The sequence below is a fragment of the Pseudomonas sp. CP4 genome (assembly GCF_047758505.1).
Lineage (GTDB): Bacteria > Pseudomonadota > Gammaproteobacteria > Pseudomonadales > Pseudomonadaceae > Aquipseudomonas > Aquipseudomonas fluorescens_AO.
Map to the genome: position 1 here is coordinate 5729941 of NZ_CP180489.1, position 54606 is coordinate 5784546.

General features: G+C 59.2%; 59 protein-coding genes and 1 pseudogene. 32 read left to right on the forward strand and 28 right to left on the reverse strand.

From position 1 onward, the window contains the following. Positions 1-130 precede the first annotated feature (130 nt). Positions 131-1411 (forward strand): HAAAP family serine/threonine permease, encoded by a 1281-nt coding sequence (locus tag ACMYUN_RS25855; RefSeq protein WP_130000007.1) that lies wholly within the window; start codon positions 131-133, stop codon positions 1409-1411. A gap of 166 nt (positions 1412-1577) precedes the next feature. Here the strand turns inward: ACMYUN_RS25855 and acnB are convergent, their stop codons facing one another. After that, positions 1578-4187: a bifunctional aconitate hydratase 2/2-methylisocitrate dehydratase gene (gene acnB / locus ACMYUN_RS25860; protein ID WP_039763151.1), complete on the reverse strand. Its 2610-nt coding sequence runs from the start codon at positions 4185-4187 to the stop codon at positions 1578-1580. Positions 4188-4654: 467 nt separating this feature from the next. On the opposite strand from acnB, the gene ACMYUN_RS25865 reads away from it, so the two are divergent. Continuing rightward, complete coding sequence (locus ACMYUN_RS25865; protein WP_024013275.1) at positions 4655-5125, forward strand: DUF1289 domain-containing protein; 471 nt, start codon at positions 4655-4657, stop codon at positions 5123-5125. A gap of 93 nt (positions 5126-5218) precedes the next feature. Here the strand turns inward: ACMYUN_RS25865 and ACMYUN_RS25870 are convergent, their stop codons facing one another. Further along, complete coding sequence (locus ACMYUN_RS25870) at positions 5219-6082, reverse strand: universal stress protein (protein WP_415762169.1); 864 nt, start codon at positions 6080-6082, stop codon at positions 5219-5221. Between the two features lie 159 nt (positions 6083-6241). Between ACMYUN_RS25870 and ACMYUN_RS25875 the strand changes: the two genes are divergently transcribed. The 4 genes from ACMYUN_RS25875 to ACMYUN_RS25890 all read left to right on the forward strand — a co-directional run bounded on the left by ACMYUN_RS25875 (position 6242) and on the right by ACMYUN_RS25890 (position 10394). Then, on the forward strand, positions 6242-6844 hold the full coding sequence (locus ACMYUN_RS25875) for a tRNA-(ms[2]io[6]A)-hydroxylase (protein WP_415762170.1): 603 nt from the start codon (positions 6242-6244) through the stop codon (positions 6842-6844). A gap of 141 nt (positions 6845-6985) precedes the next feature. Next, positions 6986-7693 carry a response regulator gene (locus ACMYUN_RS25880; RefSeq protein WP_415762172.1) on the forward strand — a complete coding sequence of 236 codons (708 nt, stop codon included), beginning with the start codon at positions 6986-6988 and terminating at the stop codon, positions 7691-7693. Then, complete coding sequence (locus ACMYUN_RS25885; RefSeq protein WP_415762173.1) at positions 7694-8980, forward strand: ATP-binding protein; 1287 nt, start codon at positions 7694-7696, stop codon at positions 8978-8980. Between the two features lie 418 nt (positions 8981-9398). Beyond that, positions 9399-10394 carry an IS110 family transposase gene (locus tag ACMYUN_RS25890; protein WP_310408833.1) on the forward strand — a complete coding sequence of 332 codons (996 nt, stop codon included), beginning with the start codon at positions 9399-9401 and terminating at the stop codon, positions 10392-10394. Positions 10395-10425: 31 nt separating this feature from the next. Here ACMYUN_RS25890 and ACMYUN_RS25895 read toward each other — a convergent pair whose 3' ends face one another. Next, positions 10426-10914, reverse strand: coding sequence for a GFA family protein (locus tag ACMYUN_RS25895; protein WP_415762174.1), 489 nt, complete (start codon positions 10912-10914; stop codon positions 10426-10428). A gap of 140 nt (positions 10915-11054) precedes the next feature. On the opposite strand from ACMYUN_RS25895, the gene glsB reads away from it, so the two are divergent. Continuing rightward, complete coding sequence (glsB, locus tag ACMYUN_RS25900) at positions 11055-11963, forward strand: glutaminase B (protein ID WP_024013269.1); 909 nt, start codon at positions 11055-11057, stop codon at positions 11961-11963. A 201-nt stretch (positions 11964-12164) separates the two neighbouring features. Then, positions 12165-13667, forward strand: a complete 1503-nt coding sequence (locus ACMYUN_RS25905) for an aldehyde dehydrogenase family protein (protein ID WP_415762176.1) — start codon at positions 12165-12167, stop codon at positions 13665-13667. 50 nt (positions 13668-13717) lie between these two features. Here the strand turns inward: ACMYUN_RS25905 and ACMYUN_RS25910 are convergent, their stop codons facing one another. Both ACMYUN_RS25910 and cynS read right to left on the reverse strand, forming a co-directional pair. Continuing rightward, complete coding sequence (locus tag ACMYUN_RS25910) at positions 13718-14377, reverse strand: carbonic anhydrase (protein WP_415762177.1); 660 nt, start codon at positions 14375-14377, stop codon at positions 13718-13720. A gap of 58 nt (positions 14378-14435) precedes the next feature. Continuing rightward, the gene (gene cynS / locus ACMYUN_RS25915) at positions 14436-14903 is read right to left on the reverse strand and encodes a cyanase (protein ID WP_041480833.1); all 468 of its coding nucleotides are present in this window, start codon (positions 14901-14903) and stop codon (positions 14436-14438) included. A gap of 121 nt (positions 14904-15024) precedes the next feature. Here cynS and cynR point away from each other — a divergent pair, with 121 nt between their 5' ends. Then, a complete protein-coding gene (gene cynR / locus ACMYUN_RS25920; protein WP_415762178.1) occupies positions 15025-15897 on the forward strand; it encodes a transcriptional regulator CynR in 873 nt (290 codons plus the stop codon). A gap of 190 nt (positions 15898-16087) precedes the next feature. Here the strand turns inward: cynR and ACMYUN_RS25925 are convergent, their stop codons facing one another. Together ACMYUN_RS25925 and ACMYUN_RS25930 are read right to left on the reverse strand one after the other, a co-directional pair. Further along, positions 16088-16417, reverse strand: coding sequence for a hypothetical protein (locus ACMYUN_RS25925; protein ID WP_039763142.1), 330 nt, complete (start codon positions 16415-16417; stop codon positions 16088-16090). A gap of 543 nt (positions 16418-16960) precedes the next feature. Continuing rightward, positions 16961-18904, reverse strand: coding sequence for a DNA topoisomerase III (locus ACMYUN_RS25930; protein ID WP_415762180.1), 1944 nt, complete (start codon positions 18902-18904; stop codon positions 16961-16963). Between the two features lie 191 nt (positions 18905-19095). On the opposite strand from ACMYUN_RS25930, the gene ACMYUN_RS25935 reads away from it, so the two are divergent. Further along, positions 19096-19458 (forward strand): DUF427 domain-containing protein, encoded by a 363-nt coding sequence (locus tag ACMYUN_RS25935; protein WP_129999996.1) that lies wholly within the window; start codon positions 19096-19098, stop codon positions 19456-19458. A 53-nt stretch (positions 19459-19511) separates the two neighbouring features. Here ACMYUN_RS25935 and ACMYUN_RS25940 read toward each other — a convergent pair whose 3' ends face one another. Together ACMYUN_RS25940 and ACMYUN_RS25945 are read right to left on the reverse strand one after the other, a co-directional pair. Next, positions 19512-21134 carry an MFS transporter gene (locus ACMYUN_RS25940; RefSeq protein ID WP_129999995.1) on the reverse strand — a complete coding sequence of 541 codons (1623 nt, stop codon included), beginning with the start codon at positions 21132-21134 and terminating at the stop codon, positions 19512-19514. A 133-nt stretch (positions 21135-21267) separates the two neighbouring features. Continuing rightward, on the reverse strand, positions 21268-22929 hold the full coding sequence (locus tag ACMYUN_RS25945) for a GMC family oxidoreductase (RefSeq protein ID WP_415762182.1): 1662 nt from the start codon (positions 22927-22929) through the stop codon (positions 21268-21270). A 133-nt stretch (positions 22930-23062) separates the two neighbouring features. On the opposite strand from ACMYUN_RS25945, the gene ACMYUN_RS25950 reads away from it, so the two are divergent. From ACMYUN_RS25950 to ACMYUN_RS25975, 6 genes are all read left to right on the forward strand, one after another. After that, a complete protein-coding gene (locus ACMYUN_RS25950; RefSeq protein ID WP_039763138.1) occupies positions 23063-23947 on the forward strand; it encodes a LysR family transcriptional regulator in 885 nt (294 codons plus the stop codon). A 198-nt stretch (positions 23948-24145) separates the two neighbouring features. Continuing rightward, positions 24146-24493 (forward strand): metalloregulator ArsR/SmtB family transcription factor, encoded by a 348-nt coding sequence (locus tag ACMYUN_RS25955; RefSeq protein ID WP_415762184.1) that lies wholly within the window; start codon positions 24146-24148, stop codon positions 24491-24493. A gap of 27 nt (positions 24494-24520) precedes the next feature. Further along, positions 24521-24991, forward strand: coding sequence for an arsenate reductase ArsC (locus tag ACMYUN_RS25960; protein ID WP_415762185.1), 471 nt, complete (start codon positions 24521-24523; stop codon positions 24989-24991). Between the two features lie 9 nt (positions 24992-25000). Then, a complete protein-coding gene (gene arsH / locus ACMYUN_RS25965) occupies positions 25001-25699 on the forward strand; it encodes an arsenical resistance protein ArsH (RefSeq protein ID WP_415762186.1) in 699 nt (232 codons plus the stop codon). 148 nt (positions 25700-25847) lie between these two features. Next, the gene (locus ACMYUN_RS25970; RefSeq protein ID WP_415762187.1) at positions 25848-27389 is read left to right on the forward strand and encodes a DUF2235 domain-containing protein; all 1542 of its coding nucleotides are present in this window, start codon (positions 25848-25850) and stop codon (positions 27387-27389) included. Beyond that, on the forward strand, positions 27389-28042 hold the full coding sequence (locus ACMYUN_RS25975) for a DUF2931 family protein (protein WP_039763134.1): 654 nt from the start codon (positions 27389-27391) through the stop codon (positions 28040-28042). Before ACMYUN_RS25970 ends, ACMYUN_RS25975 begins: the two co-directional genes overlap by 1 nt. Before the next feature lie 108 nt (positions 28043-28150). On the opposite strand, the gene ACMYUN_RS25980 is transcribed toward ACMYUN_RS25975, so the two are convergent. The 3 genes and pseudogenes from ACMYUN_RS25980 to ACMYUN_RS25990 form a co-directional block, all read right to left on the reverse strand. Further along, positions 28151-29254, reverse strand: coding sequence for a DNA alkylation repair protein (locus ACMYUN_RS25980; RefSeq protein ID WP_415762188.1), 1104 nt, complete (start codon positions 29252-29254; stop codon positions 28151-28153). 2 nt (positions 29255-29256) lie between these two features. Continuing rightward, positions 29257-29862 carry a glutathione S-transferase gene (locus ACMYUN_RS25985; protein ID WP_415762190.1) on the reverse strand — a complete coding sequence of 202 codons (606 nt, stop codon included), beginning with the start codon at positions 29860-29862 and terminating at the stop codon, positions 29257-29259. Between the two features lie 62 nt (positions 29863-29924). Continuing rightward, positions 29925-30433 (reverse strand): annotated as a pseudogene (locus ACMYUN_RS25990) (MurR/RpiR family transcriptional regulator). A gap of 404 nt (positions 30434-30837) precedes the next feature. Between ACMYUN_RS25990 and ACMYUN_RS25995 the strand changes: the two are divergent. The 3 genes from ACMYUN_RS25995 (at position 30838) to ACMYUN_RS26005 (ending at position 33388) form a co-directional block, all read left to right on the forward strand. Continuing rightward, positions 30838-31242: a TraR/DksA family transcriptional regulator gene (locus ACMYUN_RS25995; RefSeq protein ID WP_016775095.1), complete on the forward strand. Its 405-nt coding sequence runs from the start codon at positions 30838-30840 to the stop codon at positions 31240-31242. A gap of 609 nt (positions 31243-31851) precedes the next feature. Next, the gene (locus tag ACMYUN_RS26000; protein ID WP_415764003.1) at positions 31852-33075 is read left to right on the forward strand and encodes a methyl-accepting chemotaxis protein; all 1224 of its coding nucleotides are present in this window, start codon (positions 31852-31854) and stop codon (positions 33073-33075) included. A gap of 109 nt (positions 33076-33184) precedes the next feature. Continuing rightward, positions 33185-33388 (forward strand): hypothetical protein, encoded by a 204-nt coding sequence (locus ACMYUN_RS26005; protein WP_039763131.1) that lies wholly within the window; start codon positions 33185-33187, stop codon positions 33386-33388. Between the two features lie 6 nt (positions 33389-33394). On the opposite strand, the gene ACMYUN_RS26010 is transcribed toward ACMYUN_RS26005, so the two are convergent. The 3 genes from ACMYUN_RS26010 to ACMYUN_RS26020 form a co-directional block, all read right to left on the reverse strand. Further along, positions 33395-33634: a DUF2789 family protein gene (locus ACMYUN_RS26010; RefSeq protein ID WP_039763130.1), complete on the reverse strand. Its 240-nt coding sequence runs from the start codon at positions 33632-33634 to the stop codon at positions 33395-33397. Between the two features lie 49 nt (positions 33635-33683). Beyond that, positions 33684-33956: a hypothetical protein gene (locus ACMYUN_RS26015; protein ID WP_039763129.1), complete on the reverse strand. Its 273-nt coding sequence runs from the start codon at positions 33954-33956 to the stop codon at positions 33684-33686. Positions 33957-34171: 215 nt separating this feature from the next. Continuing rightward, entirely contained in the window at positions 34172-34381 is a 210-nt protein-coding gene (locus ACMYUN_RS26020; RefSeq protein WP_052269149.1) for a hypothetical protein, read from the reverse strand. On the opposite strand from ACMYUN_RS26020, the gene ACMYUN_RS26025 reads away from it, so the two are divergent. The 4 genes from ACMYUN_RS26025 to ACMYUN_RS26040 all read left to right on the forward strand — a co-directional run bounded on the left by ACMYUN_RS26025 (position 34376) and on the right by ACMYUN_RS26040 (position 36696). Next, complete coding sequence (locus ACMYUN_RS26025) at positions 34376-34825, forward strand: hypothetical protein (protein WP_052269148.1); 450 nt, start codon at positions 34376-34378, stop codon at positions 34823-34825. The two genes, ACMYUN_RS26020 and ACMYUN_RS26025, sit on opposite strands and share 6 nt — an antisense overlap. Next, entirely contained in the window at positions 34822-35019 is a 198-nt protein-coding gene (locus tag ACMYUN_RS26030; RefSeq protein ID WP_039763127.1) for a hypothetical protein, read from the forward strand. The genes ACMYUN_RS26025 and ACMYUN_RS26030 overlap by 4 nt, the downstream gene beginning before the upstream one ends. A 127-nt stretch (positions 35020-35146) precedes the next feature. After that, positions 35147-36163 (forward strand): ABC transporter substrate-binding protein, encoded by a 1017-nt coding sequence (locus ACMYUN_RS26035; protein WP_129999982.1) that lies wholly within the window; start codon positions 35147-35149, stop codon positions 36161-36163. A gap of 92 nt (positions 36164-36255) precedes the next feature. Then, a complete protein-coding gene (locus tag ACMYUN_RS26040) occupies positions 36256-36696 on the forward strand; it encodes a DUF3995 domain-containing protein (RefSeq protein ID WP_129999981.1) in 441 nt (146 codons plus the stop codon). 114 nt (positions 36697-36810) lie between these two features. Here ACMYUN_RS26040 and ACMYUN_RS26045 read toward each other — a convergent pair whose 3' ends face one another. The 7 genes from ACMYUN_RS26045 to ACMYUN_RS26075 form a co-directional block, all read right to left on the reverse strand. Then, positions 36811-37173 carry a Na+/H+ antiporter subunit G gene (locus ACMYUN_RS26045; protein WP_039763124.1) on the reverse strand — a complete coding sequence of 121 codons (363 nt, stop codon included), beginning with the start codon at positions 37171-37173 and terminating at the stop codon, positions 36811-36813. Continuing rightward, the gene (locus tag ACMYUN_RS26050) at positions 37170-37448 is read right to left on the reverse strand and encodes a K+/H+ antiporter subunit F (RefSeq protein WP_016775085.1); all 279 of its coding nucleotides are present in this window, start codon (positions 37446-37448) and stop codon (positions 37170-37172) included. The genes ACMYUN_RS26045 and ACMYUN_RS26050 overlap by 4 nt, the downstream gene beginning before the upstream one ends. Beyond that, complete coding sequence (locus ACMYUN_RS26055; protein WP_310408374.1) at positions 37445-37933, reverse strand: Na+/H+ antiporter subunit E; 489 nt, start codon at positions 37931-37933, stop codon at positions 37445-37447. The genes ACMYUN_RS26050 and ACMYUN_RS26055 overlap by 4 nt, the downstream gene beginning before the upstream one ends. Further along, on the reverse strand, positions 37930-39609 hold the full coding sequence (locus ACMYUN_RS26060) for a monovalent cation/H+ antiporter subunit D (protein WP_415762191.1): 1680 nt from the start codon (positions 39607-39609) through the stop codon (positions 37930-37932). The genes ACMYUN_RS26055 and ACMYUN_RS26060 overlap by 4 nt, the downstream gene beginning before the upstream one ends. Beyond that, complete coding sequence (locus ACMYUN_RS26065; protein ID WP_016775082.1) at positions 39606-39950, reverse strand: Na+/H+ antiporter subunit C; 345 nt, start codon at positions 39948-39950, stop codon at positions 39606-39608. The genes ACMYUN_RS26060 and ACMYUN_RS26065 overlap by 4 nt, the downstream gene beginning before the upstream one ends. Further along, entirely contained in the window at positions 39950-42868 is a 2919-nt protein-coding gene (locus ACMYUN_RS26070) for a monovalent cation/H+ antiporter subunit A (protein ID WP_415762192.1), read from the reverse strand. The genes ACMYUN_RS26065 and ACMYUN_RS26070 overlap by 1 nt, the downstream gene beginning before the upstream one ends. Positions 42869-43107: 239 nt before the next feature. After that, positions 43108-44043, reverse strand: a complete 936-nt coding sequence (locus tag ACMYUN_RS26075; RefSeq protein ID WP_129999977.1) for a DMT family transporter — start codon at positions 44041-44043, stop codon at positions 43108-43110. Between the two features lie 85 nt (positions 44044-44128). Between ACMYUN_RS26075 and ACMYUN_RS26080 the strand changes: the two genes are divergently transcribed. Further along, entirely contained in the window at positions 44129-44692 is a 564-nt protein-coding gene (locus tag ACMYUN_RS26080) for a helix-turn-helix domain-containing protein (protein ID WP_129999976.1), read from the forward strand. Beyond that, complete coding sequence (locus ACMYUN_RS26085) at positions 44693-46096, forward strand: FAD/NAD(P)-binding protein (RefSeq protein ID WP_415762194.1); 1404 nt, start codon at positions 44693-44695, stop codon at positions 46094-46096. Positions 46097-46297: 201 nt separating this feature from the next. On the opposite strand, the gene ppnN is transcribed toward ACMYUN_RS26085, so the two are convergent. Further along, complete coding sequence (ppnN, locus tag ACMYUN_RS26090) at positions 46298-47671, reverse strand: nucleotide 5'-monophosphate nucleosidase PpnN (RefSeq protein ID WP_039763117.1); 1374 nt, start codon at positions 47669-47671, stop codon at positions 46298-46300. Positions 47672-47893: 222 nt separating this feature from the next. On the opposite strand from ppnN, the gene ACMYUN_RS26095 reads away from it, so the two are divergent. Continuing rightward, positions 47894-48421 carry a DUF3087 domain-containing protein gene (locus ACMYUN_RS26095; RefSeq protein WP_039763116.1) on the forward strand — a complete coding sequence of 176 codons (528 nt, stop codon included), beginning with the start codon at positions 47894-47896 and terminating at the stop codon, positions 48419-48421. Here ACMYUN_RS26095 and ACMYUN_RS26100 read toward each other — a convergent pair. Then, on the reverse strand, positions 48418-48804 hold the full coding sequence (locus ACMYUN_RS26100) for a DUF2784 domain-containing protein (protein ID WP_039763115.1): 387 nt from the start codon (positions 48802-48804) through the stop codon (positions 48418-48420). The genes ACMYUN_RS26095 and ACMYUN_RS26100 overlap by 4 nt on opposite strands. 128 nt (positions 48805-48932) lie before the next feature. Between ACMYUN_RS26100 and ACMYUN_RS26105 the strand changes: the two genes are divergently transcribed. Next, positions 48933-49076 (forward strand): hypothetical protein, encoded by a 144-nt coding sequence (locus ACMYUN_RS26105; protein ID WP_024013238.1) that lies wholly within the window; start codon positions 48933-48935, stop codon positions 49074-49076. Positions 49077-49120: 44 nt separating this feature from the next. Here ACMYUN_RS26105 and ACMYUN_RS26110 read toward each other — a convergent pair whose 3' ends face one another. Both ACMYUN_RS26110 and ACMYUN_RS26115 read right to left on the reverse strand, forming a co-directional pair. Further along, entirely contained in the window at positions 49121-49393 is a 273-nt protein-coding gene (locus ACMYUN_RS26110; RefSeq protein ID WP_042606722.1) for a hypothetical protein, read from the reverse strand. 263 nt (positions 49394-49656) lie between these two features. Then, positions 49657-50337 carry an SOS response-associated peptidase gene (locus tag ACMYUN_RS26115; protein ID WP_415762196.1) on the reverse strand — a complete coding sequence of 227 codons (681 nt, stop codon included), beginning with the start codon at positions 50335-50337 and terminating at the stop codon, positions 49657-49659. A gap of 155 nt (positions 50338-50492) precedes the next feature. Here ACMYUN_RS26115 and ACMYUN_RS26120 point away from each other — a divergent pair, with 155 nt between their 5' ends. From ACMYUN_RS26120 to ACMYUN_RS26130, 3 genes are all read left to right on the forward strand, one after another. Next, positions 50493-51440: an ABC transporter substrate-binding protein gene (locus ACMYUN_RS26120; RefSeq protein ID WP_129999972.1), complete on the forward strand. Its 948-nt coding sequence runs from the start codon at positions 50493-50495 to the stop codon at positions 51438-51440. A gap of 132 nt (positions 51441-51572) precedes the next feature. Then, the gene (locus ACMYUN_RS26125) at positions 51573-52472 is read left to right on the forward strand and encodes a polysaccharide deacetylase family protein (protein WP_415762199.1); all 900 of its coding nucleotides are present in this window, start codon (positions 51573-51575) and stop codon (positions 52470-52472) included. A gap of 106 nt (positions 52473-52578) precedes the next feature. Beyond that, positions 52579-52821, forward strand: coding sequence for a DUF1652 domain-containing protein (locus ACMYUN_RS26130; RefSeq protein WP_039763110.1), 243 nt, complete (start codon positions 52579-52581; stop codon positions 52819-52821). Between the two features lie 3 nt (positions 52822-52824). Here ACMYUN_RS26130 and ACMYUN_RS26135 read toward each other — a convergent pair whose 3' ends face one another. Further along, positions 52825-53187 carry an NUDIX hydrolase gene (locus ACMYUN_RS26135; RefSeq protein WP_051600742.1) on the reverse strand — a complete coding sequence of 121 codons (363 nt, stop codon included), beginning with the start codon at positions 53185-53187 and terminating at the stop codon, positions 52825-52827. A gap of 218 nt (positions 53188-53405) precedes the next feature. Here ACMYUN_RS26135 and ACMYUN_RS26140 point away from each other — a divergent pair, with 218 nt between their 5' ends. Then, the gene (locus ACMYUN_RS26140) at positions 53406-53603 is read left to right on the forward strand and encodes a DUF2188 domain-containing protein (RefSeq protein WP_415762200.1); all 198 of its coding nucleotides are present in this window, start codon (positions 53406-53408) and stop codon (positions 53601-53603) included. 62 nt (positions 53604-53665) lie between these two features. On the opposite strand, the gene ACMYUN_RS26145 is transcribed toward ACMYUN_RS26140, so the two are convergent. Beyond that, positions 53666-53905: a hypothetical protein gene (locus tag ACMYUN_RS26145; RefSeq protein WP_039763471.1), complete on the reverse strand. Its 240-nt coding sequence runs from the start codon at positions 53903-53905 to the stop codon at positions 53666-53668. 184 nt (positions 53906-54089) lie between these two features. Here ACMYUN_RS26145 and ACMYUN_RS26150 point away from each other — a divergent pair, with 184 nt between their 5' ends. Then, a complete protein-coding gene (locus ACMYUN_RS26150; RefSeq protein WP_129999970.1) occupies positions 54090-54425 on the forward strand; it encodes a hypothetical protein in 336 nt (111 codons plus the stop codon). The last annotated feature ends 181 nt before the right edge of the window (positions 54426-54606 follow it).

The window sequence follows — 54606 nt, forward strand, 5'->3', positions numbered from 1 at the left end:
AGCTAAGTCTTTGCTTGCATTGATTTATCACGGAGAATCGCGCCCCTGTTTCGGCCGGAGCATGTCTGTCGGTTTTTTCCGACGCATCCTGACCGAGTGGCAAGTGACCGGAAAGCGGAGATCCGACCGGATGAATGATCAGGCCAATAGCCTCGAAAAGCGTTTCGACGCAGCAGCACCCGCTGAACTTTCGAGCTGGAATCGCCAGGACACCACCTGGATGCTGGGACTGTTTGGGACGGCCATTGGCGCCGGCACCCTGTTTTTGCCGATCAACGCAGGATTGGGTGGCTTCTGGCCGCTCGTAATCCTCGCGCTGCTGGCATTCCCGATGACGTTTTACGCTCACCGTGGCCTGACCCGTTTTGTGCTGTCCGGTCGCGAAGGCGCCGATATCACCGAAGTGGTCGAGCAGCATTTCGGCATCAAGGCTGGTGCCCTGATTACGCTGTTGTACTTCTTCGCCATCTTCCCGATCCTGTTGATCTACAGCGTCGGCCTGACCAACACGGTCGCCAGTTTCCTCGAACATCAACTGCACATCACGCCGCCACCGCGCGCGTTGCTGTCGTTCGTGCTGATTCTTGGCCTGCTGGCCGTCGTGCGTTGCGGTGAGCAGGCAATCGTCAAGGCCATGAGCCTGATGGTCTATCCGTTCATCGTCGCGCTGCTGTTCCTCGCCGTGTACCTGATTCCGCACTGGAACGGCGGCATCCTCGCCACTGCCTCGCAAGTGCCGGCGCCGTCAGCGCTGTTGCACACGCTGTGGCTGGCGATTCCGGTGATGGTGTTTTCGTTCAACCATTCGCCGATCATCTCGGCGTTTGCGGTCGATCAGAAGCGCCGCTACGGCGTGCATGCCGAAGAGCGCAGTGCGCAGATTCTCTCCCGCGCTCACGCACTGATGGTGCTGATGGTGCTGTTCTTCGTATTCAGCTGCGTGCTAACCCTGTCGCCGGAGCAACTGGCTGAGGCCAAAGATCAGAACCTGTCGATCCTGTCGTACTTGGCCAACCACTTCAGCAACCCGACCATCGCCTTCGCGGCGCCGTTGATTGCGTTCGTGGCGATCTCCAAGTCGTTCCTCGGCCATTACATCGGGGCCAGCGAAGGCCTCAAGGGCTTGATCGTCAAGAGCGGCAAACGCCCGGGCGCCAAGGCGCTGGATCGCATCGTGGCGGCGTTGATGCTGGTGATCTGCTGGATCGTAGCGACGCTGAACCCGAGCATCCTCGGCATGATCGAAACCATCGGTGGTCCGGTGATTGCGGCGATTCTGTTCCTGATGCCGATGTATGCGATTCGCAAGGTGCCAGCGATGGCGCGTTATCGCGGTCAGGCGTCGAACGTGTTTGTTACTGCAGTTGGGCTGGTAGCGATTTCGGCATTGGTTTACAAGCTGTCTGTGTAACGACTGATCGTTCCCACGCTCTGCGTGGGAACGCCTCTTGTGATGCTCTGCGTCACGCTTGGGGACGCAGAGCGTCCGGGGCTGCATTCCCACGCGGAGCGTGGGAACGATCAAAAAAAACGCCGCTCATCTCACGATGGGCGGCGTTTTTTATTACCTTGCAGCGTTAGGCTTGAACGACCGGGATCTTGGCGTTCGCAGCCGCTTCACGGAACTCGGCGATCTGGTCGAAGGACAGGTAGCGGTAGACATCGGCCGCCATGCTGTCGATCTTGCCAGCGTATTCCATGTACTCCTCGACGGTCGGCAGGCGACCCAGGATCGACGCAACGGACGCCAGCTCGGCCGAGGCCAGGTAGACGTTCGCGCCGTCGCCCAGACGGTTCGGGAAGTTACGGGTCGACGTCGAGACCACGGTGCTGTTCGGCTCAACGCGTGCCTGGTTACCCATGCACAGCGAGCAGCCTGGCATTTCCATGCGTGCGCCAGCCTTGCCGTAGATGCCGTAGTAGCCTTCTTCGGTCAGTTGGTGAGCGTCCATCTTGGTCGGCGGCGACAGCCACAGACGGGTTGGCAGCTGACCCTTGACCTGATCCAGCAGTTTACCGGCAGCGCGGAAGTGACCGATGTTGGTCATGCACGAACCGATGAACACTTCGTCGATCTTCTCGCCAGCAACGCTGGACAGCAGACGGGCGTCGTCCGGATCGTTTGGCGCGCAGAGCACAGGCTCGTTGATCTCGGCCAGATCGATTTCGATGACTTCGGCGTATTCGGCGTCGGCATCGGCTTCCATCAGTTCCGGGTTGGCGATCCAGGCTTCCATCGCTTGAGCGCGGCGTTCCAGAGTGCGGGCATCGCCGTAGCCTTCGCCGATCATCCAGCGCAGCAGGGTGATGTTGGACTGCAGGTACTCGGTGATCGACTCTTTCGACAGCTTGATGGTGCAACCGGCAGCCGAACGTTCGGCCGAGGCGTCGGACAGTTCGAACGCCTGCTCCAGGGTCAGACCTTCCAGGCCTTCGATTTCCAGGATGCGGCCGGAGAAGGCGTTTTTCTTGCCTTTCTTCTCAACGGTCAGCAGACCGTTCTGGATGGCGAAGTACGGAATGGCATGAACCAGGTCACGCAGGGTGATGCCAGGTTTCATCTTGCCCTTGAAGCGCACCAGGATCGATTCCGGCATGTCCAGCGGCATCACGCCGGTAGCAGCGGCGAACGCAACCAGACCCGAACCGGCCGGAAACGAGATGCCCATCGGGAAACGGGTGTGCGAGTCACCACCGGTACCAACGGTGTCCGGCAGCAGCATGCGGTTCAGCCACGAGTGGATGATGCCGTCACCCGGACGCAGGGAAACGCCGCCGCGGGTCATGATGAAGTCAGGCAGGGTGTGGTGGGTGGTCACGTCGATAGGCTTTGGATAAGCCGCGGTGTGGCAGAACGACTGCATCACCAGATCAGCGGAGAAGCCCAGGCACGCCAGGTCTTTCAGTTCGTCACGGGTCATCGGACCGGTGGTGTCCTGAGAACCCACGGTGGTCATCTTCGGTTCGCAGTAGGTGCCAGGACGCACGCCTTGGCCTTCTGCCAGACCGCAAGCCTTGCCGACCATTTTCTGCGCCAGGGTGAAGCCCTTGGTGCTTTCAGCCGGAGCTTCTGGCTTCTTGAACAGGTCGAACGGTGGCAGACCCAGCTCGGCGCGAGCTTTCTCGGTCAGGCCACGGCCGATGATCAGCGGGATACGACCGCCGGCACGGACTTCGTCCAGCAGCACCGGGGTTTTCATTTCGAAAGTGGTGATGACTTCGTCGGTACCGTGCTTGCAGACTTTGCCAGCGTGCGGGTACAGGTCGATCACATCGCCCATGTTCATGTTCGATACGTCGAACTCGATCGGCAGGGCGCCGGCATCTTCCATGGTGTTGTAGAAGATCGGAGCGATCTTGCTGCCGAAGCAGAAACCGCCAGCGCGCTTGTTCGGCACGTATGGGATGTCGTCGCCGAAGAACCACAGCACCGAGTTGGTAGCCGATTTACGCGAGGAACCGGTACCGACCACGTCACCGACGTAGGCGATCGGGAAACCCTGGCCGCGCATTTCTTCGATCTGCTTCATCGGACCGGTCTTGCCTTGCTCGTCCGGAACGATGCCGTCACGGGCCATTTTCAGCATGGCCAGGGCGTGCAGCGGGATGTCAGGACGCGACCAGGCGTCTGGCGCAGGGGAGAGGTCGTCGGTGTTGGTTTCGCCGGTGACCTTGAATACACGCAGGCTGATCTTGTCGGCCAGGACCGGGCGCTTCTTGAACCACTCGCCGTCAGCCCAGGATTGCAGCACGGCCTTGGCGTGAACGTTGCCGTTCTTGGCTTTTTCAGCCACATCGTGGAAGGCGTCGAACATCAGCAGGGTGTGCTTGAGTTCTTCGGCGGCGACTGGCGCCAGCTCGGCGTCGTCCAGCAGTTCAACGAGGGTGACGATGTTGTAGCCGCCCTGCATGGTGCCGAGCAGTTCGACAGCGCGTTTCTTGTCCAGCAGAGGGGAGGTGGCTTCGCCCTTGGCCAGGGCAGACAGGAAGCCGGCCTTGACGTAGGCGGCTTCGTCCACTCCAGGCGGTACGCGATTGGTGATCAGGTCAACGAGGAAAGCTTCTTCGCCAGCCGGAGGGTTCTTCAGCAGCTCGATCAGGCCTGCTGTTTGTTCGGCGTTAAGCGGCTGGGGAACGATACCCAGGGCTGCACGCTCTTCGATATGTTTGCGGTAGGCTTCAAGCACAGTTATTACCCTCATCAGTGGTCCCAAATGGGTGTCCGGGACGCTCATCCCGAAATTGCCGTACTCATGCGCCTCACGACGTTGTGGGTCGTTCGGCCAGAATTACCGGCAATTCCTTACAGAAGCTGCTTTCAAAGTTTTACGCCTGCAGAACGGGGAGCTGATGAGGGTTGGCGTTAGGCTTTTCCCCGCTGGAAAAACCCTTCGCCAACACCGCTCTGAAGGAACGACTGTGCTCGTGACGCTTTGAAAACAGCTTCTAACGGACATTGGCGCCTTAAAAGGCTGGCTGATTCTACGGCAAAAAAATTTTAAAGGTAAGTCGCGCTCTATTGGACTTTCGTGGCAATCAGCGCGGCCGGAGCAAACCTGCGGCGCTGGCGAGACCTTGCTGTTTGAGGGGTGATCAATGCCCGACAAAGGGCTAACATGCCGGCCTGTTCCGCGTTTCAGTGTTCTGCCCATTTATGCCCAATCAGACCATCAAGACCCCCTGCGTCGGCCTCTGCTCCACCGTTTACGGTGACCTGGTGTGCCGTGGCTGCAAGCGTTTTCACCACGAAGTGATCCATTGGAATGGGTACAACGAGGAGGAAAAGCGTGCGGTGTGGCTGCGTCTGGAGCAATTGCTGTCACAAGTGATGGCGAGCAAAGTCGAGATCTTCGATCCGGCGCGCCTGCGCGAGCAACTGGAACAGCGCAAGATCCGCTTCGTACCGCATCAGTCGGAATATTGCTGGGCCTATCAGCTGATTGCCCGGGGCGCGCGGGTGATCATTAATCTTGAGGCGTACGGTATGGTATTGCTGCCGGAGTTCCGCGACTGGAACCTGCCGGAACTGCGCGATGCCATTGATCGGGAATTCTTCCTGCTGTCGGAAGCGCATTATCAACGCTACATCGCCCCGGGCTTCCTGAAAGACGCCTTCGGCGCCTAGAAGCTTCGCGAGCAGGCTCGCTCCCACAGGGAAATGCATTCCAGATGTGGGAGCGAGCCTGCTCGCGAAAGCGCCAGTCAGGCATGGCAATCCTCAGTGTTTTGCCGTCAATTCCACCAGATGATCCTCAACCTCCTGCGGCTTGAGCACCAACACATCGCTTTCCAGCGTATCCAGCACCGCTTCAGCGGTATTGCCGATCAACGCGCCTGACACCCCGGTGCGCGCCACCGTGCCAATCACCGTCACCGCCGCCTGCAGCTTGTGCGCCATGAACGGGATCAATACATCTGCCGGGCCTTCTTCGATGTGCAGATGTTCATCATCGACATCGAATTCGGCCTGAAACGCCCGACATTGCTCGCGATAACGCGCCGCGATGGTTTCGCTCAGTTGCAGCGTCGGGTCCGCCGCCGACAGCATCGGCGACGGATGCGCGGCAATCACATGCAAATGCGCCTTGGCCAGGCTGGCGATGTCATAGCCATGATCGATGATGGTGCTGTGCAAATGCCGGTGCTCACCGTCGGCATTGCCAACGTCGACTGCAGCCAGGATCACTTTGTCCTTCCATGAGCCAGCGGTCTTCACCAGCAGCACTGGAGTAGGGCATTGGCGCAGCAGTTTCCAGTCTGCCGGGGTCAGCAAGGCTTTTTTCAATGAGCTGTCGGGAAAGTGCTGTTTGATCACCAGCCCGCAACCCTCGGCCTGCTGCACATCAATGATGGTTTCGTGCAGGCTCTCGTTCCACGCCTGTTCGGTGGTCACGCTGTAGCCTTCGGCGAGCAATGCCGCCTTGAGCACACTGAGCAGGCCGGCGTGGTCATGCTTCTTGTCGCACACCAGCAGATGCAGATGGGCCTGGGTGACACCGGCGATCAGCTTGGCGCGCTTGAGCGCCAGGCTTTCCGCATGTTCAGGTTCGATGACCACCAGAATGCTGCGAATGGCTTGCATGAGCGGAGTCTCCAGCAAAGAAAAGGCACGGCGTTGCACAACTATAGTTGCTACCCGAACGTCTGCGACTTGATGCATATCAACAGCCGCCGCTGGTGGTCTGCGGGCAGGCCGGTATAATCGGCGCCCTTCGCTCGAACACCTTTTACCGTGAGCCCCATGATCCTTCCAGAAATCCACGAATTCCTTGGCTGCCGCACGCCCGACGCCTGGGTCCAGGCGGCACTGGCCGATCAGGAAACCCTGCTGATCGATCACAAGAACTGTGAGTTCAAGGCCGCCAGCACGGCGCTGAGCCTGATTGCCAAGTACCACGCTCACGTCGACCTGATCAACATGATGTCGCGCCTGGCCCGGGAAGAACTGGTGCACCACGAGCAGGTCATGCGCATCATGAAGCGGCGCAAGATCGAACTGCGTCAGCTGCACGCCGGCCGTTACGCCTCGGGCCTGCGCAAAGTGGTGCGCAGTCACGAACCGGTGAAACTGGTGGATACGCTGGTGGTCGGCGCGTTCATCGAAGCACGCAGTTGCGAACGCTTCGAAGCACTGGTGCCGCATCTGGATGAAGAACTGGGCAAATTCTATTTCGGTCTGCTGAAAAGCGAGGCGCGGCATTTTCAGGGCTATCTGAAACTGGCCTATCAATATGGTGATGCCAAGGATGTCGCCGAAGTGATCGAGCGCGTCCGTGCGGCCGAGCAGGAACTGATCGAATCGCCGGACGAGGAATTCCGCTTTCACAGCGGTGTGCCCGCCTGAATTTGTTAAAAACTTTTAAGAGTATGAAACATCACCGAAAACCGGCCCAAGTGGCCGGTTTTTGCTGTCCGCCGTCATCGCCTGTTCGATGAATGCCAGCATAATATCGGCCCCTCCACGTTTGGCTTGGCAACGGTTGTTATGGATAACCTGGGTTTCGGCAAAGTTCTGCTGGTCGAAGACGATGAGCGTCTCGCTGCACTGATCGCACACTTTCTAGAGCAACACGGCTACGAGGTACGCACGGCGCATCGCGGCGATCTGGCCGTGGCGGTGTTTCTCGAATTCAAGCCGAAAATGGTCGTGCTCGATCTGATGTTGCCGGGGCAGAGCGGTTTGCAGGTCTGCCGGGAAATCCGCAGCGTGTCGGACACGCCGATCGTGATCCTCACGGCCAAGGAAGACGATCTCGATCACATCCTCGGCCTGGAATCCGGCGCTGACGACTACGTGATCAAACCGATCAAGCCGCCGGTCCTACTCGCGCGGCTGCGAGCGTTGCAACGGCGGCAGACGCCGGACACCAGCGTGGTGAGTTTTCTCGAGTTCGGGCAATTGAGCATCGACCGCAGTTGCCGGGAAGTGCGCCTGGCCGGTGAGCTGGTCGAACTGACCACCATGGAGTTCGAATTGCTCTGGTTGCTGGCCAGCGCGGCGGGCAAAATTCTTTCCCGCGACGACATTCTCAACCGCATGCGCGGCATCGCTTTCGACGGGCTCAACCGCAGCGTCGACGTCTACATCAGCAAGTTGCGCAACAAACTCAAGGACAACCCTCGCGAGCCGGTCTGCATCAAGACCGTGTGGGGCAAGGGCTATCTGTTCAATCCGTTCGCGTGGGAGCTGTAGATGCTGCGCTTGTTCCTCGGGCTGTTTCTGGTGATGACGGTGGGTCTGGTGCTGGCCTTGCAGGCGGTCGAGCACACCTTCAACGCGTTGCTCGACAGCCAGACGCAGGATTACAACCGTGAAGCCGTGCGCGGCCAAGCGTGGTCACTGGTCGATCATTTGCAAGGCCGCCAGGGTGCCGAGCGTGAGCAGAAACTCGATTCATTGCGCGCGCATTACGGTTTGTCGCTCAGTCTGGTCGACGCCGATCAACTGGCCCTGACGCCGCAGGAAAAGGCCGAACTGGCGCAGAACCTGTTGGTGATCCGCGACGATTACACACAGTTCATCAGCAATATCGATGGCGGCTCGCAATTGCTCAGCATCAAGCTGCCGCCTGAGCCAAGCCTGATGCCGTTCTACATCACCGCGGCGTACATGATGTTGGCGGTATTGATCGGCATCGTGCTGTTTTTCTGGGTGCGCCCGCACTGGCGCGATCTGGAAAAACTGCGCCTGGCCGCCGAGCGTTTCGGCGACAACGATCTGTCGGTGCGCATCCAATTGTCGCGGCGCTCGAACATCCGCGATCTGGCCGAGCACTTCAATCTGATGGCGGCGCGCATCGAGGGCTTGATCGCCAATCAGCGGGAGCTGACCAACGCGGTGTCCCACGAATTGCGCACACCGATCGCGCGGCTGTCGTTCGAACTCGATCAGCTTAAACAGCAGCCCGGCGCCGGCCAGAATCGCGAGTTGATCGCCGACATGTACGCCGACCTCGGTGAGCTGGAGGAAATGGTCTCTGAGCTGCTGACCTACGCCAGCCTCGAGCATGGCGCGACGGTGATCAAACGGGAGAATATTCACGCAGCCGATTGGCTCGACAGCGTCGTCGGAAGTGTGGCGCTTGAGGCCGAAGCTGTGGGCGTGCAGTTGTCGATCGCCGGTTGCCAGGTCGACACGGTAAGCATCGAACCGCGCTTCATGGCGCGGGCGGTGATCAATCTCCTGCGCAACGCCATTCGCTATGCCGAGCAGCGCGTCGAGGTGTCGCTGCTGCGCAACGGCGATGACTATGAAGTGCGGGTCAGCGATGACGGCCCGGGCGTGCCGCTGGACGGACGGGAGAAAATCTTCGAACCGTTTTCGCGACTCGATGCCAGCCGTGATCGGCGCACTGGTGGTTTCGGGTTGGGCCTGGCGCTGGTGCGACGGGTGTCGCAGTCTCATGGCGGGCAGGTTGAAGTTGGCGATTCGGTGTGGGGCGGGGCGTTGTTCAGGATGACCTGGGCGCATCCGGATTAAGGTACTGATCATACCGGCCCCTTCGCGAGCAAGCTCGCTCCCACATTTGAAATGTGATCCCCTGTGGGAGCGAGCTTGCTCGCGAAGGGGCCGGGAGAGTCAATATCTATGCGGGCTGACCGACCGCTATTGCGAGCAGGCTCACTCCTTGTATGTTCCCCAGACACCAGCATGAATGAGATCTAAGCTCGCTGGTGCGACATACGAAGATGTGTTTCTGGGGGAGACCGATCGCTCCTTAAGGCAGGACTTGCTCCTGACCTTGTCTGTAGAGAGGTCCCCCCGCCTCATTGCCCACCACGAAGAGTATCGAGAAGCCGACGAGTCGGACTTCGCATTACAAGGTTGCAGTGGCATGAAGTTCGAGGTCAGGGGAACCAGGAAGCATTTTTAACTCAGTTCTCTTGGAGTTGAAAGCATGAACATGCACGTCGGTTTGGATGTGGGATCTCGCACTACAGCGATGGGCTGGCGCAATGGCGGCCGCTTTGCAGGTCAGTGCAATATCGACCAGACGCCGGCGGGGCGCAAGGCTGCTGTCGGCAAATTGCTTGAGCTCAAGCCGATATCTGTGGTGATGGAAGCCACCGGTATCTACTACCTGGACTTGGCCATGGAGCTCGCTGCGGCGGGTTTGCCAGTCTCGGTTATCAATCCGAAGAGTTTTCACAACTTTGCAAAGCTGATGCTGAAAAACAGCAAAACGGACGCAATCGATGCCCAATTATTAGCTGAATACGGCGAACGGATGAGCCCAAGGTTGTGGACGCCGCCCACTTCAATACAGCTTGAGCTGCGTGCTATCGGCCGCCACATCAATCGTTTGACAGGTCACCGCACCCGCGCCAAAAACGAGCTGCATGCGCTAAAAGCTACTCAAACAACACTCCCGATGCTGATTGAGGATGAAGAAGAGGCCATCAACGCCTTTGACAAACGAATCGAGCGTTTCCGTGTCGCTGGTCGGGCATTGATCGACAACTGCCCAATGTTGAGCGCCCAGTTTGGACACATGATTGCCGCTCCAGGCATGGGTGAGATCTCAGTATTTGCAGCGCTGGCTGAACTGACGACCTTACCGGTGACGCTTAAATCCGCGCAGGTTAGCCGCCATGCCGGACTCGATGTCCGACTCACGCAATCAGGAAGCAGCATTGATAAACCCGGCCGGATAAGTAAGGGCGGCAATGCCTATTTGCGCTCAGCGATGTACATGCCTGCGCTGACCGCCATACGTTGCGACCCGAACGTGAAAGCGTTTTACGAAGCGTTGGTGGCCCGAGGAAAGAGGAAGATGCAAGCTATCGTCGCAGTCATGCGCAAATACCTGACCGGACTATGGGCCTGCATGCAGGCCGGAGAAGACTTCGACACGGCCAAGCTTTTTAGCGGTAAACACGTCCAAAAAGCTTGACCGTGAACAGAGTATCTACAGGAGCCGGTGTTCAGCGGGTCAGACCGAGTCGCTCATGCCACTGGGCGATCGATTCTTCGGGATATTCATCAAACTGCTGATCCTTCGGCTTCGTCTCGACCTCAACCCACGGCGCTTTTGACCCGAGCATCAGGTGCGTGTGTTCCGACGGCACCGGCAGCGGCGTGTCGATCGCCGAGGCGAATGGATGAATCAGCTCTGGCCACTCCGGGCTGAACAGCCACAAACCGCTGCCGCACAGCGAACAAAAGTGGCGCTCGGCGCTGCTGCGATGGGCGCGCTTCTCGCCGTCGGCTTTCATTTTTGCGTGATATATGCTGATGTTTTTGCGTCCGCGAACCTTGAGAGTGGTCGCGTTGCCGCCAAGATTGATCGCATAACCGCCGCCGCCCTGGGTCTTGCGGCAGATCGAACAATAGCAGCGTTGATAGGGATAAGGATGGGCGCTGTCGAGGCTGAACGTGACTTCGCCGCAATGGCAGGAGCCTTCGAGGTGCATGGTGCTCTCCCGTGTCTGAATGGTCCGCTTCAGCCTAGAACATTTTGCTTGGCGCTTGCCGGTGTGATGCGACCGGCGGGCGCAGCGTCTAGCCCCAGTGTCCCCGCGATCCCCATGGGGCGAGACTTTCGGAACCCGGCATGCAAGCGCTGTTGAATGAGATCCTTGACGCGGTCCGGCCCCTGATCGGGCAGGGCAAGGTCGCTGACTATATTCCCGCCCTCGGCACGGTCCCGGCCAACCAGTTGGGCATCGCCGTGTACAGTAACGATGGTGAAATGTATTGCGCCGGCGACGCTGAAACGCCGTTCTCGGTGCAAAGTATTTCCAAGGTATTCAGCCTGGTGCAGGCCATCGATCACTCCGGCGAAGCGATCTGGGAGCGACTCGGCCATGAGCCGTCCGGCCAGCCGTTCAATTCGCTGGTGCAATTGGAATTCGAGCGCGGCCGCCCGCGTAACCCGTTCATCAACGCCGGGGCGCTGGTGATCTGCGACATCAACCAGTCGCGCTTCGCCGCGCCGACACTGTCGATGCGCGACTTCGTTCGGCGCCTGTCCGGCAACCCGCAGATCATGATTGACGGCAAGGTCGCCGACTCCGAATACCAGCACCGCGCGCGCAATGCGGCGATGGCGTATCTGATGCAGTCGTTCGGCAACTTTCACAACGATGTCGAAGCCGTGTTGCGCAGCTATTTCAGCCACTGCGCGCTGCGGATGAATTGCATCGATCTGGCCCGGGCGTTCTGTTTTCTGGCCAATGACGGGTTCTGCAAGCACAGCGGCGAGCAGATTCTGACGCGCCGCCAGACCCAGCAGGTCAACTCGATCATGGCTACCAGCGGTTTGTATGACGAGGCGGGCAACTTCGCTTATCGCGTCGGCCTGCCGGGCAAGAGCGGGGTCGGCGGCGGCATCGTTGCGGTAGTGCCGGGGCAGTTCAGCGTATGTGTGTGGTCGCCGGAGTTGAATGCGGCGGGTAATTCGCTGGCGGGAATGGCGGCGCTGGAGTTGCTGAGCTCGCGGATTGGCTGGTCGGTGTTCTGACTCGATCAGCCAAACACCACAAAACCCTGTGGGAGCTGGCTTGCCAGCGATGAGGCCCCGTCAGTCACTATAAATTTGCCTGAACCACCGCTATCGCTGGCAAGCCAGCTCCCACAGGGTTGGTCGGTGGATTGAAGAGGTGTATTTCAGGCAGTAATCCGCTACATTTTCCGGCCGCCCTCTGCATGGTGAATCCGCTTCATGTCTCTTGCGCTCGAACGTCTAGTCGCTGGCACGCCGATCCCTTTCGCTGGTAACCGCGTCACCGTGGTCAGCCCCGAACTGGCCGCGCGGTTTCAGCCCGGTGACCATCTGCTGGTCGAGCAGGTCAGTGGCGAGTTGTTGCTGATCCCCGTGGCTGATCAACAGGCCGCCTCGGTGGCAATCGAGCGTGCTGCTGCGGCATTCACCGCGTTGTCGGCGGTGTCCGATGAAGCCATCAGCCGGTTCTTCGATCTGTTTGCTCAGCGCCTGGAAAGTCCTGAATGCTGGACGCAGATCGAAGCTGCCAACCGCGCCGACATCGAACGGGCCAAGGCGCGCGGTCGCTCGACCACACGCTTGCTCGCCGATGAACGCATGCGCTGCGACATGATCGCCGGGCTGCGCGCCTGGCGTGATGCGCCACCGACCCGGGGCAAGGTGATCAGCAGTGTCGAGCACGACGGCTGGAAGGTCGAGCAAGTGGTTTCGCCGCTGGGCATCGTCGCCTTTGTCTTTGAAGGTCGACCCAACGTATTTGCCGATGCCGCCGGGGTGTTGCGCACCGGCAACACCGCCGTGCTGCGCATCGGCAGCGATGCGTTGGGCACTGCGCAAGCCATCGTCGCTCACGCCTTGAACCCGGCACTGGCCGAAGCCGGCTTGCCGGTTGGTGCGGTGTCGTTGGTGGAAAGCGTCAATCACGCCGCCGGTTGGGCGATGTTCGCCGACCGGCGTTTGTCATTGGCCGTGGCGCGCGGTTCGGGCCGTGCGGTCAGTCAGCTGGGCAGCATCGCCCAGCAGGCCGGCACGGCCGTCAGCCTGCATGGCACCGGCGGCGCGTGGCTGATCGCCGACCGTGACGCCGACACTACGCGCTTCGCGGCGGTGGTGCGCAACTCGCTGGACCGCAAAGTCTGCAACACCCTGAACGTCTGCCTGATTCAGCGCGAACGCGCCGCCGAACTGGTGCCGCTGTTTCTCGATGCGTTAAAGGCCGCCGGTACGGCACGCGGCCAAGGCTGCAAGTTGCACATCGTCGAAGGCAGTGAAAGTTGCCTGCCAAGCGAATGGCAGAACGCAACGGTCGAGGTTTATCGCGCGGAGGGTTACCGGACCGAAGCGCTGGCTGAATCCTTGCCGGAGTCGGACTTGGGTCGCGAGTGGGAATGGGAAGAGACTCCGGAAGTCAGCCTGATGATCGTCGACGATCTTGACCAGGCGATTGCGCTGTTCAACCGTTACAGCCCGCAATTCACCGTGTCGTTGATCAGCGAGGCGGCGGCGGTTCAGGAACGCTTCTACAACGCTGTGAATGCGCCGTTTGTAGGCAACGGCATCACTCGTTGGGTCGATGGCCAGTACGCGTTGAACAAGCCGGAACTGGGCCTTTCCAATTGGGAGAGCGGGCGCCTGTTTGCGCGCAGCGCGATTCTTTCCGGCGATGGCGTGTTTACCGTGCGTAGCCGGATGACCCAGATTGATCTCACGGTGAAACGCTGATCTGTTGATCGTTCCCACGCAGAGCGTGGGAACGATCACCGGCCGGGGCGTCAGGCTGCGCTGGATGTCCTAGCGCTGATCGCGCAAGTGGTTGGTTGCTCGACCAGCGGCACAAAGGTGCGACGATCGGAAGCGAGCGCGTCGATCGAGCCGGTCTCGATGTCGTAAACCCAGCCATGCAGATTCAGCCGCCCTTGCTCCTGGGCCAGGCGCACACTCGGGTGGGTCTGGATATTCGCCAATTGCGCGATCACGTTCTCGCGCACCATCGAACTCAATTTCGCCGCGTCGCTGCCATGCACGCGCGCTTCGTTCATCACCTTCGCCGACTCGGCATGCTGCAGCCAGCCGCTGACGGCGGGCAGGTGATCCATGCATTTGCACTGGGCAATCGCCGTCATTGCGCCGCAATCGGAGTGGCCGCAAATCACGATATCGCTCACTCCCAGTACCGCCACCGCATACTCCACTGTCGCCGAGACCCCGCCCGGATGCGGGCTGTAGGAGGGCACGATATTGCCGGCGTTACGGATCACGAACAGTTCGCCGGGCTCTTGCTGGGTCAGTAGCTCAGGCACCACGCGGCTGTCGGAGCAGGTGATGAACAGCGTGCCGGGTTGCTGAGTCGTGGCCAGATGTTTGAACAGTTCGCTGCGTTGCGGGAAGGCTTCGTTCTGGAATTTCAGGAAGCCGTCGATCAGGGCTTTCATGGGCGTGTCCTCGTGACAGAAATGAGATGGCCCGCACGCAGGATGCGGGCCGGGCGCATCAGAACGGGCGCAGCGGCAGGAACTTGCCGTCGAGGGTCACCACGGCGCGGGAGCCGCCTTCCGGGTCTTCGACTTTCTTGATGTCCAGTTTGAAGTTGATCGCACTGATGATGCCGTCACCGAACTGCTCGTGAACCAACGCTTTCAGCGTGGTGCCGTAGATCTGGATCATTTCGTAAAAACGGTAGATGGTCGGATCGGTCGGCACGCCGCTGAGGCTGCCGCGCAAAGGAATGATCTGCAGAGCGGCGACGTCATCGGCGCTCAGATCAAGCTTGTCGCCGACCACTTGAGCAGCATTTTCCGGCAGAGGATGCTGGCCGAGCAGGGCGGCGGTGACATAAGCCAGGCTGAGGCCGGTGCCGTCAGCAAGATCCTGCCACGACAGATCTTTTTTCGCCTTGGCGTCGAGAACGCGGGTGGTCAGGGCCAGGCTGTTGTCGTTGTAGGCGTGGGACTGTTGCATGGTGTCACTCCTTTCAGGGGTTGGCTTGCTTGTGTGGAAACAATGTTGCGCCGTTCGATTCATAGCGTCCAAGACCGATATACAATGCTTCGCATAAGCCCTGCCTATAGATGGTGCCCTCATGCTGTTGCGACATTTGCGTTATTTGCTCGCCGTTGCCGATCACGGTGGCTTCACCCGCGCCGCCGAAGCGCTGCATGTGTCGCAGCCGACGTTGTCGCAGCAGATTAGGCAACTGGAAGAAACCCTCGGCGTGAGCCTGTTCGATCGCACCTCACGCACGGTGAAGCCGACGGATGCCGGTGCGGCTTACATCGAATGCGCGCGGCGCGTGCTGGTGGAGCTGGAGGCGGGGCAGCGCGCGTTGCACGACGTGAAGGATTTGTCGCGCGGCACCCTGCGCCTGGCGATGACGCCGACGTTCATGGCGTATCTGGTCGGGCCGTTGGTGCGTGATTACAGGGCGCGGTTTCCCGGGATTCATCTGGAGATCTTCGAGTTGTCGATGGACGACATCGAGGCAGGGCTGGCGGATGACTCGCTGGATGTCGCGATCGCGTTCACGCCGGTGCGCAATGCCGATATCGAATGCATACCGGCGTTTACCGAGACGCTGGGGATCATGGTCGGGCCTGGGCATCCGTTGTATGGAAGCCGATCGGTGCTGACGCCGACGGAAATTGCGTCGCTGGATTTCGCCTTGCTGGCGCCGGGGTTCATTACGCGGTTATCGGTGGATGAGTATTTTCGTCAGCACGGGATTACACCGCAGGTGCGGATCGAGGTGAATTCGGTGAGTACGTTGCTGGAAGTGGTGCGGCATGCGCCGCTGGCGACTATGTTGCCCGAGGCGATTGCCAGTGAAGACCGCGCGTTGCGCCGCTTGCGGGTCGAAGGGGAGGCGCCTCAGCGTGGCGCGGCGTTGTTGCGGCGCAGGAATAATTATCACAGCGCGGCGGCGTTGGCGTTTGTGGAACTGGTGCTGGAACTATAGAGGTGCCAGGCAACGCTATTTCTGTAGGAGTGAGCCTGTTCGCGATAGCGGTGTGTCAGTTAGATAGACGTGTCTGAATAACCGCTATCGCGAGCAAGCTCACTCCTACAGGGGTATGCGCTGAATTCGGGATGTAAAAAAGGGCCTGCTCCAAATTGGCAGCACACCCTTCAGTTAAATAATCTACAACTCAATAAAACCGATCAATCACCCGAACTTCATTCTGGTTCTGCAGCGAATCCCACGCCTGCTTCAGCGTCTGCAGCACACTGCCAATGAAGTCCTTGTCGGCCGCAGCCTTCTTGCCAACATAACCGTGGCCGCGGCGGTACATCTTCAGGCGGGCCAGCAGGTTCTGGTGGTTGCGGTCGAATTCTTCTTCGCCAGCATGGGGCGACAGGCAGTCGATGTGCACCTGGCCCGATTTGCTGATCCAGAGAATATGGCTGTCGTGACTGTCTTTCTGCGCCGCGAACATACGCGCCAGTTCTTCGATGGTGGGTTGATTGTTCAGATTCATTGTTATGCCCCTTGACCAGTCTGGTGATCTTTCAAAGTTGATTCGCTAATACAGGTAGCCCATCGGTTAGTTGATCCCTGGCACCGAAACCAGGACGTCAGCGCTCGCCCGTATGAAGTACGGGGTCATGCATCTGTTGCATGTAGTCGTGTTGAATAACTGCTACGCAATAGCGTCACAACGAGGAGAAGCAGCGAAAACCGGGAGGCTCCTTGACGACATATCCAATGTCGGCCACAAGCGTCTTGAGAATTTTCGCCAGCGCTTCTCGTCCGTGTACTGGACGTTCAGGCCAGGTCAGCTTCTTCAATCTGCCTTGTGGGCAGCGTGTATCCGGAAAAAACAACTCGGCGGTCAGACGAGTTTGCTCAAGCGTGTTACCAGTGCTCCCGATCGGGGAACGTCTTCATCATGCAAAAGCAAAACGATGCCGTCAACGGTTTTGTAGTGAATATTTTCAAGCACTACATATTGTCGGACAAAGCTGTTTTGGAATGAGAAAAGATCCTCTTCGACAACGTGTACAAGGGAACCGCGAAGGATTCAGCGAGTCGCCGGACGCGCCGTGCGCTTGCGCGTACCGGTGGTTTTGCTGGCCGTCGACTTGCGCTTTTTCTTCCACGGCGCTGCGGTTTTGCCGGCAGGCAGCGGGCCGCTGATGGTCAGGCTAAGGGCGGAGCAGCGGCTGACCTGCTTGCTCATCCACGCGGCCTGTTTGGTGACGAATTCTTCCAGACTCATCTCGCCGCTCTGCACCATGTCCAGCGCCTGTTCCCAGATCGCCGTGGTGCCGGGATCGGCGATCGCGCGCGGCACCGCATCGATCAGGCTGAACGCCGCAGGTGTCGCCGCCAGTGCCTTGCCGTTCTTGACCAGATAACCGCGATCAAGCAAGCCCTGGATGATTGACGCGCGAGTGGCTTCGGTGCCGATGCCGGTGGTGTCTTTGAGTTTCTGTTTGAGCAGCGGATCCTCGACCAGTTTGGCAACGTTCTTCATTGCCTTGATCAGATCGCCTTCGGTGTAGGGTTTGGGCGGTTGCGTCCAAAGATCCTTGAGATTCACCTTCGCCACAGCGCATTCGACGCCTTGGCTGAGGGTCGGCAAGGTTTGCGGCGCCGGTGCTTCGCGGCCTTTCGCCGGAGCCAGGGCCTCGGGCAATGCGCGCTTCCAGCCCGGTTCGATAATCTGCTTTCCGACCGCGCGCAACGCCTGTCCGTTGCAATCGAAATCGGCCTGGGTGCGATCATATTCGTGATTGGGCAGGAACTGCGCCAGGTAGCGCGCGCGAATCAGCGTGTACACCGCGCGATGCTTGCCGGTCAGACGTTCGAGGTTTTTCGCGGCGATGGTGGGAATGATGCCGTGGTGAGCGCTGACCTTGGCGTCATTCCAGGCCCTTGAGCGCCGCTGCGGTTCGAGAAAACCCTGCAAGGCTTCAAGGCTTGGATCGGCCTGACGCAACGCCGCGAGAATTGCCGGCGCCTCGCTGTGCTGGCTGAGCGGCAAGAAGCCGCAATCACTGCGCGGATAGGTGATGACTTTGTAGGTTTCGTAAAGGGCCTGGGCGATGTCGAGGGTTTCCTGGGCGCCGAGGCCAAGCTTTTTCGAGCAGACTTCCTGCAAGGTGCCGAGATCGAAGGGCAGGGGCGCGACTTCGCGAATGCGCTCGGTTTTCAGCTTGATCACTCGAGCGCTGTCAGCGTTCTTGATCGCCGCTGCCGCTTGCTGCGCCAACGCCTGATTCAGGCAGCGATCCTGATCATCACAAACGTCTGACGGTGCGCGCCACTGTGCGGTAAATGCCGTGCCGTTGTGCAGCAGATCCACGTCGATAGCCCAGAAGGGCACGGGGACGAAATCGGCGATGCTGCGGTCGCGGTCGACCACCAGTCGCAGGGTCGGCGTCTGCACCCGGCCCACGGGCAACACGCCCTGGTAACCCGACTGCCGGCCCAGCAAGGTGAACAACCGACTCATGTTCATGCCGATCAGCCAATCGGCCCGTGAACGACCCAACGCCGAGTGATACAGACTGAAAGTTTCGGCTCCTGGCTTCAGCGCAGCCAGTGCTTTGCGAATCGATGCCTCGTCCAGCGCCGACAGCCACAAGCGGCGGATCGGCCCGCGATAGCGGCAGTGCTCGACCAGTTCCCGGGCGATCATCTCGCCCTCACGGTCGGCGTCGGTGGCGATGATCAGTTCGCTGGCCTCGCCGAGCAGGCGCTTGACCGCTTTGTACTGACTGGCAGTGCGCGGCTTGACGGTCATTTTCCACTTGTCCGGAATGATCGGAAGATCGGCCAGCACCCAGCGTTTGTAGCGCGCGTCGTAGGCGTCCGGCGGCGCGGTTTCGAGCAAGTGGCCGATGCACCAAGTCACTGTGACGTCCGTCCCCAGCCAGCAGCCATCGCCGCGACGCCTGGCGCCGAGCACGGCCGCAATGTCTTTGGCCTGGGAAGGTTTTTCACAGAGGTACAGCCGCATAGCTACCATCGCTGGTTGGTGTGTGGAGAGGCCACAGGATGGCGGGAGTTCGCGATAGGAGCAACTTTTATCTGTATGGATATACAGATAAAACGTTGCAGGAGGTTTAGCCGTTCGGCCGTAATCCACTCGATCTGCGAATCCATCAGCTATACCTGAACCGGTCTCTTCGCCGTCTTCAGGAGAACTCCATGAAAAGCCCCAGCCCCGTGATCAGCGTTGAACAACTCAGCGGCTGCCTGCTGGTGAAATTCCACGGCATCCAGGTCGCCGCGTCTTCCCACGCGCTGATCCTCAATGAGGCCAACTACCCGCCGGTCTACTACATCCCGCGCGAAGACATCGACGAAAAATACTTCGCCCGCACCGACCACACCAGCTATTGCCCGTACAAGGGCGACGCCAACTATTTCAGCCTGCAAGTGCCCGGACATGAGGGTGCCAACGCTGTGTGGACGTACGAAAAACCGAAGGTCTCCGTCGCACCGATCCGCGACTACGTGGCGTTTTATCCGGACCAGGTTAAATTCGAAGTGATCAAGGCGGACGCCTGAGCCAAAAAAAATGGCGAGAGAATCGCTTCCCTCGCCATTGTGTCAGCGGGTTTTCAGTTCTTGTCCAGATCAATATTCTTCGTCTCACGCAGACAGATCATCCCCACCACCAGGCTCACCCCGGTGATCAGCACCGGATACCACAGCCCGTAGAAAATGTCCCCGGTGTACACCACCAGCGCGAACGACACCGTCGGCAGGAACCCGCCAAACCAGCCGTTGCCGATGTGATAGGGCAGCGACATCGAGGTGTAGCGGATGCGCGTCGGGAACAATTCGACCATCAGCGCTGCCAGCGGGCCGTAGCACATGGCCGAAATGATGATCAGTGCGACGATCAGAGCAACGATCATCGGTTTGTTGATCTGCTGCATATCAGCTTGTTGCGGATAACCGGCGAGAGTGATCGCGCCGCGCAATGCCGCCTCATCAAACCCGTCGAGTTTTACATCGCCGACACTCACTTGCACGGCGCTGCCCGCAGGCGCGGCGACGCTGGAATAAGGCAGGCCTTGCTTGACCAGGAAGGTCTTGACCTTGTCGCACGGGCTGTCGAATTTGGCCTTGCCCACCGGATCGAACTGGAAGGTGCAAGTGGCCGGGTCGGCAAGCACGGTGATCGGCGCCTGACGGCTGGCCTGATCGATCGCCGGGTTGGCGTAGTGCGCCAAGGATTTGAAGATTGGAAAGTACAGCGCGGTCGCCAGCAGCAGGCCGAGCATCAGCACCGGTTTGCGCCCAACCTTGTCCGACAGCCAGCCGAAAAAGATGAAGAACGGCGCGCCGATCACCACACTGATGATCAGCAGACTGTTGGCCACCGCCGGGTCCATTTTCAGGAACTGGGTGAGGAAGAACAGCACATAGAATTGCGCGGCGTAGAAGGTCACCGCTTGCCCGGCGTTGATGCTGAACAGGGCGATCAGCACGACTTTGAGGTTCTCCCATTTGCCGAAGGATTCGCGAATCGGCGCCTTAGAGGTTTTGCCTTCTTCCTTCATTTTCAGATAGGCCGGCGACTCGTGCAGGCTCAGGCGAATCCAGGTGGAAATGCCCAGCAGCACAATCGACAGCAGGAACGGAATGCGCCAGCCCCACACCTCAAACTGGTCGCCGGTGAAGTAGCGGCAACCGAGCACCACCAGCAGCGACAGCAACAGGCCGAGGGTCGCGGTGGATTGAATCCAGCTGGTGTGGAAACCGCGTTTGCCGATCGGCGCGTGTTCGGCCACGTAAGTCGCCGCACCACCGTATTCGCCACCGAGCGCCAAGCCCTGAAGCATGCGCAGCACCACCAGAATGATCGGCGCGGCGATGCCGATGCTGGCGTAGGTCGGCAGCAGGCCAACGCAGAACGTCGCCACGCCCATCAGAATGATCGTCGCCAGAAAGGTGTATTTGCGCCCGATCATGTCACCCAGACGACCGAATACCAATGCGCCGAATGGTCGTACGATGAAGCCGGCGGCGAACGCCATCAGCGCGAATATGAAAGCCGTGGTGTCGTTGACCCCGGCGAAGAACTGCTTGCTGATCACCGCCGCGAGGGCGCCGTAGAGGAAGAAGTCATACCACTCGAACACCGTCCCGAGTGATGAGGCGAAGATGACTTTCTGCGTGGCGTTGCTGGTCTCGGCGCTGCCCGCAGCGTCCAGGGGCTGAGCGTGGTCTGACATATCGGTATCCCTCACAGTGATTGTTTTTGTTGTTCCACTGGTGTTGCGTGTCCGGGTGAAGCGCGATGCCTGAGTCTGGTGATGATTCCTGTGGGAGCGACCCTGCTCGCGAAAGCTTTTTGTCAGTCAACTCCTAGGCTGAGTGAGCTACCGCATTCGCGAGCAGGCTCGCTCCCACAGGGGAAATATCTGCCGATCTGGACAAAATCAGTTGTGCCGCCTTCTCGGCAATCATCAGCGTAGGCGAACACGTATTGCCTGAGGTAATTCTTGGCATGACCGACGCATCGGCAACGCGCAACCCCGGCACGCCGTGCACGCGCAGCTGCGCATCGACCACCGCGTCTCCGTCGTTGCCCATGCGGCAAGTGCCGACCGGATGGAAAATCGTTGTGCCGATCTTTGCCGCCGCTTCATGCAATTGTTCTTCGCTTTGCAAGCTGTCGCCTGGCAGGTATTCGACGGGTTTGAACGCTTGCAGGGCAGGGGCGCTGACAATGCGCCGGGTCAGGCGAATCGCATCGGCGGCGACGCGCAGATCTTCTGGATGGCTGAGGTAATTGGGCTGAATCAGCGGTGCCGCTTGCGGATCGGCGGAGCGTATTTCAATGCGTCCACGGCTCTGCGGGCGCAGGTCGCACACCGAGGCGGTGAACGCCGGGAAGCTGTGCAGTGGCTCGCCAAAGCGCTCCAGCGACAGCGGCTGCACGTGGTATTGCAGGTTCGCCGAAGTTTGCTCCGGGCCGGATCGGGCGAACGCGCCCAACTGACTCGGCGCCATCGACAGCGGCCCGCTGCGGTCGTACAGATAACGCAGGCCCATGCCCATCTTGCCCCATACGCTACCGGCGATCTGGTTCAGGGTGCGGGCGTTTTCCAGCTTGTAGATAAGGCGCAGTTGCAGGTGATCCTGCAGGTTGCTGCCGACGCCCGGCAACTCATGAATCACGCCGATGCCCAAGCGTTCGAGCAGCGGGCGCGGACCGATTCCCGAGCGCTGCAGAATGCTCGGTGAACCGACCGAGCCGGCGCACAAAACAATCTCCTTGCGCGCCTTGAACTGTCTGGTCTGGCCTTCATGCTGCGCGCGGACTTTCGTCGCGCGGCCGTCCTCCAGCAACACACGATCAACCTCTACGCCGGTCAGCACAGTCAGGTTCGCCCGGCCTCGCAGCGGTTTCAAAAATGCCTTGGCCGCGTTCCAGCGCACCCCGGCTTTCTGGTTGACCTGAAAGTAACCACAGCCCTCGTTGTCGCCCTGGTTGAAGTCATTGATGCTGGCAATGCCGCTTTGCTCGGCAGCGCTGCGAAAGGCATCCAGAATCGGCCACGACAAGCGCTGTTGCTCGACTCGCCATTCGCCCTGATCACCATGAAACTCTGCGCCGCCGGCAAAGTGGTTTTCGCTCTGTTTGAACAGCGGCAGCACATCCTTCCAGGCCCAGCCCGGATTGCCTGCGGCCGCCCAGCCGTCATAGTCGCCGGCCTGGCCGCGCATGTAGATCATGCCGTTGATCGACGAACAGCCGCCCAGCACCTTGCCGCGCGGATAACTCAGCGCGCGGCCATTGAGGCCCGGTTGTTGTTCGGTTTTGAAGCACCAGTCGGTGCGCGGATTACCGATGCAGAACAGGTAACCCACAGGAATATGAATCCAGGCGTAGTTGTCGCGTCCGCCGGCTTCGAGCAGCAACACCCGTTGCTGTGGATCCGCTGAGAGCCGGTTGGCCAGCAAGCAACCGGCAGGGCCGGCGCCGACCACGATGTAGTCGAATTCATCCAGGGACGTCTGCATGCCCTGACCTCGCTTTTTGTTTTTATTGTCGGACACTCTAGTTGTTAGCTTTCGTTAAAAGAATGTTAGTTTTTGCGCAGCCGCTGTGCGTTTTCAAACAACCCGAAGTGACGATAGCTGACAAGGATCCGCCATGTTCGACTGGAACGACCTGCGCTTTTTTCTCGAACTGCAACGCAGCGGCCGCCTGCTCACCGCCGCGCGCCGGCTCAATACCACCCACGCGACCGTGGCGCGGCATATCGAATCGATCGAGAAAAGCCTCGGCACCGCACTGTTCGTCCAGCACGCCCAAGGCTATGAAATGACCCCGGCGGGGGAGGCGCTGCTCAAGCACGCCGAAGCGATGGAAAACGTCGCGCTCCTGGCGCAGGAAGAAATCACTCAGTCCACGGCGCCGCTGGGCAAGATCCGTGTGGGGGTCACCGAAGGGCTGGGCATCAAGTTTCTCGCCAGTCGCATGATCGGCTTGTTTGAGCGTTACCCCGGCCTCGAGGTGGAACTGGTCGCCGTGCCGCGCTTCGTCAGTATTCTCAACCGCGAAGCGGAAATCAGCATCCACCTCGAGCGTCCATCCGCCGACATGCTGGTCACGCGCAAGCTCACTGACTATCGGCTTGCGTTGTACGCCAGCCAGAGTTACCTCGACAAATCGCCGCCGCTGCATAGCCGCGAAGACCTCGGCCGACATGCGTGGATCGGTTACGTGGATGATCTGCTGTTCAGCCAGGAACTGATGTTCCTCAATAGCTTCTGCCGCAGCCCGCGCGTGGTGTTTCACAGCACCAGCGTCATTGCCCAACAGGAAGCGGCGCGCTCGGGGTTGGGCATCGCCGTGCTGCCGTGTTACATGGCCGCGTCCGACCCGGATCTGGTGGCGCTGTTGCCGGATGAAAGCATCGAGCGCAGTTACTGGATCAGCACGCGGCGAGAGCTGCACAAATCGGTGCGGCTGCGGGTGGTCTGGGATTATGTAGTGGGGTTGTGTGAGGCGGAGCAGGGGCTTTTACGCGGTTAAACCTGCCGCATCCAAATCCCCCTGTGGGAGCGAGCCTGCTCGCGAAAGCGGTGTATCTGATACTCAAATCTCGCCTGACCCACCGCCTTCGCGAGCAGGCTCGCTCCCACAGGGTTATTCACCGTGGCTGCTTTCGCGGGTTGATAAATATATGGATACCCGTATATTCGATTTCCCGCATATGGCGAGCCGATCACCATGATCACCCCCACCGAAGTCTTCAAAAGCCTCGCTGACGAGACCCGCGTCCGCGCCATTTTGCTCATCGCCGAGCAAGGCGAGCTCTGTGTCTGCGAGCTGATGTGCGCGCTGGGCGACAGCCAGCCGAAAATCAGCCGCCACCTCGCGCAACTGCGCAGCAATGGTTTGCTGCTCGACCGCCGTCAGGGCCAGTGGGTGTATTACCGCCTGAACCCGGAGCTGCCGGTATGGATCAGCGAAATACTCCAGGTGACGGTCAAGGCCAATGCCGATTGGCTCAAGGACAACGCCGCGCGCCTGCAAAACATGGATGGCCGTCCCGTGCGCGAACGCGCCTGCTGCTGAATCTTCCTCTTTTTACGGAGCGCAACGATGCGAGTCCTGTTCATGTGTACGGCCAACAGCTGCCGCAGCATTCTTTCCGAAGCCATGTTCAATCACCTGGCCCCCGCTGGTTTCCAAGCGTTGAGTGCCGGCAGTTTTTCCAAAGGCCAGGTTCTGCCGCGTAGCCTGTCGACTTTGCAAAAGCACGGTATCGCCATCGACGGGTTGCACAGCAAAGGCAACGACGCCTTCGCAACCAACCCGCCGGATATCGTCATCACTGTCTGCGACAAAGCCGCCGGCGAAACCTGTCCGGTGTATTTCGGTCTGGCACTGAAAACGCATTGGGGACTGGAGGATCCGTCCGAAGTGCAGGGCGACGAAGCGTCAATCGACGCGGCTTTCCAGGCCACTTTGATGCGCATCGGCCAGCGCTGCCAGGCCTTTCTCGATCTGCCGTTTCACTCGCTCAGTCGCGAGCAACTGAAAGCCGAACTCGACCGCATCGGCACGCTGTAAGGAGGCTTCATGTCAGACCAGCTGCCCAACTTCGACGCAAGTCTGTTCGACGCGGCCAAGCCATCGAATGTCGGCGAACACAAACCGCGCATCCTTCTGCTCTACGGCTCGACCCGCGAGCGCTCGTTCAGCCGTTTGCTGGTCGAGGAGGCCGCACGCCTGCTTGAGCACTTCGGCGCCGAAACGCGGATCTTCAACCCATCCGGTCTGCCCTTACCTGACGACGTCCCGGTCGACCATCCCAAGGTCCAGGAACTGCGCGATCTGGTGATGTGGTCGGAAGGCCAGGTCTGGTGCTCGCCGGAACGCCACGGCGCGATGTCCGCCGTGTTCAAAGCACAGATCGACTGGATCCCGCTGGAACTCGGCGCTATACGCCCGACCCAAGGCAAAACCCTGGCGGTGATGCAGGTCTGCGGCGGCTCGCAGTCGTTCAACGTGGTCAACCAACTACGTGTCCTCGGCCGCTGGATGCGCATGTTCACCATCCCCAACCAATCCTCGGTGCCGAAGGCCTATATGGAGTTCGACGACACCGGGCGGATGAAACCTTCGCCGTTCTACGACCGTGTGGTGGATGTGATGGAAGAACTGGTGAAATTCACCGTGCTGCTGCGTGGGCAGCAGGCGCATCTGGTGGACCGCTATTCCGAGCGCAAGGAAAGCGCTGAACAGTTGATGGCGCGGGTGAATCAGCGGTCGATCTGACCCGCCATCCCCAGCCAGGCTCATTCCCCTTTGGGAGTGAGCCTTCGCGCACTAACGCCCCATGGCTGGCACACCGCCACGGCTTGCACCGTCCCCTCCCGGCTGTCACCCTTCCGGCCGTTCTTCAAGGATCAGAAGGAATCAAGGATTGAGTGGCTACGTTCCAAACCCGCCGAAAAACTATCGTTACGAAGAAGCCAAACCCGTCGACATCCACGCCCAGCATTGGGCCGAGTATGAGAAACACGGTAAAGAGCCCGCGCGCGAACCTGAGAAAATCGGGATTGCGTTGAGGATTGGGGTGTTCTTTGATGGCACGGGCAACAACGCGAACAACTCAGCTGCGGGGCTGTTGTGTGGTGCTCAGTATCCGATTGCGCCTGAGGATATTCCTGCCAGTTGCCAGCCTTACATGAGTGACCCGGACAGTAGTTATGGTAACGATGTCAGCAATGTAAAAAAGCTGAGCGAACTGTATGGGGCAACACGACTCGCTGAGGGAGAAGGGCCACGAAAGAGAGCTTTCGGTATGGTCTACGTTGAAGGTATAGGTACCCGCTCAGGTGAAGAAGACAGTAAATTCGGCGCTGGTACAGGACGTGGTGAAACCGGCGTTGCAGGGCGAGTCCAATCCTGTTTTGCGGTGATCGAACAGCGTATCACTGAAGTATTGGACAAAAATCCCGGTAGTGAAATTGCTTCGTTGACTTTCGACACGTTTGGCTTCAGTCGCGGTGCCGCAGCTGCCAGACATTTCGCCAACGAGATCGTGCGTGGCAAACAAGGGCCTTTAGGCGACATTCTCCGCAGTATGTCCAATGCTCTCAGTTCGACTTTTGTTGATCAGTATCACAGCGACATCAATGTGGGCTTCATTGGGTTGTTCGACACGGTACCGTCGATTGCTGGATGGTCCAATCTTGGCAACATAAAAAGTGCAGTCGCAACGGGGGTCAAACTCTATCTCGACCGACGTTATTTCACCGACGTTGTGCAGTTGGCTGCGCGGGATGAATGCAGGGCCAACTTTGCTCTCAATCGAGTAGCGATGGATCATCCGGAAATCGTCTTGCCGGGTGCGCATTCGGATGTGGGCGATGGTTACCTTGAGGACGCTGAAGAGTGTGTTCTCGTTAGCCCAATGCAGACGCTAGAGGTCGGTACGTATACTGACGTCGCTACCACATCGATCTACCAGGATGCGATCAATGTGAGAAATCAGTGGCTAGCCAAAGGTTGGCCGCTCGAAAATCTCGAGATCGTTACGCCACCGCCATTACTGCTACCGGTCAGCCCTCAGGATCGACTGAGTCCTCGAGTCAAGCGAGTCTATGCGGCCGTCCAACTCAAGCGTCCGGTGAGTGGATTACTGTCGAGAGTGAGCCTGCGCGTGATGCATCAACTCGCCCGAGCCAAAGGCGTTCGGCTCGAAGACATTCCCGAGACGCCTGACTTCGCCGTTCCTGAAGAACTCCAGCCCATGTGTGATCGTTTTGTCTCCGGCGACTACAGCACCACGCCAGAGGAGGAGCAAATACTCAAACTCAAGTACATTCACACGTCCGCCAACTGGAACCATCCGCTTGGCAGGAGAGATGGGAGTGGCATCAGAGCTGTTTACATCAACGCCCCCACGGAAGATGCAATCCGAGTAAAGCACCCACACGTACCTGACTGGACGCTTTGGTAATGAAGTTATTTACAGCACTGCTGTGTACGCTTTTTGTGGCTGGTTGTAATGCCGACCCGCTGTCAGCAAAAAACGACCCTAAATCCCCATGGTGGGAACTCGGTTTCACCGAACCCAACTACATGAAGGTCTGGGTTGAAGACACTGCTGTGGAAGATATAAAGGGAAAAACATTTCTGCGTACCGGTGGTGGGTCGGCATCGGGCGGGCAACCTGAAGACGGCACGGAATCGGCCCGTGGTTGGGACGGAGTGGGCGCGTCCGCAAAAGCCGTGGTCGGCGCTGATCTCCCAAAAAGAATTTTTGTTCGCTGGCAGTCCATCGTAGAGCCTCAAACTTATCGGGCTTGGGTGGATATACCCGAAGAAGCCAGGCAAATGATGCGGACTTCGGTCGCGCAGCGCTGCGCGAAAACACCAGAGCAGCGGAGTACCTATATTTCATCGGTCTATCTGGGCCTAGCCCCCGGTGGTGTCGTACAAGTCTGGGTCAGAGACTCATGCCACCATCCTGTAAAAGTCGCCAGAGCCCAGGCGGAGATCGAGCCTTTAGGACCGAGTCAGGGTAAGAATCAAGGACGCTACGCATATCCCATAAGTGAAAAGTCCAAGCGCTATATCGAAAAATTCGGTATCCCATACGGAAGTTGGTAAGCGCTGAAGCCGTGATTCGTCCATTGTGCCGCCGCGCGCAATGGCGAAGCACGGCTGCCAGTGCACTGATCCGCTACCGGTCCGTTCGGTGATTAAACAACTCACGCCTCAAATCAAAACCTCAAACGCCGCACCACCCAACACCTCCCCATTAACCATAACCTGCACCCCATGCCGCCCGGCGAAATGCTTGCGCGTCGTGAAATCCTTGATCACCTGATTCCGCCGCACCACCTCAGTCCTGAATCCCACTAAGCCCAACGTCTTCAACTTGAAAACCTTCTTCGAAACCCCGCCATTCGCCTTCACATACTCAATCGCATAATCAATCACCAGCCTTTGCTCGTGCGCTACCATCGACTTCACCGTAAGCGACAACGTAATAGGCTCACCCAGCCTCACCACGGCCGGCTCAACCTTCACATCCAGCAACTCAACCTCAGCCTTCGCCCCCGCGCCAATCACTGTCAACGCGCGCACATCGCCCTGCTTGATCAAACTGCGCAACGCATGCTTCGCAATCCAGGCGGTGTGCTTGTTCTCCAGCGACCAACCTTCAATCGTGTCCAGCACCCACTCTGGATGCACCTTCGTCACGTCATTCAAATGGTTGGCCACGGACTTGCGCACGTACAAACTCTCGTCCGCCTTCAACCGGTCCAATATCCCGGCGGCCAATTTCGGATTGGCTTGCACCGCTTCCAGGCGAAACGACCATGGCAGGCGAGGGCGGCTGCCTTCGCTGGCGAGGCGCCGAACGTGGTGGTTTTCGTCCTGGGTCCAGGCGTGCATTCGTTCCAGCGAGCGTTCGAGGTCGCTGCGCAAAAAGTAACGGATGGCGAATTCGGAGGAGCCGAAGGTGGTGAAGTATTTCAGCGCATCCATTGAAGTGTCGAATGTATGCCCGCCGTAGATCGCCACGTAGTGCGGCAGGCACATGCTGACGAAGCCGCTGTTCAGGCGCGGCGCGAGTTCTCGCAAGACGTCGAGCGTATCTTCGTACTTCAGCGGCAGCACGGCGTGAAGGCTCTCGGCGACGCGGGCCATGCGTTGCATCACCGACAACTCGGCCAGTCCATGGTTGGCGTGCGCGAGAAAAGCCTTGGCCTTGAACGCCGGGTACACCGCGCTCATTTCGTCAGCGATGTGCTGCAAACGCTCGGCGTTGAAGATTTCCTTTAACGCCGGGGCGGCGGTGTCGGTGGTGCTCATGGTCAGGTCATCGGGGTGCTGATGAACGCATCGGTGCCTTCTGCGTAGGCAGTGTACTCGGCGATACGCGCAAATCGTGCTGCGTCGATCTGATCGGGCACGACGAATTCGGTGAAGCTCCAGGCAACCGCCAGGCTGATGCCGGTCTGGGCGAGGGAGCCGTCGACAGGCAAGTCACTGTGTTCAAGTTCTTTTTCCAGCGCGGTAAACGCGGCGGCGAGTTGGCCTTCGACGCGTTCGACCCACGGCTGATATTGAATCTCGGCCGGGCGCAGGTTGCGTTCGTAGTAGAGCTGCACGGCTTTTTCGCAGGCGGCGAGGCTGAGGCCGATCAGACGCAGGGCGTGGGCGCGCTGTGACAATTCTTTCGGCAGCAGGCTTTTGCCGGACGCGCTTTCGAGATAATCGAGAATCAGCGTCGAGTCCATCAGCACCAGACCGTCATCGAGGATCAGCGTCGGCGCCTTGACCACCGGGTTGATCTGTTGGAATCGCTCGAAATGGCGGAACACCGAGACCGACTCGTGTTCAAGGTCAATGCCCAGGCATTTGGCGGAAATCGCTACGCGGCGCACGTAAGGGGAGTCGAGCATGCCGATCAGTTTCATGACGCGTTCCTTCAAGTCGAACCGGTGGGAAACGCATAACCTAGCGGAGCGAGAGGCAATTGTCAGTCGTCGAATCCGGGCTGCTCGTGAATCTCATCGATGTCCAGGCCCAGCCGACAGGCCACCGCCACAAACAGCGCCTGACATAAACACAGCGTTGCACTCAGCGAACGAAATGCCAGAGCACTGCCTTCATTGACCAGCAATACACTGTTAGCGAGTTTCGCCAGTGGCGAGAGGGGGCTGTGCGCTGCTGATAATTTTGCGCCGGCGTGGTTTTGTGCGCCCAGGCCTGGCGGGACAGCGCCTGCATCTCGCTGGAGCCGCTGAACCCGAAGCGCTGCGAGAAACGCACAATGGCTGACGGATGCACTTCGCACTCGCGGGCGATGTCGCTGATGCGGTCGACCATGATCCGCTCGCTCTGCTGGCTGATGTAACTGGCGACGCGTTTGAGCTGGCGCGGCAGGGCGTCGTATTCTTCGCTGATCGTCTGCAACAGGCGCTCGGCAGTGATCGGGGGGCTGACGAGGGAAAGCTCGTCGGCGGCCGACAGATCGAGGCGGGGCATAGAGACGTCCTTCAGGCAGGTTGATCGCGCGGTGGGCCTGATAATAGAAGGGCTGTGCGGGAGCTGCCGGGGTGAAACGATGCACCTTGCGATAAAAAGTTTTCGCGGTGCGTCGGGGTGTGGTTAGCCGTTTGTCTTCTATATACAGCCGCTGGACTGAATTTCTTGCTATAAACGCACTCCGATGGCCGTGTGAAGCCTGTGTCAGAGCAGTTTCCAGGTCCTGTCGGACAAATTCCCTGCATTTACAGTTGCTGAGGTCTTGATCGGGCCTTAGACTGCCGCCCCTCGTAAATTGAGTGCCGGGTGGCGTTTGCAATAAAACGATGCCTTTTCGACGGCCGACACGGTTCGCCGAAACGCTCCCTTATTCGCCTTAATGCACGTTTTTTATAGAGATATCAATGACAAAGGACAAGTTGCTGGCCATGCCGGCAGATGACTACATGAATGCAGAGCAACATGCTTTCTTCACTGAGCTGTTGCAGAACATGAAAGTCGAAACCCACGAGCGCATTGAGCAAAATCGTATCGCCATCGAAAGCCTGGACACTCCGGCTGACCCGGCGGACGCGGCTTCGGTTGAAGAAGAGCGCACCTGGCTGGTCAACGCGATCGATCGCGACCAGCGCATGCTGCCGCAACTGGAACAAGCCCTTGAGCGCATCAAGGATGACAGCTTTGGCTGGTGCGACGACAGCGGTGAGGCCATCGGCCTGAAGCGCCTGCTGATCAGCCCGACCACCAAGTACTGCATCGAAGCTCAAGAGCGTCACGAGCAGATCGACAAGCACCAGCGTCAGGCCTGATTCTGTGGGGTGACCCCGTCAACAGGGCACCTTGAAGAGATCGCAGCCTTCGGCAGCTCCAATTCGGGCGTCGCTGAAGGCTGCGATCTTTGTTTTTGCTCGTCTGCGATATTTCCCCGTCGTTCCATTGACCTGCCACAGACCCCACGACTAACGGACCATGGATAATGGCGTTGTAGTGGCGTTTAATGCAGTCACAACAATGAGAACAAACGTGGGGTGATCAAGATGACGAGAGATGGATCTCTGGTTGCGGCGCTGCCTGCACCAGTGCTTTTGCCGAAAAACCGCTGGATCGCGCCGACCCTGCAGAGCATCGCCCTGATGCTGTTGCTCGCCGGCATGGCTATGGCCGAGTGGTCGCTATACATCGGCATGCCGCTGGCGGTGTTGATTGTCTGGCTGCCGCGCCTGCGCTCGCGCAGTGCTCCTGCTGCTGCCCCGGTCGATAGTGCGAGCGCATTGTCCGCACTGACCCGCGATCTTTCCTACACCACCAGTCACAACGCACTGTCGGCGGCCGGAGTGGCGTTCTCGGTCAAAGCGCTCGCAGGCAAACTTGAATCGCAACTCGACGCGGCGGCGCAGATCGTCCGCAACGCCGAGGTGATGATTGCCACCGAACAGGCGACTTCACAGCTCAGTCGCGACGCACTGGATGCCGCCAGCCAAGCGCATCACAGCAGCGCGGCGGGGCGCAGCGAACTGCTCGACTCGATTGCGCGCATGCAGCAACTCAGTCAACGCGCCAACGCCAGTCGCGAATTGATCGAGGCCTTGAGTGTGCGCAGTGACGACATTCAGCGGGTGACACTGGTGATTCAGTCGATTGCCAGCCAGACCAATCTGTTGGCGTTGAACGCTGCGATTGAAGCAGCCCGGGCTGGTGAGCATGGTCGCGGTTTCGCTTTGGTCGCCGACGAGGTGCGCGGACTGGCCGCGCGTACGGCGGCGGCCACGGGTGAGGTCGGTGGGATGGTCGCTGACATTCAGCAACGCACCGCGCAAGTGGTGGCGCAGATTCGTGAGTTGTCGAGCGATCTGCACACCGGCGTCGAACAGGTCGAACACACCGGCCAGCATCTGGAGAACATCGCGCGACTCGCGGCCGGGGTGGAAACTCAGGTCAGTGAAATCGCCTGTGGCGCGCAAACCAATCGAGAGCAGCTCGACGCATTGTTCAATGCCATCGAGCAAATGCGTAGCGACCTGGCGATCAGCGATCAGCAAACCCGTCGCCTCGCCGACGCAGCGGTGCAGATGGAAGGGCAGGCGGAAACCATCAGCGAGCGCCTGGCCGAAGTGGGTCTGGATGACTACCACCAGCGAATCTATGACCTGGCCCGCGAAGGTGCGAGTCAGATCGCGGCGCGCTTCGAGGCGGATGTCGAGCAGGGGCGGATCAGCCTGGATGATTTGTTTGATCGCAGCTACGAACCGATTCCGGGCACCGAACCCGCCAAATTTCAGACCCGGTTTGATCGATACACCGATCAGGTCTTGCCGGCGATTCAAGAGCCTCTGCTAGCGCGTCATGAAGGTTTGGTGTTTGCGATCGCCTGCACGCAGCAGGGCTATGTACCGACGCATAACCAGGCATTCAGCCAGCCATTGACCGGCGATGTGCAGGTCGACACGGTGAACAACCGCACCAAACGCAAATTCACTGATCGCACCGGTATCCGCTGCGGCAGCCATCAGCAACCGGTGCTGTTGCAGACTTACACGCGCGACACCGGTGAGCTGATGCATGACTTATCGGTGCCAATCTTGATCAACGGCCGACACTGGGGCGGTTTGCGTCTGGGTTACAAACCAGAGAATCCGCGCTGAGATTGTTACCGTTGACGCAATGAATCTGTGCACGGCAATTGCTGTTTCCTCTGGAGAGAAAGCTTTAACCTGGCGACTTAGTTAGGCAGCTAATTATTTCGGAGGGCACATGCAGTGCAGGGTAGACGTGGCAGTAATGATCGGCAGCGGCGTTCCGGAAGGATTACGCGCGATGGGGCGCAGTGTGTGCTGGGTGGTTTTGCTCAATGGTGAGCGACGCGGCACGGCTTTCGCCAGTCGCGATGAGGCGGAGGAGTGCAAGGCTGCCTGGCTCGAACAAATGAACATCGAGCCCGGCCATAGCCTGCACTGAACGCTTCTACTTGCCGCGATGCAAACGTACGTTCAGCTCATCGACAATCGGCGCTTCTTCCCCGTCAGCACGCAGCCACTCTTTGAGTAATTGCGCCTGTTGGGGCGTCCAGAAATCGGCATCGATCAGTTTGGTCTCAGAGTCCAGCGGATGGGCTTCGACAAAGTCATTGATCGACGCTTCATCGGACGGCAGGCCCAACTGGTCGAAAAGGGTGGTCAGGTTGAGCTCGGTTGGCAGTTCCATATCTACTCCTGGGTCGGTGCCGTTGCGGCTTGTTCGTTCACTTCCCTTATCAGAGGCAGCCGGAGGCGCGGAGTTCGATTTTTGATTCAAGCGAGCGGGCGAGAGCGCATGCTTCGTTATGATTGCCGCGGAAACCTCTGACACGCCCGGTGGATATCTCCTTGATGTGAAAGAAGGCGATGCCCGCTGGCACTACCTGAAAGTGCGGGATCTGGTGATTGTTAGAAGATGTCGGAAGATTGCTGACGTTGGCAACCTGCACCGTCGCAGGTGTGCTGATGTGTGCCTCGGCCGACGTGGCGAAATGAGTCAAATTGCACATATGAAGTCCTTTTCATCAGTCGGCCGGGATTTAACGGCCGTTGCGGGTAGTCGTAATGAGCATCGCTGCTCTAGAATCGCCAGTACCTGCTGACGACCGGGCTTATCTAAAGCAATTTTTCGCCAGCGATATGTCGGAAAAGTGCTTTTTTTCGTGAGAAATTTCCCTAAAGTTCGTAGTCAGATTTGCTCCAGTCGCACTTGAAGCTTTTTCCTTCAAGGTTTGGCGATTTCGGAGCGGGTTTCATTAATGACAATCCAGTAGGCTACGAACCTCGCGATTAAAGAGCGCTTCGCTCGCTTCGGGTTTTTGAGTGTTTTTGCAGTTTTCATCGGCCTGGCCGTGTCTTTGCCGTGGGCGTTTTGCGCTGCGCGGTTTTCAAATGTGGGGATGTATCTTTGGCAGTCAGTAACCTCGATATGCATGCTTTGTTCGTGCTCGGTGATTTGCGTGCAAAGCTGGTCAAGCAATTCCAATCACGTTTTGTTTACATCACCGAGCAAAACGCCGAAGGCATTTACATCGCCGAAATCGACACCGAAAGTGCGTTAGTGGTCGATGACAAACCTGGGCTCAAACTCAAGGTTGGCGATCATTTCATTGCATCGGTTCTGCCCAGCCGTGAAGGCGGCAAGATGGACATCCGTTTTCGCGACATCAAACTTACGGTCTACGGCCTGGGCGACTACGCGTTCGTCAGCACCGCCGACGGTCACGCGATCCTGTTCAAGGAAGGCCATAGCGTCGTCACTGTATTTGCCGCTAATGAGCAGTTGCAGGAAGGCCTGACCAAAACTCTGAAAGCCGTCACCGCCAAAGCCGCGAAATGGCGCAAGGGCGAATTGGTTACCTTCAAGGCCAGCGAGTGAGCCGCGCAGATTTCCATTCGCAAAACCTTGAGAGCGTACGCGAAGAAGCGCAGCGATTGTTCGCCCGCAAGCACGAACTGCAAGGTGTCTGGCTGAGTTGGGTGGCGTCGCAGATCTATGCATTGCAACCGGCGGCCTACGCCAGCATGGTCAGACGTGAGCTGCAAAGCCTGCAGGAAAAGTCTGAAACGTAACCTCGTGCGCAGCAGACGCCGGAAAAAGCAGGAACCTCGGCTAAAGTCAGTTGACTGAGTTATTCAGAGGCTTGCGCTCCCGTCAGGCCAGACTTGCCATAGCTGTGAACAGCACGAGGTGCAATGCATGAACGGATTTCGACGGTTACTGGCCGCCAGCGTGGCCACCTTTGGTTTGCTGACGTCAGCGCAATCGCTGCAAGCGGCACAGGCGCCGATCCATTTTGCCGACCTGAACTGGGAAAGCGGCAGTCTGATCACCGAGGTGCTGCGGGTGATCGTCGAGAAAGGCTATGGCCTGCCGACCGACACGCTGCCGGGCACTACCATCACCCTGGAAACCGCACTGGCCAATAACGACATTCAGGTGATTGGCGAGGAGTGGGCCGGTCGCAGCCCGGTCTGGGTCAAGGCCGAGGCAGAAGGCAAGGTTGTCGGTCTGGGCGATACGGTGAAGGGCGCCACTGAAGGCTGGTGGGTGCCGGAATACGTGATCAAGGGCGACCCGGCCAAAGGCATCAAGCCGCTGGCGCCGGATCTGCGCAGTGTCACTGACCTGAAGAAATACAAGGACGTGTTCAAGGACCCGGAGAGCCCGGGCAAAGGGCGTTTCCTGAACAGCCCGATCGGCTGGACGTCGGAAGTGGTCAACAAGCAAAAGCTCACGGCGTATGGCTTGCAGGACGACTACACCAACTTCCGCAGCGGTTCCGGCGCTGCGCTGGATGCCGAGATCAGCTCTTCGATTCGTCGCGGCAAACCAGTGCTGTTCTACTACTGGTCGCCGACGCCGCTGCTTGGCAAATTCAAACTGGTGCAGCTGGAAGAGCCGCCGTTCGATGCCGAGGCGTGGAAGACGCTGACAGACGCCGATAATCCCAATCCAAAACCGACCCGCTCGCTGGCATCGAAGCTGTCAATCGGCGTATCCACACCGTTTCAAAAGCAGAATCCGCAAATTGCCGAGTTTTTCAGCAAAGTCGACTTTCCGATCGAGCCCCTGAACAAGGCACTGGCGGATATGAGTGACAAGCACACTGCGCCTCGTGAAGCGGCGGTGGCGTTCATGAAGGCGCATCCGGATGTCTGGCAAGCGTGGTTGCCCAAGGATGTGGCTGACAAGGTGGCGGCTGATCTGAAATAACGCGCTCAAGGCACCGTACCGCCGACCGGTCGTGCATAGGCAGAAAATCCGACTACGATGGTTTGTTCAAATCCCTTTGAAGGATTTCAACCATGACCTTTGTGTTGGCCCAATGGCTGGTGACGGTGTTCGCGGCAATCGGCCTGATGCACGTGTATTGGGCGTTGGGTGGGCAATGGGCGGCTGCGGCGGTGGTGCCGCAAGTGCCGGTGTCTGGCTTCGTCGCCACAGTGCGCCCGGCGTTCAAGCCTTCAGGCTGGCTGACTTTGTTGGTCGCGGTTGCGCTGCTGGTGATCGCAGTGCTGGTTTGTATGCGGGTCGGCTGGGGCATGCCGGCGGTTCAGCACAAGACGCTGCAATGGGTGATCAGCGCGATCGCGTTGCTGATGTTTGCTCGGGCGATCGGTGATTCGAATCTGGTCGGGTTCTTTAAGGAAGTGAAGGATTCGCGATTTGCGCGGCTGGATACCTGGGTGTATTCGCCGTTGTGTGCGCTGCTGGGGGCGGGGTTGTTGGCAGTAGCGTGGGTTTGAGCCGATCCGGAATTGGCGATGCCCCGACTGGCCTTTTCGCGAGCAGGCTCGCTCCCACAATGGAGGGCGCGTTCCTACTGTAGCGATGGCGCCATCACAGGCGCCGAAAAATCATCAGTTACCACTTTCAGTCTGACGACTGCTCACCTCAGCCGGCACATCATCCCCAGCCATGCGCTTGCGGAACAACGCCGCCCGCGCCAGCAGCAGCGTGGTTACCGGTACGGTGATCGCCAACAAAACCGGAATCAGCCAGGCATGCACCACCGGCCCGGACTTCAGTGCTGAAAAGCAGATGATCGATGCCAGCGCCACGCACCAGGCCCCGATCGTCGAGGCCAGCGCCGGCGGATGCATGCGCTGGAAGTAGTCCTTCATGCGCAGCAATCCGGTTGCGCCCAGCAGCGTAAATACACCGCTGAGCACCAGCAGGGCCGCCACGGGAATCTCGACCCATAAAGACAATTCGGCATTCATTCGATCACCTCGCCACGCAGCAGGAATTTCGCCAGCGCAAACGAGCCGACGAAACCGAACAGCGCGATCAGCAGCGCCGCTTCGAAGTAGGTATCACTGGCATAACGAATACCCAGGGTCAGCATCATCAACATGGCGACTATGTACAGGTAATCCAGCGCCAGTACCCGATCCTGAGCAGAAGGGCCTTTGAACAGGCGCACCAGGGTCAGTGCCATTGCTACGCAGTACAGAAACAGCGTCAACAGAATCGCATTCGACAGCAATGGGCTCATTCGAAAATCTCCATCAACGGTCGCTCGTAAGTGCTTTTGAAGTGCTCGATGAACTGCGCTTCGTCGTGCAGATCCCAGACATGCAGTAGCAAAACACTGCGGTCCAGCGCCAGCTCCGACCATACGGTGCCGGGCACCACAGTGCAGATCATCGCCAATGCAGCCAAACCATGAGCATCGCGCAAATCGAGCGGCACCTTGATAAAGCATGAGTTGGGTGGACGACGCCCGGCGTTGAGTACGCCCCAGGCGACGATGAGGTTGGACATGATCACGTCACGGCCCACCAGGAAGAACAGACGCACAATGGCCATAGGGTTGCGGATGCGCGCTCGTTTTGGTCGCAGCTTGCGCATCATCAGCGGCGCGGCGAAACCCAGCGCGGCGCCGAGCAACAGATTGCCCGGGCTGACCGACAGGTTGAGTGTTAGCCACAGAATCCACAGGGCTAGCGATAACCACGGAGCCGGAAACAGTCGCTTCATGGCTGCACCTCAAGCATGTCGGCTCTCGCCTGAGGGCTCGGCACGGCGCGAGTGCCAAGCACGGCCAGCACATATTGCTGCGGATTGTTCAGCGCGTCGGCCGTAGCCTGGGTGTAGCGCAGCAGCGGTTCAGCCTTGAATGTCAGGGCGATGCTCAGGCCGAGCAGCAGGAAAATTGGCGCGCATTCGAGTTTGCGCAGCAATGGCGAGGGGCGCTCCTCCGGCGTCCAGAAGCGCTGAATGCCCAGGCGCGAGAAGGCCATCAGCGAGGCCAGACCGGTCAGGATCAACAGCGCCAGCAATCCCCAGGCGCCGGGAGACAGTGGCGCCTCGGTGCCAAGTCCCAGGGGGTTGAGCAAAGCGCCGATCAGGCTGAGCTTGCCGATGAACCCGGACAGCGGTGGCATGCCGATGATCAACAGCGCGCAGGCAATGAAGCTCAAACCGAGAAACGCCATGGTCCACGGAATGACCTGGCCGACCACGGCTTTTTGTTCGTCGTCGAGGTTGATGCCCTTGGGTGGCTGCAGCGATTCCTGCGGACGCGGCAAGAGTTCGCTTTCGTCTTCCAGCGGGATTTCGTTGGCCGAACGCGAGCGCTCGATCAGTTCGGCGAGCATGAACAATGCGCTCAGCGCCAGGGTCGAGCTGACCAGATAGAACAATGCAGCGCCGATCAGGTTCGGCTGGGCGAAGCCGATCGCCGAGAGCAGGATGCCGGCCGACACCAGAATGCTCAGGCTGGCCATGCGCTCCAGGCGCTGCGCGGCGAGAATCGCCAGCCCTGCGCAAGCCATGGTCGCCATGCCGCCGTAGATCAGCCAGTCGCCGCCAAAAAATGCCGAAGCGCCGGCCTGGCCGGAAAACAGCAGGGTCCACAGGCGCAGCAGGGTGTAGACGCCGACCTTGGTCATGATCGCGAACATCGCCGCCACCGGCGCGCTGGCCGAGGAATAGGCCGGCACCAGCCAGAAATTCAGCGGCCACATGCCAGCCTTCGCCAGAAACGCTACCGCGAGAATCCCCGCGCCAGCATGCAGCAGGCCACGATCAGCTTCCGGCACCAGCGGAATCTTCATCGCCAGGTCGGCCATGTTCAGCGTACCGGTTACCCCGTAGATCAGCGCCGCGCCTATGAGAAACAACGACGAGGCCAGCAGGTTTATCGAGATGTAATGCAATCCCGACGACACCCGCGCGCGGCCGGATCCATGCAGCAACAGGCCGTAGGAGGCGGCCAGCAATACTTCGAAAAACACGAACAGGTTGAACAGGTCCGCCGTCAGGAACGCGCCATACAGGCCCATCAGCTGGATCTGGAACAGAGCGTGAAAGCTTGAACCGGCGCCGTCCCAGCGGGCCATGGCAAACAGCAACGCGCTGACGCCGATAATGCCGGTCAGCACCAGCATCAGTGCCGACAGGCGATCAACCACCAGAACGATGCCGAACGGTGCCTGCCAGTTGCCCGGCAGGTATACACCGATGGAGCCGGGTACGCCGGTGGTCTGCGTCCATTGCAGCAGCATCACTGAAATGAACAGGCCGAGCAGACTGGAGAACAAGTTGATTTTCGCCTTCAGCGGCCGATGCTTTTCGCCGAGCATCAGCATGATCGCAGCCGTCAGCAGCGGCAGCAGGATCGGTGCGGCGATCAGGTGAGTCATTGCCGTCATTCTTTAGGCTCCCGGCCGTCGACGTGGTCGGTGCCGGTCAAGCCGCGCGAGGCGAGCAATACGACGAGAAACAGCGCGGTCATGGCGAAGCTGATGACGATCGCCGTCAGTACCAGCGCCTGGGGCAGCGGGTCGGTGTAGTGCAGCAGATCCTGGGTCACGCCGTCCTTGATCACTGGCTCTTTGCCGATGAACAGGCTGCCCATGCTGAAAATGAACAAATTGACCGCGTACGACAACAGGCACAGGCCCATGACCACCTGAAAAGTACGCGGGCGCAAGATCAGCCAGACCCCTGACGCGGCGAGAATGCCGATGGCGATTGCGATGACTTCTTCCATCAGACGGCTCCTTTGCTGGCGACGGACTTGGGCAGCGATGCTGTCTTGTGGCCGCGCACCGATTGGTGGGCGAGGGCGGTAAGGATCAGCAGCGTCGACCCGACCACCACGGCGTACACGCCGATGTCGAAGAACAGCGCACTGGCGATATGGATATCGCCAAGCAATGGCACGCTGATGTGCCAGGTGTGGGTGGTCAGGAACGGATAGCCAGCCAGCATCGCACCGAGACCGGTGGCGGTGGCGAACAGCAGGCCGGTACCCATCCAGCGTAATGGCCGCAGGCTCATTTGCGCCTCGACCCACTGCGTGCCGGCAACCATATATTGCAGAATGAACGCGACCGACATCACCAGCCCGGCGACAAAACCGCCGCCCGGCTGATTGTGCCCGCGCATGAACAGGTAACACGACACCACCAGCGCGACAGGCAGCAGCAGGCGCACCAGCACCGCCGGCACCATCATGAAACCGAGCGCGGTGTCGCTGGCTGAACGTGGGTTGACCAGATCGGTGACCACGTCGGGCGCGAGCAGGCGTTGCTGGGCTGGCAATTGCAGGCTTTCCTTCGGCGGACGGAAGCGGCGCAGCAGGGCGAACACGGTGAGCGCCACGGCGACCAATACGGTAATTTCGCCGAGGGTGTCGAAGCCACGGAAGTCCACCAGCATCACGTTGACCACGTTGCTACCGCCGCCCTCGGGCAGGGCGCGGCTGAGGTAGAACGAGGAAATGTGGTTAGGCGTCTGCCGGGTGAGCATGGCGTAGGACAGCAACGCCATGCCCGCACCGACCGCAATCGATAGGAGCAAGTCGCGCAGACGACGAATACGCGCCTTGCGCAGGCTGCTCGGCAGCGGCGAGACTTCCTCGATGCGGCGCGGCAACCAGCGCAGGCCGAGCAGGATCAACACCGTGGTTACCACTTCTACCGCCAATTGCGTCAGTGCCAGGTCCGGCGCGGAGAACCAGACGAAGGTCACGCAGGTCATCAGGCCGCAGACACTGACCATGGTCAGGGCAGCGAGACGGTGATACTTCGCCTGCCATGCGGCGCCAAGCGCGCAGGCAATCGCCAGCAGCCACAGCGTAACGAAGACAATCGAACCGGGGATTTTCGGCCGGTCACCCCAGCTCAGGCTGCTGTGCAGCATCGGGATCAGACCGGCGAGCACGGCGGCCGACACCATCAGAAACAGCTGCATCTGCAAGCGCTTGGTGCCCAGGCGCCGCTCGACGCGCCGGGCGATGCGCATCATCACTACCAGACTGCGCTCGAACAGCCGCTTGCCATTGAAGCGACCCACCAGCGGCGGGTACTTGAAGCGGCCGCGCTTGAACTGCTTGCGCAGCAGCAGATACAGGACGATGCCACCGGACATGGCGATCAGGCTCATGATCATCGGCGCGTTCAGGCCGTGCCAGATGGCGAGGCTGTATTCCGGCAACTCACCGCCGACAACCGGCAGCGCCGCGGCGGCAAGCAATGGCCCGACGATCTGCGCCGGGAAAATCCCCACCAGAAGGCAGGTGAAGACCAGCAACTCGACCGGCGCACGCATCCAGCGGGGCGGCTCGTGCGGCGTATGCGGCAGATCAGTGGCGGTGGGGCCGAAGAAAACATCGACGGTGAAACGCAGAGAGTAAGCAACGCTGAACATGCCGGCGATGGTCGCGACGATCGGCAGACTGGTTTCGACCCACGCGGTGGCGTTGATGAACACGGTTTCGGCGAAGAACATCTCTTTCGACAGGAAGCCGTTGAGCAGCGGCACGCCGGCCATCGAGGCACTGGCGACCATGGCCAGCGTCGCCGTATAGGGAATCAATTTGATCAGACCACTGAGTTTGCGGATGTCCCGGGTGCCGCTTTCATGGTCGATGATGCCGGCGGCCATGAACAGCGAGGCTTTGAACGTCGCGTGATTGAGGATGTGAAACACCGCCGCCACCGCCGCCAGTGAGCTGTTCAGGCCCAGGAGCAAAGTGATCAGGCCCAGATGGCTGATGGTCGAATAGGCCAGCAAACCTTTGAGATCGTTCTGGAACATGGCGCAGTACGCGCCGAGCAACAGCGTACAGGCGCCCGCTCCGCTGACGATGTAGAACCACTCTTCGCTGCCGGACAGCGACGGCCACAGCCGTGCCAAAAGGAAAACCCCGGCCTTGACCATGGTGGCCGAGTGCAGATAGGCCGAGACGGGCGTCGGCGCCGCCATTGCGTGGGGCAGCCAGAAGTGAAACGGGAATTGCGCGCTTTTGCTCAGCGCGCCAATCAGGATGAGGGGCAAAAGAACAGGGTAGAGGGCATGTGCGCGAATCAGATCGCCGGCGGCCAGGACCTTGTCGAGGTCGTAGCTGCCGACGACATGGCCGAGAATCATGACCCCCGCCAACAGGCATAAGCCGCCGGCCCCGGTGACCATCAACGCCATATAAGCACCGCGCCGCGCATCGGCTCGGTGGTGCCAGTAGCCGATCAGCAGGAACGAGAAGAGGCTGGTCAGCTCCCAGAAAAACACGATCTGAATCAGGTTGCCAGAGATCACCAGACCGAGCATGGCGCCCATGAACGCCAGAAAAAACGCGAAAAAGCGCGGCACCGGATCGTCCGGCGACATGTAATAACGCGCATATAAAGAGACGAGTGTGCCGATGCCCAGCACCAGCATCGAGAACAGCCAGGCGAAGCCGTCCATGCGCAAAATGAAGTTCAGCCCGAGGCTGGGCAACCACATGAATTCTTCGCGGATCACGCCACCGTGGGCGATTTGTGGGTACAGCATCGCGACCTGGACGGTGCCGATCAAAGCGACCAGCCCCGCCAGCAGGGATTCGGCATTACGCGCATTGTGCGGCAGCACTGCTGCCAGACAGCTGCCAATGAATGGCAGAAGCAGTAGAACTATCAGGGACATAGGCTTCTAATCTGCGGAAGTTTGTGAAGCATCATACGTGCCAGCTCCCTGATCACCAAACGCGAGGATGTCTCAGAATCCTACAAAGTAGTCTCAAATTTTGTGTTTAGCGTTGTTTCAAGGACAACAATGTTGTGGCTCTTTCGCGAGCAGGCTCGCTCCAACATTTTGAAATACATTCCAATGTGGGAGCGAGCCTGCTCGCGAAAGCGTTTGCATTACCACTGAAAAAACGCGGATCACGCCTGCGTTTCGCGTTCCAACTCACCTTCTGCCTCGGCAGCCTTCCCCTTGGTCTTCAACTCACTGACAATCACCGCCGCAACGATCAACCCCGCGCCCACCAGTGCAATCGCCGGCAAACGCTCCCCGGCAATCCGACCAACGATTCCGGCCCATACCGGCTCACCGGCATAGATCAACGTCGCCCGAGTCGGCGAAACGCTCTTCTGCGCCCAGTTCATCGCCACCTGGATCGCCGCACTCGCCGCGCCCAGGCCCAAAGCCGTCGCCAGCAATAACCAGGAAAACTCCGGAATCACTTCACCGGTCGGCACCACCAGCAGGAACGACAACACCGACGTCACCGCCAGTTGCACCACCGTCACTCGCCGCACATCGACCTGTCCGGCGAACGTGCTGATCAGGATGATTTCGGCTGCAATCGCAACGGCGCTGATCAATGTCGCAATTTCTCCCGGGCTGAAATTCAACGCCGCCCCCGAGGGACCCGACAACAGCATCAATCCGGTAAACGCCAGCATGATCCCGATGCTCGGCATCAACCCCGGGCGTCGTCCCAATACCAGCCATTGCAGCAGAGGTACAAACGGCACGTACAGCGCGGTAATGAACGCCGATTGGCTACTCGGAATGCTTTGCAGCCCGACCGTCTGCAAGCCGTAACCGAGCATGATCGCCACACCGATGAATGACCCTGCCTTCACTTCGAACAGGGTTAACTCTCGCAGGTGGCGCCAAGAGAACATCGCAACAATCGCCGCTGCTGCGGCAAAGCGCAGGCCGACGAAAAACATCGGCCCGCTGACCGTCATCGCGTGTTGCACCAGCAGGAACGTGCCGCCCCAGATCATGGTGATCAGCACCAGGACGCACTCGGCTTTGCTGAAGCGGGAGAAGCGGATTCGGGAAGGGGAATTGTTCAGCGACATCATGTCCTTGCGCACTGTAAAAGAGAGGCCGCACAATGCCGCCAACGTTGCGCAGTATACTGCCCAATACCACCGAGTGAGCAATATAGTGCACAAAGATTCAACTCAGCGAGCCTCCGTCCTGCAACACGTCAGCCAGAACGTCCGACGTCTGCGCCATGCTGCGGACATGAGCCAGACTGCGCTGGCGGAAAAGTCCGGGGTCAGCCGACGGATGCTGGTGGCGATCGAAGCCGGCGAGAAGAATGTCAGCCTGACCACGCTTGACCGCGTCGCCGAGGCCCTCGACGTGGCCTTCAGCGATCTGATTCAAGCCCACGATGCGCGCGACCCGAGCCGGATCAACGAGGTTGCCTGGGTGGGCACGATCCCGGGCAGCAGAGCCGTGCTTCTGTCCAAAGCGTCTGCGACCCGCGCAGTCGAGCAATGGGAATGGTGCCTGCAACCGGGTGAGGTCTATCCGTCGCAACCGGACGCCGACGGCTGGAGCGAGCAGATTTACGTGTTTGAGGGATGCTTGACGCTGATGCTCGGCGATCAGCCGCAGCACATCCATAAAGGAGAGTTTTTCATGTTCGCCAGCAATCAACCGCATTCCTACCGCAACGACGGCAATGTGGCTGCGCGGTTCGTGCGTAATGTGGTGATTTGAATGGAGCACTCTGCGGACATCCTGATCATCGGTGGCGGCCTCAGCGGCACGATGCTGGCGGTGCAATTGTTACGTCTGCCTGGGCAGCGGAGCATTGTTATCATCGAGCCGCGTGCTGAACTGGGACGGGGCGAGGCTTACAGCGCCGTCGAGCTGGGCCACACGCTGAACGGCAACGCGGCACGCATGAGCGTCGACCCGGATAATCCTGACGATCTGACGCAGTGGTTGATCGCGCACATAGCTGCTGGCGGCTGGCCGGAGTCAGCTGAGCAGGCTGTGCCAGTCAGTGAGTTGTTCCCGCCTCGCGGTTTGTTCGGCGTCTATGTGCAACAGCGTCTTGCCGAGGCTCGGGCGGTGGGCGCGCGGCAAGGTTCGACCGTTGAACATGTCTGTGCTGAGGTCGCCGACCTGCAAATCGATTCCGGTTCAGTTCAGCTCACCTTGAGCGATGGCGGGATTTTGCGTGGATCGCAGGCGGTGCTCGCTACCGGCATGTTTCCCGCCGCGCGCACGCCGCAGACACAATCCAGTGGCCTCAACGCCGCCGCGCTCGATCCCTGGGATGTGGCTGCAATGCGCGAACTCGACCCGCGATCCACCGTGCTGATCATCGGCTCTGGGCTGACGATGGTCGATGCCGTGGTGTCGCTGGAACAGGCCGGGCATCGCGGTCCGATCGAGGTGTTTTCCCGGCACGGGTTGCTGCCGCATGTGCGCCGTCAGCCACCGGTCTGGGAGGATTTTCTGGCAGCAGATCACAGCATCCGCACGCCACGCCAGTTGGTGCGCGAATTGCGGCGCCATTGCCGCGACGCTACAGCTCAAGGCATTGATTGGCAGGCACCACTCGATACCGTTCGCGCGCATATCGCGCGGTTGTGGAGTCAGGCGACTGACGTGCAGCGTCGACAATTCGTACGGCATGTGCGGCCATGGTGGGAAAGTCATCACCATCGTTCGCCACCGCTCAGCGCCGAGTTGATCGAGCGGTTGCACAAGGAAGGGCGCTTGCGCGTGCACGCTGCGTCGTTCAAGGGGCTTGAGCCGCGCGCTGACGATGCCGTGGCCATTCGCATTCGTCCTCGCGGTGAAACTGAAACATGCGTGGTGAACGGTGCGGCGCTGATCAACTCCAGCGGCATCGAATATGACTGGCGGCGGGTCGCTCGGCCGTTGCCTCAGCAATTGCTGGCGCGGGGACTGGTGCAGCCGGGGCCTCTGGCATTAGGCATCGCAGCGGTGGACGGTGCGGTAGTCGATGCCAAGGGGCGCGTGAATAGTCAGATGTTTGCGATGGGCCCGCCGTTGCGCGGGATGTGGTGGGAGAGCACGGCAGTGACGGACGTCGCTGCGCAGGCCAAAGCGTTGGCTCGGCGGTTGGTGGATAGCCCGAAAGATTGATGTGTTCTTTCGGGCTTCTTCGCGAGCAGGCTCGCTCCCACAAGGGGATTGAGGTTGTGACTACAATTTGCGCCACACCATAAATCCTGTGGGAGCGAGCTTGCTCGCGAAAGCGTCATCTGATCCAACGTCTCTGTTGAATGAAAGACCGCTATCGCTGGCAAGCCAGCTCCCACATTGGGTTTTTGTGACGGCTTGAGATTATGCGACGACCTGGTAGCACGGCACATACGCCGCGCCACCCGGCAACTTCATCCGGTGCTGGGCGACGAAGGCTTTGAGCAGCGCATCAAGCGGCTGCATGATCGCCGCATCACCGCGGATCTGATACGGCCCGTGTTCTTCGATCAGACGAATGCCTTTGTCCTTGACGTTACCGGCGACGATTCCGGAAAACGCCCGACGCAGATTGGCCGCCAGTTCATGCGGTGGCTGGTCGCGGTGCAGTTTCAGGTTGGCCATGTTTTCGTGGGTCGGGTCGAATGGGCGCTGGAAGCCTTCATCGATTTTCAACAGCCAGTTGAAGTGAAACGCGTCGTTACGCTCACGACGGAACTGCTTCACCGCTTTCAGCCCTTGAGTCATCTGCCGCGCCACTTCGGCCGGGTCGTCAATAATGATCTCGTAATGCTGCTTCGCCGCTTCGCCGAGGGTCGCGATGACGAACGCATCCAGCTGTTCCAGATACGGCGCGGCATGCTTCGGTCCGGTGAGGATGACCGGGAAGGGAAGGCCTGCGTTGTCCGGGTGCATGAGGATGCCGAGCAGGTAGAGGAATTCTTCGGCAGTACCGGCGCCGCCCGGAAAAATGATGATGCCGTGGCCAACGCGAACGAAGGCTTCCAGACGCTTTTCGATGTCCGGCAGGATCACCAGCTCATTGACGATAGGGTTAGGCGCTTCGGCAGCGATGATGCCTGGTTCGGTCAGGCCAAGGTAGCGACCGCCATGGATGCGCTGTTTGGCATGGGCGATGGTTGCGCCTTTCATTGGGCCTTTCATTACGCCGGGGCCGCAACCGGTGCAGATGTCGAGGCTGCGCAGACCCAGCTCATGGCCGACTTTCTTGGTGTATTTGTATTCTTCGGTGTTGATCGAGTGACCGCCCCAGCACACCACGATTTTCGGCTCGACGCCCGGGCGCAGGGTGCGCGCGTTGCGCAGCAGATGGAACACGTAGTCGCTGATGCCTTGGGAATTGCTCAGGTCGATGCGTTGGCTGTCGAGTTCGTTCTCGGTGTAGACAATGTCGCGCAGGGCGCTGAAGAGCATCTCGCGGGTGCTAGCGATCATCTCGCCGTCGACGAACGCGTCGGCCGGAGCGTTCAGCAGCTCCAGGCGCACACCGCGATCCTGTTGGTGAATGCGGATTTCGAAGTCCTTGTAGGCTTCGAGGATGGTCTTGGCATTGTCGACATGCGCGCCGGTGTTGAGGATGGCCAGGGCGCACTGGCGGAAGAGGGTGTAGGTGCTGCCGGATCCGGCTTCGCTCAGCTGCTGGACTTCACGTTGAGAAAGGGTTTCCAGACTGCCTTTCGGGCTGACCGAGGCATTGATTACGTGTCGTTGGGTCATGCAGTGATCCTTAAAACGATGCCATCCGCAACGCAGCGGAGGGCATCCGAATAGTGTGTATCCATGAATGAAGATGGCACGATCTGCGCTGTACCGCCATGTCCCCGTTGGACGCTGAAAAGATGAAAAGGAGCCCCAGCATAGCTAAAACCCGGTGCGATGCGATAATGCGCCGGCGAGTTTTTTCCGTTGCGCCTTTTGTCACTCAGGGAAGTCATTTTGATGTTCGAGATTCAGCCGATGGACCCCGCTACCTTTCGTCAGCAGACCCGCCGCAGCACGGTCATCATCGCCGTGCTGTTTCTGCTGTTGGCCATGCTGTTTTCGTCTGTCGCGGTGGCAGTGTTCGGAGAGCCCGACGGGGATAATCTGCGCTTCAATGTTGGCGGGGTATTTGTGGCATTTCTGCTGACCGCAGCGCTGTTGCGCGGGCGTTTCTGGCACCAGACCTGGATGGCTCCGGCGGTGTACAGCTGGCGTCTCAAGCGTAGCCTGATGAGCATCACCAATGTCATGCACCAGGTGACAGGGGCGGTGCATAACAATGATCCGACGGCGATGAAGGTGTTGCGTTTCTACCACCTTGGATTGCTGCAGATGCACGAACTGGACGGCAACTCCAGCGATCACGGACAACTGCGTGACGAAGTCGAACAGCACAAGGCGCAAATGCTGACGCAGGGCCTTGATCCAGACCAGCCACGCTTCGATCCGCAGTGGCTGGAAACGTTGAAACCGGCCTCGCGCTAAAACGGAATGCGCCGGGCGCGACGCAGTTTCCACGAGCGCAGCAATCGCGCATAGACGATCAGGTTGATCGCCAGCACCACGCTACCAAGCGCCAATTGAATCTGCGGGGTCAGACCTGCCGGATAGATGATCGGCCAGATGTAATGCTCGATAAAGCCACCGGCGTATTCGGTCTGCCCGGCCGCGTGGCGCATGAGGTTTTCCCAGTAGGTCAATGGACAGGTCAGGTGCAGCACTTCAACCGCCACGCCCCATGCGGCCGCCGGCAAGTGCAGCCACATCAACCGTGGCCAGCGCAGCACCAGCAGCCCGCCGAACAGCACGAACAAGATGAAACACAAGTGAAACAGCACCAGCCCGTCGGCGGCGATTCGGTACAGCATGGTGTCTTCCTGACGTAAGGGTGGATGGCGCTATGGTACGCCGCGCGGGACAAAATTCCTTGGTGAATTCGGGCGCGCAAAAGTGTTCTACCCTTTAACGACAGCAACTGTTCTGAGGTGAGGTGCACATGGCAACCGAGCAAACGCGTGCGGAAGATGATGAGCCAACTGAAGAAGAAATCGAGCGGCAAAAACGGCAGGAAAAAACCTGGAAGCACGATGACAGCCGCGAGTTGTCGGACCGCGATCAGGAGCGGCCTTTGAAGCCTTGAACAACGCATGTGAAAAGCCCCGCATCAGCGGGGCTTTTCGCGTTTCAGAGGTCTTCCAGCTGCGTGAAGTCCGGGTAGGTCGCTCGGTACCCCAACGTTCGATCGATCCACGCATTGAGCTCATTGACCATCACCGGCGGATGGCCGGGATAACCCTCAAGGGTGCTGCGCAAGGTGCGCTCGATGTCGGGCACGCTGTGCAGGTTTCGGGTCTTGATGTAATGGCCGATAAAACAGTCGAGTTCCAGGCGTTCTGTCTTGGACAGATGGACACACTTCAGGCCGCTGACCTGTTTGATTGCAAAATCGTCGCTCACTTATTTCTCTGCAAGGCTTGAAAGTTGTTGATGGATTCCTGATTTCTTTGACTCTTTGGTCAATTGGTATACCAATCGGAAAGGCGGCGCGCATGCTATCCGCAGCGCGGGAAAATGTATGTATGACAGTCGAAATGTCTGACAGGCGGTTGATTCGCTCAAACGGCTGTTTTACGAGGGGTGTATCGCGATTGAAACACTTTTTGTAACGCGCGGGATTCAGTGGAGGGCTCGCTTGATTAACGCAGCGATAAAGTAATTATTTAGTCGACCCGTTCTATCAATTGCGCACCTTGATTACGCGTATTACCGACCGCTTTGCCGACCTTGTACCATTCGAAGGCATCACTGTGCTCACCCTCGAACAGCAGCATTTGCTCGGCTCGTTCCACTGGCGTAGCAGGATCAAGCCATTCCCGAGCTCGCGCCGAATCGAAGACCACCGGTCGGCGATCATGAATATCGAGCAGGCCGCCCAAGCTGTCAGCGGTGATGATGACGAAACCGTCATCTTCCCTTGCCGAAACTCCCGGCGCCGGGAACTGGCCGATGCCTGCGCAGAAAACCGGTGCTTGATCCGCCCGACGGATCAACCAGGGCTGTCGGGATTTTTCCCCGCTATCAACCCACTCAAACCAATTATCGACCGGCACGATCAGCCGCTGGCGCCAGATTGCCCGAAAGAACGCGCCGTGGGCGACCTTCTCTACCCGAGCGTTGATAGGGGGCGGACGATCCTTCGCCCAATGCGGCCGCCAGCCCCAGCGCAGATCGTCGGCATGGATGGTCTGCTCGTGCTGATGCAGAACCGCCAGCGCAGTGGTGGGCGCTGCGTTGTAGCGATCCAGCGGCGCATCGCCCACGTGATTGACCAACGCATCGGGAATGCTCAACACCGCAACGAAATCATGAATCCCACGGTACTGCGTGAGTCTTCCGCACATGACTGAAATCTCCTCCAGGAAATTTCAGTCTAGTCGCGCCAGCACATCTGTTTCGAAGACGCGCAAATACCGTGCTTAGGTTATGCAAAATTAGAATTTAAAAACAGAAATCAAGAGCGTTATGGTCTATGCAAATCCCCTTTGCAGGACTCGCCATGAAGCTGTCTCGTTTCCTACGCCGTGCACTGACCGTAGCCTTGTTCACGGCCCCAGTCGCCCACGCAACAGAGCCTGTGGTTCTGCATGTTGGCGACCAAAATTACTACAACATTCGCGCTTCGATTGAAGCCTCGGGCGTGTTGAAAGACGCACCTTACTCAGTCGACTGGAAACACTTCCAGGCTGCCGCGCCGCTCGCTGAAGCGTTGCAGACCGGCTCGCTGGATCTGGGGTTTCTCGGCGACTCGGGCTTCCTGTTTCTCGCTGCCAAACAGGCACCGGTGAAACTGATTGGCGTGTCGCGGCAGAATCCGGACACCATTGCTCTGTTGGTGCCAAAGGATTCGCCGGTAAAGACCATTGCCGATCTCAAAGGTAAGAAGGTCGCGTATTGGCCCGGAGCCTGGAGTCAGCAACTGACCTTGCGCGCGCTGGAGCAGGGCGGCCTGCCGGAAAACTACGTCGACTTCGTCAAGCTGATGCCGATCGACGCGGCCGCCGCTCTCCCGCAAGGCAGTATCGATGCCTTTCCGGTGTGGGAACCGTATATCTCGCAACAGATTGTGTTCTCTGGCGCTCGACCGATTCTGACCGCAAAAAACCTGATGCCAGGGCTGAGCGCCATCGCTGCGTCGACGCCTTCCATCGACAGCAAGCGCGCGGCGATTGCCGATTTTCTCGGACGTCTCAAACAGGCGCGCGCCTGGGTTGATAACCACACCGACGAATACGCCGATCTCTGGGCGAAAAAGGCTAACCTCGACCAGCAGGTCTCGCGCCATTGGTTACGCCAAGCGCACATGACCGTCGGGCCGGTGAATCAGCAGGCGGCAGCGGATTTGCAGAGCACGGCGGACTTTCTGTTCAAAGTCAAAGCACTGCCGGCACCGTTGGCCACGGCGGGGATCATCGACACCTCATTTCAACAAGCCTTGACGCACTGAAAACCGGCACCGGAACCAAACCCTGTGTACCTTATCCAACCTGCGCTCGCCGATAGCAGCGCGGGGAGGGTAACGGGCGAGGGAGTTTTGCCATTCGACAACACGACGGCTGCGGCCGGACTCAGGGCAAACATGACATCCGGATGCAAACTTCTCTGTGCGGCGCTCATCGCGTTCGGTCTGGCCGGCTGCATTGCCGCGCCGATCGAAATGACCGCGCAAACCGAAACGCGACTGAAGACCCAGCCGCCCGTGCGTTTTTTGCTGACGTTCGATGATGGTCCCAGCGCTTCAGGGTGGTGGAACCCCACGGCCACGGTGCTCGACAGCCTCAAGAGCAATCCGGTGCAGGCAGACATCAAAGCCGTATTTTTCGTGCAGACCCGAGCATCCAGAGCGGGTGACAGCGAGATCGGTCGCAGCCTCATGCGCCGTGAGCACGTAGAGGGACATATCCTCGCCTTTCACACCGCGACTCACTGGCACACCAATCATCGCTTGCTTGAGCCGCAAGAGCTGGAGCAATCGCTGACCGATGGCAGCGCTGACATCGCCGCTATTACCGGAGCGCCGCCCAAGCTGTTGCGCCCGCCGTTCTGGAACTACGACAAGCGCACATTTGCGGCCTATCAAAAACACGGCTTGCACGTCTTGCTCACGGACTTGAGCGCCAACGACGGCAAGATCTGGGGCTTCAACGCCAGCCCTCGGCGTCGGGCGAACATGTTGCGGCAGTTATCGCAAGTGCGTGAGCGCATTGCCCTTGGCCAATTGCCGACGGTGGATGGTGTGGTTCCGGTGGTAGTGACGTTCCATGATCTCAATCGCTACACGGCGCGCCACACCCGAGAATATCTGCAGATTCTGCTCGATAGCGCGGCGGCAACCGGGGTTAGACTGGCAAACAAGCCGTTCTACGACGATCAGGCTGCTCTGGAAAAAGCTGCCCTGGCGCGTACGGTTCAGCAAAGCGCGGAACCGGTGAATCTGCCCGGAATGTGGAACTGGATCTGGGACCACGACGCGCATTGAGTGGCGTGGATAATCTGTGATCGGTTTGGCATTTGCGGACCAGGCAATAAACGCGTCCTGCATCTATGCTCGGTGGATCGATTCTCCGCCTGCGAGGCGTCCGCCCATGCTTGCCATTGCCGATATTTGTCGCATCGTCGAGTCAGGCTTCCCGAACTACAAATGTGATTGCGCGCCAACCGCGCAGGGTTTATTGCGCATCAAGGTGTACGAGCCGGGAAGCGGGCGTGTCGAACTGTTGCTTGATGGCGTATCTCCCGAACAATTGGTCACGATTCGCGATATTTCAAATTTCATTGGTGAGTTGCGAACGGAAATCAGCGCGGGTCGCCGGGCGTTCGCCGGCTGATCGTTATAAACGCCTTTGAAAGGCCTGCACGATGCGCCGCGTCGCGTCATTGGTTTCAAGATTGTGCACGGCATCGAGCGGGTACCAGATGCAATCGACGATTTCATTCTGGGGGCGCACATCGTCGAGGTTGACCACCGAAGCCTCGTACACATGATGCCGCGTACTGCCCGCCTGAAAATCCATCAGGTACAGGACGTCCTCTGCATTCAGCCCGGTTTCCTCCTGCAACTCGCGCACGGCTGCCGCCGCACGGGTTTCCCCGGGTTCGACCTTGCCGCCGGGTAATGACCAGTGATGGCGGGGTTTGCGCACCAGGAGGATATGGCGATCCTGCTCGCAAATGACGGTGGCGCGTACTTTCATGATTGCCCTGTTGATGCGTGTCATAAATCTGTAATCAAACTGCAATATTCGAGCCGCAAGCGGATTTAAAGGTTCCCTCTTGATTCGGAGCCATTTGCGTAGCAAAAAGTGCCAGTGAATTGACATGCGCCAGGGCGAATCCGGTTTACACCGCAGCGGGGAGCGGGTGTAAGGTAAGCCCGTACACCGAAAACACCGTTGGCAAACAGGAGGTGCTCATGAGCATTCCAATGCTGAACAAGCTGCACATGAACGGTTATGACGTCCTCAGCGTGAACAACGGGCCATGGCGAGTCTGCACGCAGGGCGACCGATTGGCGTCATTCACCAGCAGGGAGGAAGCGATGGCTTACGCGGCTGCGCTTCCCGGTTACAAAAAACGCTCCAGGCAAGTGCAAAGCCAAATTGGCGGCTGACCCGTTGTAACGAAAGAGCCCCGGTTTCGACCGGGGCTTCTTGTTTGAGGCCTTCAAGTGCTTCAGTGAACCTTGGTTCGGCTGATGGTCCGGGCTTTTACCTCCTTGGCATAAATCTGCAATCTTTCCTCGTCGCTTTGCAGGATCTCGCAAGACCGCAATACAGTCTGAGCGTCGGCCTCGTTACCGGATTTGCGCAATTGCTCAGCGATGCGCTTGAGGTCGACTGCCGACCATCTCAGGTCCGATGCCACGCTTTGCAAATCCCGTTGAAGTTCGTGTTCATATTCATTGAGCCGCATGATCACCTCCAGAACATTCTCGGTAGAAAAGAGTAGTCGCATTTCTCAAGGTGCGGCCGAGTCATCTGACGCCCGGCTGAACGGATGTAAAAAATTGTCCAAACGCCGGTAACGGCGGGATGCCACGATGGATGTGCCGACGGTTAAACGGTACATTCACGTTTTTTCCGAACAGGTAAACAGCATGCGCGTATGGATTGGCACTTTGACCCTGGCCTTGTTGACGGGTTGCTCGTTACCAGCATCGCTGGTGCCGGGCGAGCCAAACCTCAGCAAGACCAGTGACAAGCCTCCCAAGGAATATGCCGCGTGTTTGTTACCGTTGTGGCAGAAGGACGTGGCCAAGACTTCGCAGACGTCGATTTCCAACGGCTACCGGATTACCGCGCCGAGCATTATCACGGCGGATGAGATTCTCGATATCGTCAAATACAAGGACGGCAGCAAAGTGTCCCTTTATCAGGGGCCGCCTTGGGCGAAGTCCGGGGCCCTGCGCCAGTCGGTACGTGACTGCCTGTAACCGGGCGCCCGGATCTCAAAAAGGCAGACACCGAAATTCCGGTGTCTGCCTTTTTTCTTGCATGACGTCTACTGATGCTCGCTCGCAATGGGCTGTGACAGTTGTCCGCAAGGCGCAGCAGGATCGTGGACTAGGCTTTGGATGTCGGCCCGTGACGGGATCGGCATGACTGAAAGGAGCC

Bases quoted from the DNA above. Each gene is read 5' to 3' on its own strand.
- ACMYUN_RS25950 (WP_039763138.1), top strand. From the start codon at position 23,063: ATGTTCGACTGGAACGACCTGCGCTTTTTTCTCGAACTGCAACGCAGC.
- ACMYUN_RS25935 (WP_129999996.1), top strand. From the start codon at position 19,096: ATGAAAAGCCCCAGCCCCGTGATCAGCGTTGAACAACTCAGCGGCTGC.
- ACMYUN_RS25875 (WP_415762170.1), top strand. From the start codon at position 6,242: ATGATCCTTCCAGAAATCCACGAATTCCTTGGCTGCCGCACGCCCGAC.
- ACMYUN_RS26025 (WP_052269148.1), top strand. From the start codon at position 34,376: ATGCATGCTTTGTTCGTGCTCGGTGATTTGCGTGCAAAGCTGGTCAAG.
- arsH (WP_415762186.1), top strand. From the start codon at position 25,001: ATGTCAGACCAGCTGCCCAACTTCGACGCAAGTCTGTTCGACGCGGCC.
- ACMYUN_RS25925 (WP_039763142.1), bottom strand. From the start codon at position 16,417: ATGAATCTGAACAATCAACCCACCATCGAAGAACTGGCGCGTATGTTC.
- ACMYUN_RS25945 (WP_415762182.1), bottom strand. From the start codon at position 22,929: ATGCAGACGTCCCTGGATGAATTCGACTACATCGTGGTCGGCGCCGGC.
- ACMYUN_RS25980 (WP_415762188.1), bottom strand. From the start codon at position 29,254: ATGAGCACCACCGACACCGCCGCCCCGGCGTTAAAGGAAATCTTCAAC.
- ACMYUN_RS26050 (WP_016775085.1), bottom strand. From the start codon at position 37,448: ATGAGCCCATTGCTGTCGAATGCGATTCTGTTGACGCTGTTTCTGTAC.
- ACMYUN_RS26055 (WP_310408374.1), bottom strand. From the start codon at position 37,933: ATGAAGCGACTGTTTCCGGCTCCGTGGTTATCGCTAGCCCTGTGGATT.
- ACMYUN_RS25905 (WP_415762176.1), top strand. From the start codon at position 12,165: ATGTCTCTTGCGCTCGAACGTCTAGTCGCTGGCACGCCGATCCCTTTC.
- glsB (WP_024013269.1), top strand. From the start codon at position 11,055: ATGCAAGCGCTGTTGAATGAGATCCTTGACGCGGTCCGGCCCCTGATC.
- ACMYUN_RS26075 (WP_129999977.1), bottom strand. From the start codon at position 44,043: ATGATGTCGCTGAACAATTCCCCTTCCCGAATCCGCTTCTCCCGCTTC.
- ACMYUN_RS26115 (WP_415762196.1), bottom strand. From the start codon at position 50,337: ATGTGCGGAAGACTCACGCAGTACCGTGGGATTCATGATTTCGTTGCG.
- ACMYUN_RS25880 (WP_415762172.1), top strand. From the start codon at position 6,986: ATGGATAACCTGGGTTTCGGCAAAGTTCTGCTGGTCGAAGACGATGAG.
- ACMYUN_RS25975 (WP_039763134.1), top strand. From the start codon at position 27,389: ATGAAGTTATTTACAGCACTGCTGTGTACGCTTTTTGTGGCTGGTTGT.
- ACMYUN_RS25855 (WP_130000007.1), top strand. From the start codon at position 131: ATGAATGATCAGGCCAATAGCCTCGAAAAGCGTTTCGACGCAGCAGCA.
- ACMYUN_RS26020 (WP_052269149.1), bottom strand. From the start codon at position 34,381: ATGCATATCGAGGTTACTGACTGCCAAAGATACATCCCCACATTTGAA.
- ACMYUN_RS26010 (WP_039763130.1), bottom strand. From the start codon at position 33,634: ATGGAACTGCCAACCGAGCTCAACCTGACCACCCTTTTCGACCAGTTG.
- ACMYUN_RS25890 (WP_310408833.1), top strand. From the start codon at position 9,399: ATGAACATGCACGTCGGTTTGGATGTGGGATCTCGCACTACAGCGATG.
- ACMYUN_RS26095 (WP_039763116.1), top strand. From the start codon at position 47,894: ATGTTCGAGATTCAGCCGATGGACCCCGCTACCTTTCGTCAGCAGACC.
- ACMYUN_RS25870 (WP_415762169.1), bottom strand. From the start codon at position 6,082: ATGCAAGCCATTCGCAGCATTCTGGTGGTCATCGAACCTGAACATGCG.
- ACMYUN_RS26130 (WP_039763110.1), top strand. From the start codon at position 52,579: ATGCTTGCCATTGCCGATATTTGTCGCATCGTCGAGTCAGGCTTCCCG.
- ACMYUN_RS26150 (WP_129999970.1), top strand. From the start codon at position 54,090: ATGCGCGTATGGATTGGCACTTTGACCCTGGCCTTGTTGACGGGTTGC.
- ACMYUN_RS25865 (WP_024013275.1), top strand. From the start codon at position 4,655: ATGCCCAATCAGACCATCAAGACCCCCTGCGTCGGCCTCTGCTCCACC.
- ACMYUN_RS26045 (WP_039763124.1), bottom strand. From the start codon at position 37,173: ATGAATGCCGAATTGTCTTTATGGGTCGAGATTCCCGTGGCGGCCCTG.
- ACMYUN_RS25985 (WP_415762190.1), bottom strand. From the start codon at position 29,862: ATGAAACTGATCGGCATGCTCGACTCCCCTTACGTGCGCCGCGTAGCG.
- ACMYUN_RS25940 (WP_129999995.1), bottom strand. From the start codon at position 21,134: ATGTCAGACCACGCTCAGCCCCTGGACGCTGCGGGCAGCGCCGAGACC.
- ACMYUN_RS26070 (WP_415762192.1), bottom strand. From the start codon at position 42,868: ATGTCCCTGATAGTTCTACTGCTTCTGCCATTCATTGGCAGCTGTCTG.
- ACMYUN_RS26125 (WP_415762199.1), top strand. From the start codon at position 51,573: ATGACATCCGGATGCAAACTTCTCTGTGCGGCGCTCATCGCGTTCGGT.
- ACMYUN_RS25960 (WP_415762185.1), top strand. From the start codon at position 24,521: ATGCGAGTCCTGTTCATGTGTACGGCCAACAGCTGCCGCAGCATTCTT.
- ACMYUN_RS26040 (WP_129999981.1), top strand. From the start codon at position 36,256: ATGACCTTTGTGTTGGCCCAATGGCTGGTGACGGTGTTCGCGGCAATC.
- ACMYUN_RS26100 (WP_039763115.1), bottom strand. From the start codon at position 48,804: ATGCTGTACCGAATCGCCGCCGACGGGCTGGTGCTGTTTCACTTGTGT.
- ACMYUN_RS26105 (WP_024013238.1), top strand. From the start codon at position 48,933: ATGGCAACCGAGCAAACGCGTGCGGAAGATGATGAGCCAACTGAAGAA.
- ACMYUN_RS26005 (WP_039763131.1), top strand. From the start codon at position 33,185: ATGCAGTGCAGGGTAGACGTGGCAGTAATGATCGGCAGCGGCGTTCCG.
- ACMYUN_RS26035 (WP_129999982.1), top strand. From the start codon at position 35,147: ATGAACGGATTTCGACGGTTACTGGCCGCCAGCGTGGCCACCTTTGGT.
- cynS (WP_041480833.1), bottom strand. From the start codon at position 14,903: ATGCAACAGTCCCACGCCTACAACGACAACAGCCTGGCCCTGACCACC.
- ACMYUN_RS26135 (WP_051600742.1), bottom strand. From the start codon at position 53,187: ATGAAAGTACGCGCCACCGTCATTTGCGAGCAGGATCGCCATATCCTC.
- ACMYUN_RS26000 (WP_415764003.1), top strand. From the start codon at position 31,852: ATGATTGCCACCGAACAGGCGACTTCACAGCTCAGTCGCGACGCACTG.
- ACMYUN_RS25910 (WP_415762177.1), bottom strand. From the start codon at position 14,377: ATGAAAGCCCTGATCGACGGCTTCCTGAAATTCCAGAACGAAGCCTTC.
- ACMYUN_RS26015 (WP_039763129.1), bottom strand. From the start codon at position 33,956: ATGTGCAATTTGACTCATTTCGCCACGTCGGCCGAGGCACACATCAGC.
- ACMYUN_RS25885 (WP_415762173.1), top strand. From the start codon at position 7,694: ATGCTGCGCTTGTTCCTCGGGCTGTTTCTGGTGATGACGGTGGGTCTG.
- ACMYUN_RS26140 (WP_415762200.1), top strand. From the start codon at position 53,406: ATGAGCATTCCAATGCTGAACAAGCTGCACATGAACGGTTATGACGTC.
- ACMYUN_RS25895 (WP_415762174.1), bottom strand. From the start codon at position 10,914: ATGCACCTCGAAGGCTCCTGCCATTGCGGCGAAGTCACGTTCAGCCTC.
- cynR (WP_415762178.1), top strand. From the start codon at position 15,025: ATGCTGTTGCGACATTTGCGTTATTTGCTCGCCGTTGCCGATCACGGT.
- ACMYUN_RS26060 (WP_415762191.1), bottom strand. From the start codon at position 39,609: ATGACGGCAATGACTCACCTGATCGCCGCACCGATCCTGCTGCCGCTG.
- ACMYUN_RS25995 (WP_016775095.1), top strand. From the start codon at position 30,838: ATGACAAAGGACAAGTTGCTGGCCATGCCGGCAGATGACTACATGAAT.
- ACMYUN_RS26085 (WP_415762194.1), top strand. From the start codon at position 44,693: ATGGAGCACTCTGCGGACATCCTGATCATCGGTGGCGGCCTCAGCGGC.
- ppnN (WP_039763117.1), bottom strand. From the start codon at position 47,671: ATGACCCAACGACACGTAATCAATGCCTCGGTCAGCCCGAAAGGCAGT.
- ACMYUN_RS25955 (WP_415762184.1), top strand. From the start codon at position 24,146: ATGATCACCCCCACCGAAGTCTTCAAAAGCCTCGCTGACGAGACCCGC.
- ACMYUN_RS26065 (WP_016775082.1), bottom strand. From the start codon at position 39,950: ATGGAAGAAGTCATCGCAATCGCCATCGGCATTCTCGCCGCGTCAGGG.
- ACMYUN_RS25930 (WP_415762180.1), bottom strand. From the start codon at position 18,904: ATGCGGCTGTACCTCTGTGAAAAACCTTCCCAGGCCAAAGACATTGCG.
- ACMYUN_RS26145 (WP_039763471.1), bottom strand. From the start codon at position 53,905: ATGCGGCTCAATGAATATGAACACGAACTTCAACGGGATTTGCAAAGC.
- ACMYUN_RS26120 (WP_129999972.1), top strand. From the start codon at position 50,493: ATGAAGCTGTCTCGTTTCCTACGCCGTGCACTGACCGTAGCCTTGTTC.